Here is a 57,671-nt window from a genome sequence, read left to right as displayed (position 1 = left end):
GGCCATTACCTGGTCCATGCGGAACAGTTGCTGCGCGCCGACCATCAGGCTGGCGATACCGCCGTCCGAGGGCATGAAGTATTCGGCACCAATGGTGCCCAGCCAGGCGTAGATCAGCGACAGGCGCAGGCCGGCGAAAATGGCCGGGGCTGCGCCGGGCAGCACCAGCAGGCGCAGGCGTTGCCACAGGTTCAGGCGCAGGGTGCGCGCCGCTTCGCCCAGCTGCGGCGACAGGCTGGCGATACCGCGCTGGGTGGCGATCAGCAGCGGGAAGAACGCGGCCATGCCGACGAATACCTGCTTGGCCCCTTCACCAAGGCCGAACCAGGCTGTGAGCAGCGGCACCCAGGCAAACAGCGCCACCTGACGCAGGGCCGACAGGCTTGGCCCGAAGATACGTTCGGCATTGGCCGAAAGCCCCAACAGCAAACCGACCAGCAGGCCAGCGCCACCGCCGAGTAGCAAGCCGGCCAGGGCGCGCTGCAGGCTCAGCAGCAAGGCCTGAGGCAGCGAACCATCGGCCAGGCCGGTCAGCAGGGTGCGCAACACTTCAAGTGGCGAGGTCAGGATGTTGCTGTCGACCCAGCCAAAGCTGCTGCTGGCCTGCCACAGTGCCAACAGTGCCAGTGGCAGCAGCAGGCTTTGCCAACCCCGCGGCACGGGGCCACGGTGCTGCTCCCCTGTGGCCGCTTGCGGCCAGTACAGCAGGCGCTTTTCCAGGGCCGAGAAGCCGCGCTCCAGCAGTGCGCCGACCAGGCCGATCACCAGGATGCACAGCAGCACCAGGTCGAGCATGAACAGTTGCCGCCCCCACACCATCAGGTAGCCAATCCCTTCGCTGGAGGCCAGCAGTTCGACCGCCAGCAGCGAGGTCCAGCCGGTGGCCAGGGCCAGGCGTACGCCAGTTAGAAAGGCGGGCAGTGCAGCCGGCAGCAGCAGCCGCAGAAAAAGCAGATGGCGAGGCAGGCGCAGCACTGCAGCGGCCTCTCGCAGCTTGGGCTGGGCATCACGTACACCGACCAGCGTGTGCAAGGTAACGGGGACCACCACGGCTTTTACCAGCACCACCAGCTTGAGCAATTCGCCGATCCCGAAGAACAGCATGAACAACGGGATCCAGGCCAGGGTAGGAATCTGTGCCAGCGCCACGAAAGTAGGCAGCACCAGCGTCTGCGCCCGCCGCGAAGCCCCCAGCCAGACTCCCAGCAGCAAGCCGCTGCCGATGCCGACCGCCAACCCCCAGAACAACCGCTGCAAGCTTATCCACAGGTGCCCCCACAGCTCGCCGGAGCCAAACTCCACCGCGCTCTGCCACACCAATGCCGGCGCTGGCAGGATCTGCTCGCTCATCCAGTGCTCCCGGCTGGCCACTACCCACAGCAGCGCAATAACCACAGGCAACAACCAGGGCAGCAAGCTGGCGCGATCTTTGTGGGAGCGGCCTTGCGTCGCGAATGGGCCGCGCAGCGGCCCTCGAAACCAATCCCGACCTCTGCTCAGAATTCCATTCATCGGCCATCTCTCGAAGCATTGTTAGATTATTCATTTATGGAATTAAAAATTCTCAAAAACGACTTTCAAGAGATAAGAGCATGCACTTCCTGCATACGGAAGCCCCTCGCCGTTGCGTTTTCCTCATATTTTCCATGCGTTTTCCGCAAGCCCGCCGCAGGCCCGCATGTCGCCTGATTTATGCTTTCCAGTTACTGAAGAATGAAGTTTTGATCTTTGTAGGTTCTAACAAGACCTGCCTAGCTTCTGGCCAAAGCGCCGGCCATCGCCGGTGGCAGCCTGCCAAGGAGCCTTGCCATGAAAACCCCGCTGCGTCACCTGATCACCGCCCTTGGGCTGGCCTTTACCCTCAGCGCCCACGCAGCTGAACCGGCCAAGCCAGCAAGCATCCGCATCGCCGTACCCGACCTCAGCGCGGGCAGCAAGCCCAGCGCCGGTGGCGTGGTCGATGTGCTGCGTGACCAGCAACTGCTGGAGAAGGAATTCGCCAAAGACAACATTCGCATCGATTGGCACTTCTTCAAGGGCGCCGGGCCGGTGGTGAACGAAGCGTTGGCCAACGGCCAGGCCGATTTCGCCTACCTCGGCGACCTGGCCGCCATTGTCGGCAAGGCCAATGGCCTGGACACCCGCGTACTGTCGGCGGGCGTACGTGGGGTGAAGAGCTACCTGGGCGTGGTGCCCGGTTCCGGCATCAAGACCCTGCACGACCTCAAGGGCAAGCGCGTGGCGGTGTTCCGTGGCACCGCCAACCAGCTGTCGTTCGCCAGCGCCCTGGCCAGCCAGGGGCTGAGCGAGCGCGATCTGAAGGTGATCAACCTGGACTTCAACGCCGCCAACGCCGCACTGGCCGCCAAGCAGATCGACGCCACCTGGGGCCTGTCCAACCTGCTGTCGCTGCGCGAACGCGGGCTGGTCGAACTACCGGTCAACTCACGTGACCTGGAAGGCGCCGGCAGTACCCAGGCGGTGCTGCTGGGCACTGGCGACTTCATCCGCAAATACCCCGAGCTGGTGCAGCGCCTGGTCAATGCCCAGCAACAGGCCAGCGCCTGGCTGCGCGACGAACACAACCGCGAGGCCTACGTCGAGCTGGTGGCCAGCAATGCCAACTGGCCGCGCAGCATCCTTACCGACGACCTGGCCAAGGAAGACCTGGCCCATTACTTCGATCCACGGCTGGACGCCGAATTTGTCGGCCAGCTGCAGCAGGGCGTGGACCTGGCTGCCAAGGAGCGCCTGATCCGCCGTGGCTTCCAGGTGGCCGACTGGATCGAACCACGCTTCCTCGAAGCCGCCCTGCAACAGAAACAGGCCGTGCAGGCCGCCCGCTGAAACCCGAAAACCCGACAATGACCGCAAGGACACGACCATGAGCAACGCCGCCCTGGCCACTGCGCCACAAACCCTCGAACTCGACATACACCCGGTTGCCGGCCGCATCGGCGCCGAAATTCGCGGGGTGCAATTGTCCGCCGACCTTGATGCCGCCACCCTCGACGCCATCCAGGCCGCGCTGGTGAAGCACAAGGTGATCTTCTTCCGTGGCCAGACCCACCTGGATGACCAAAGCCAGGAAGCCTTCGCCAAGTTGCTCGGCGAGCCGGTCGCCCACCCCACCGTGCCAGTGGTGGATGGCACCAGCTACCTGTTGCAGCTCGATGGTGCCGAAGGCCAGCGGGCCAACTCCTGGCACACCGACGTGACCTTCGTCGACGCCTACCCCAAAGCCTCGATCCTGCGTAGCGTGGTGGCGCCGGCATCCGGTGGCGACACCGTGTGGGCCAACACCGCCACGGCCTACCAGGAGCTGCCCGAGCCGTTGCGCGAGCTGGCCGACAAGTTGTGGGCGGTGCACAGCAACGAATATGACTACGCGAGCCTCAAGCCCGATGTCGAGCCGGCGAAGCTTGAGCGTTACCGCAAGGTGTTCACCTCCACCGTGTACGAGACCGAGCACCCGGTGGTGCGCGTGCACCCGATCAGTGGCGAGCGGGTGCTGCAGTTGGGGCATTTCGTGAAGCGCATCAAAGGTTATTCGCTGGCAGATTCGCAACACCTGTTCGCAGTGCTGCAAGGGCATGTGACACGCCTGGAGAACACCGTTCGCTGGCGCTGGCAGGCTGGGGATGTGGCGATCTGGGACAACCGCGCGACGCAGCATTATGCAGTGGACGATTACGGGACCCAGCCGCGGGTGGTGCGGCGGGTGACCCTGGCGGGTGAGGTGCCGGTCGGGGTGGATGGGCAACTCAGCCGTACTACGCGTAAAGGCTGATATTGCCGGGGCCGCTTTGCGGCCCATCGCCGGCAAGCCAGCTCCCACAGGTACTGCACATGGCTTGAACTCGGCGCGGTCGGTGTGGGAGCTGGCTTGCCGGCGATTCGGGGGCACAGCCCCCGCCAGCTACAACTCGGTATCGCAGGCAATCAGTTGCCTGACCAGCCCCTGAGCCAGCGGCGATAGCCCATACCCCACCCGGCTCACCACCCCATAACGGGTATAGAACGCTTCCTCCTGCTCCACTGTCAGGTCGGCCAGCTGCAATGCCACCAATCCCCCGTCACGCTGATACGGCCGCAAGTTGGCATTGCAGGCAATGCCGATGGTGTCCGAATGCATCACCACATTCAGCAGCGCATAGCCATGCTCGCACTCCACCGTCGGCAGAAAATCCTGCCGCCCGCTGAGGTCGCTGAGGATCTTGCGGATATTCGGCGGGCGGAAGGTGGTGGCCAGGGGATAGTCGAACAGGTCACGCGCCTGCACATTCTCGCGCTCGGTCAAAGGGTGCCCGACGCGGCAGCAGAAATGCCAGCGCTGCGGCGCCAGCTTGTGCACCTGATAGTCCGGATCAGATTCGAACTGGCGGGTGTCGGCGACGAAGAACTCGATCTCCTCGGCAACCAGCTTGCGGTTCAGCGCCTGCCAGTTATCTACCTGGAAGCAGGTACGGGCCGCGGGGTATTCGGCGACGAAGCGTGCCACCGCCCGCGGTACCAAACCCCCTGCCGGCGCGGGGCCGGAGCCGAAGCGCACCACGCCGGTAGTGGCACCGTTGAACTGGTGAATCTCGTTGACCAGGTTGTGTGCCCCATGCACCAGCCGCCGCGAATGTTCCAGCACCAACAGGCCCTGGCGAGTCGGCGCCAGCTCCTTGCTGGCGCGGTCCACCAGGCGGCAGCCGATGTTGTGTTCGAGGGTCTGGATGCTGCGGCTGAATGCTGATTGCGACAGGTTCACCGCAGCCGCCGCAGCAACGAAGCTGCGGTGCTCGACAAGGGCAATGTAGTGGCGCAGCTGACGGAGATCGATATGCATTTTTTACATTGAAACTTTCGGTCGAATGCAATTGCTGACAAGGGTTAGCCACCTTATAAAGGGTGTCACTTATTCCACAAAATATGAATTGCAAATATTTATATCACTTAAAAGAATATAAGCCCGACTGACCGCGATTCGGTTCCGCCAACGGAAATGCTCGCCAGGGCCCATGCCTCAAGGAGCATTTGCATGTCCGGAGTTTCCCGTTGGCCTGCGCGCGCGTCGCGTTTCACCTTGCAACCCTTGGCTGCTGGCGTGCTGCTGGCCGCATCCTCTACCAGCTTCGCCGAAGAGCCAGTCAACGCCACCCCGGCGGTGGAGCAGGAAGCCAAGCTCGGTACCGTCACGGTCAATGCACGCCGCCGCGAAGAAACCGCGCAAAGCGTGCCCACGCCGATCAGCGTGCTCGACAGCGAAACCCTGGAAAGCCAACGCATCTACCGCGTGCAGGACCTGCAGCAACTGGTGCCAAGCACCAACGTCGCCTACGTTCATGCCCGCCAGTCGAGCATTTCGATCCGTGGCCTGGGCAACAACCCCGCCAGCGATGGCCTGGAAGGCAGCGTCGGCATCTACCTCGACAACGTCTACCTCGGCCGCCCCGGCATGGCCGTGTTCGACCTGCTGGACGTGGAGCAGCTGGAGGTGCTGCGCGGCCCGCAAGGTACGCTGTTCGGCAAGAACACCACCGCCGGCGTGCTCAACATCACCACGCGCAAGCCCACCTTCCACCGCGAAGGCAGCATCCAGCAGTCGATAGGTGAAGACGGCTACCTGCAGACCCAAGGCAGCTTCTCCGGGCCGATCAGCGACACACTGGCGGGGCGCATCAGCGCCTACCGCACCGAAGACGACGGCTATGTGAAGAACATCCACAACGGCGACGACCTCAACGGCGGCAAGCGCCAAGGCTTTCGTACCCAGCTGCTGTTCAAGCCGAGCGAAACCTTCAACCTGCGCTGGATCGGCGAATACAACGAAGAAGACTCCGACAACGGCATCCTCAGCCTGTACAGCACCGGCCCGACCATCAATGGCGTCAACCGCTACGAAAGCCTGGCCGCGCAGGCCGGCGCAACGTTGGTGTCGGGCAAGGACCGCAAGGTCAACTTCGACGCCGACCAGCAAGTGACGGTGTTCCAGGGCGGCACCTCGGTGGAGGCCAACTGGACCCTGCCCAACGACTTCACCCTGACCTCGATCACCGCCTACCGCTGGTGGGACTTCACCCCGCGCAATGACGACGGCCTCAACGTGCCGGTGTTCTACAGCGCCGGGGTATCGGTGCGCGACAAGCAGTACTCGCAGGAAATCCGCCTGGCTTCGCCCACCGGGGGCGCCTTCGACTACGTGCTTGGCGCGTACTACTTCAAGCAGGACCTGGACAACAAATCCTTCACTTACTACGGGCCGCAGGCGGATATCTGGAACCTCACCCCGGCTGGCGCCCTGGCCAACGTCGACACCATTGGCAACGGGCACATCGACACGGACAGCTACGCGCTGTTCGCCCAGGGTACCTGGCACATCACCGACCGCCTGGACTTCACCGCCGGCGTTCGCGGCACCTATGAAGAAAAGAGCGCCTGGGTGACCCGCGATGCACCAACCGGCGGCGCAGCAGTAACCGGGGCCGCCGCAGCAGCGCGCCAGGCTCGGGTAGGCGCCTACGATTCAGGCGACCTCAACCAGTACAGCTTCAGCCCCTCTGGCCTGCTGGGCCTGAGCTACCGCTTCAACGAGCAGTTGCTGGGCTACGCCACCCTGACCCACGGCGAGAAGTCTGGCGGCATCAACCTTACCGTTGGCGCTGCGCCTCGGTTGGGCACCGACTCGCTGCTGGTTGGCACCGAGCGGGTCAACAACGCCGAAGTCGGCTTGAAAAGCTCGCTGTTCGACGACCGCCTGCAGCTCAATACCAACCTGTTCTGGGCCGAAGTGCATGGCTACCAGGCCAACGTCTACGACCAGGTCAACCGCGTGCAGTACCTGGCCAACGCCGGCAAGGTGCGCTCGCGTGGCCTGGAGTTCGAAGCCACGGCGCTGCCGCTGCGCGGCCTCACGGTCAACTTCAACGGCTCGTGGAACGATGTGCGCTACACCGAGTACAAGGACGCCCCATGCCCGCCGGAGGTGAGCCTGGCCAACGCCACCGCCACTTGCGACTTGTCCGGCCACCAGGTTGTCGGCGCCTCCAAGTACATCGCCAACCTCAACACCCAGTACAAGTGGCAGGCCAGCGAGCACATCGAACCCTATGTCACCGCCAGCTACGCCTTCCGCTCCAAGGCGGTGGGCACCATTGACGACTCCGATTTCGGCCAGATCCCCAGCTACGCGCTGGTCAACCTTTCCGCCGGTGTGCGCCTGGACCAGGCCGACGGCGTGGTCGACCTGTCGCTGTGGGTGAAGAACGCCGGCGACAAGACCTACTTCACCAGCCTTTGGAACTCCGCCAACGGTGGCTATGCCGGCGTGCTCGGCACCCCGCGCACCTTTGGCGCCACCGCCCGTTACGACTTCTGAGCACAAGGAGCTATGCCATGAATGCCAAGACCGAAACCCCTGCATTGCCTGAAGGCGCCTGCCTGACCGCCAAGGTCCCCGAACCTGACGGTGCCCTGCTCGGCGATGTGGTGGTCAACCCGTATCGCCTGGCGCCGCTGACCGCAATCATTCGCGACGGTGGGCGCAGCCTGAGTGCCGCGCACGTGCGCGTGCTGGGGCGGGGCGAGCGGGGTGTGGACATCGCCTACGAGGTATCCGACCGCTCGTTGTGGACCTACGGCGGCATCCCGGTATTCGGCCTGTACCCGGATCACGTCAACCAGGTGGAAGTGACCTACAAGCTTGACGGCGAGCGCATCCGCGAGCATTACCAGATCTACGCCCCGGCCGTGCGCTTGCCGGTGGTGGCCAAGCAGACCGCTGCCTTGCCTGAAGTACAGCCGGTCAAGGTAGCGCCAGGTTTTGAAAAGCGCCTGTACCTGTTCAACCACCTGCAGGGTGACATCCCGGGCGGGCGCGCCTTCAAGTGGAATGCCTTGGGCGGCGCGGCAGAATGGGACCAGGTGGGCAACAACTGGATTGCCGACAGCAATGGTGACGTGCGCTGGTACCTGGACATCGAGCAGATCCACGACTCCAACCGCCGCGATGGCCTGGGCGGCACCATGGGCTTCCAGCAGACCCGCGACGGCAAGCTGATCTGGGGCCAGGGCCAGACCTATTCCAAATACGACCTGCTGGGCCGGCGCATCTGGCAACGCACGCTGCCCGACAAGTTTGCCGATTTCTCCCATGAAATCCGCGAAACCGCCAATGGCACCTACCTGCTGCGGGTGGGCACCAGCGACTATCGCCGGCCCGACGGCAAGCGCGTGCGCTCGATCCGCGACCACATCATCGAGGTCAACGAGGCCGGTGATGTGCTGGACTTCTGGGACCTCAACCAGATCCTCGACCCGTACCGTGGCGACCTGCTGGAAACCCTGGGCAAGGCAGCCATCCAGTTGCCGCCCGGGGTGCAGAAACAGGACGAGCGGCTGGCCAACGAGCTGGCCGAGGGTGACCTGCCCTTTGGTGACACCCCGGGGGTGGGCACCGGGCGTAACTGGGCACACGTAAATGCCATCGACTACGACGCCGAAGACGACAGCATCATCGTTTCAGCACGGCACCAGGGCGTGGTGAAGATAGGCCGCGACAAACAGGTGAAATGGATTCTCGCCTCGCCCCAAGGCTGGCCTGAGCGCCTGCGCGAAAAAGTGCTGAAGCCGGTGGCGAGCGAAGGCTTCGACTGGTCGTGGACCCAGCACACCGCCTGGCTGACCGGCAAAGGCACGCTGACCGTGTTCGACAACGGCTGGGGCCGCGACTTTGCGCCAACCAGGCTGACCGGCAACTACAGCCGGGCGGTGGAGTACCGCATCGACGAGGCCAAGGGCACGGTCGAGCAGGTGTGGGAATACGGCAAGGAGCGCGGCGACGAGTGGTACAGCCCGGTGACTTCGGTGGTGGCCTACCGGCCAGAGACCGACACCCAGTTCATCTACTCGGCGTCGGTGAACTTCCTGACCCCGGAGAAACTGACAACCACCGTGCTCAACGAGGTGCGGCGCGGGACCCAGGAGGTGCTGGTGGAGCTGAAGGTGCGCAGCCGGCAGCCGGGCAGCGTGGGTTACCGGGCACTGGTGATCGACCTGGCCAAGGCGTTCTGATCAATCCCTTCCGGGAGGGCCGTCGGTCCTCCCATCACATTTCCTTCAGCTCCTTCGTCTAACCTGTACTGGCCTCTTCGCGGGTAAACCCGCTCCCACAGGTACTGCACAAATTCTGGATGCTGTGCAGATCCTGTGGGAGCGGGTTTACCCGCGACGAGGCCGGTTGCCATTATGCAAATCATGAAATTTCCGCCAAGGTGTTCAACCATTCGTTCTTTTTTTCGAACAGCCTATTGTCCAACACCCCAGCAGCCGCTTAGCATTCGTTTGAGATTTCAAACGCTCGATGCCCTGCCTTGGGCGCTTTTCAACAATCAACAATTCGGGAAGCCGACATGCAGCTCAAAGACGCTCAGTTGTTCCGCCAGCAAGCCTACATCAATGGTGAGTGGCTGGATGCGGACAACGGCCAGACCATCAAGGTCACCAACCCGGCCACTGGTGAAGTCATCGGTACCGTGCCGAAGATGGGCACCGCGGAAACCCGCCGCGCCATCGAAGCCGCCGACAAGGCCCTGCCGGCCTGGCGTGCCCTGACCGCCAAGGAGCGTTCGGCCAAGCTGCGTCGCTGGTTCGAACTGATGATCGAGAACCAGGACGACCTGGCTCGCCTGATGACCACCGAACAAGGCAAGCCGCTGGCCGAAGCCAAGGGCGAAATCGCCTACGCTGCCTCGTTCATCGAGTGGTTCGCCGAAGAAGCCAAGCGCGTCTATGGCGACACCATCCCGGGCCACCAGCCAGACAAGCGCCTGATCGTCATCAAGCAGCCAATCGGCGTTACCGCGGCCATCACCCCGTGGAACTTCCCGGCCGCCATGATCACCCGTAAAGCCGGCCCGGCCCTGGCCGCTGGCTGCACCATGGTGCTCAAGCCTGCCTCGCAGACCCCTTACTCCGCCCTGGCCCTGGTCGAACTGGCCCACCGTGCCGGCATCCCGGCTGGCGTGCTGAGCGTGGTTACCGGCAGCGCTGGCGAAGTTGGCGGCGAACTGACCGGCAACTCCCTGGTCCGCAAGCTGTCCTTCACCGGCTCGACCGAAATCGGTCGCCAGCTGATGGAAGAATGCGCCAAGGACATCAAGAAGGTTTCCCTGGAGCTGGGTGGCAACGCCCCGTTCATCGTGTTCGACGACGCCGACCTGGACAAGGCGGTCGAGGGCGCGATCATCTCCAAGTACCGCAACAACGGCCAGACCTGCGTCTGCGCCAACCGTATCTACGTGCAGGACGGCGTTTACGACGCGTTCGCCCAGAAGCTGGCCGCCGCTGTTGCCAAGCTGAAGATCGGTAACGGCCTGGAAGAAGGCACCACCACTGGTCCGCTGATCGACGGCAAGGCTGTCGCCAAGGTCCAGGAACACATCGAAGACGCCGTTGGCAAAGGCGCCAAGGTACTGTCCGGTGGCAAGATCATCGAAGGCAACTTCTTCGAACCGACCATTCTGGTCGACGTACCGAAGACCGCTGCCGTCGCCAAGGAAGAGACCTTCGGCCCACTGGCGCCGCTGTTCCGCTTCAAGGACGAGGCCGAAGTCATCGCCATGTCCAACGACACCGAGTTCGGCCTGGCCTCGTACTTCTACGCCCGCGACATGAGCCGTGTGTTCCGTGTTGCCGAAGCCCTGGAATACGGCATGGTAGGTATCAACACCGGCCTGATCTCCAACGAAGTGGCACCGTTCGGTGGCATCAAGGCCTCGGGCCTGGGCCGCGAAGGTTCCAAGTACGGTATCGAGGACTACCTCGAAATCAAATACCTGTGCATCAGCGTCTGATCGCACGGTAACGGCTTTACCTCTGCCAGCGGGGCGCGAGAGCGACGTCTCGCTGGCCTTTTTTACATCGCAGTACCTGGTGGCCAGGGCGTTCATGGCAGTCGATCAACGAATACTGTTCGCGAGCACTCCCAGCCACCCCCGAATAAAAGCGCCACTCCAGACCGGCGCAATGAGGGCATTATGAGCAAGACCAACGAATCCTTGATGCAACGTCGTGTAGCCGCCGTCCCACGTGGCGTTGGCCAGATCCACCCGATCTTCGTCGATACCGCGAAGAACTCGACCGTGATCGACGTTGAAGGCCGCGAACTGATCGACTTCGCCGGCGGCATCGCAGTATTGAACACCGGCCACCTGCACCCGAAAGTGGTTGCGGCCGTGCAAGAGCAGCTGACCAAGGTCAGCCACACCTGCTTCCAGGTGCTGGCCTACGAGCCTTACGTAGAGCTGTGCGAGAAGATCAACAAGCTGGTCCCAGGCGACTTCGACAAGAAGACCCTGCTGGTCACCACCGGCTCCGAAGCCGTTGAAAACGCCGTCAAGATCGCCCGTGCCGCCACTGGCCGCGCTGGTGTCATCGCCTTCACCGGCGGCTACCACGGCCGTACCATGATGACTCTGGGCCTGACCGGCAAGGTCGTGCCGTACTCCGCTGGCATGGGCCTGATGCCAGGTGGCATCTTCCGCGCCCTGTTCCCGAGCGAACTGCACGGCATCAGCGTTGACGACGCCATCGCCTCGGTCGAGCGCATCTTCAAGAACGACGCCGAGCCGCGTGACATCGCCGCGATCATCCTCGAGCCGGTACAGGGCGAAGGCGGCTTCCTGCCAGCGCCGAAAGAGCTGATGCAGCGCCTGCGCGCCCTGTGCGACCAGCACGGCATCCTGCTGATCGCCGACGAAGTACAGACCGGCGCTGGCCGTACTGGCACCTTCTTCGCCATGGAGCAGATGGGCGTTGCGCCCGACCTGACCACCTTCGCCAAATCCATCGCTGGCGGCTTCCCGCTGGCCGGTGTGTGCGGCAAGGCCGAGTACATGGACGCCATCGCTCCTGGCGGCCTGGGCGGTACCTACGCCGGCTCGCCGATCGCTTGCGCCGCGGCCCTGGCCGTGATCGAAGTGTTCGAAGAAGAGAAACTGCTGGACCGCAGCAAAGCTGTGGGTGAGCGCCTGACCACTGGCCTGCGCGAAATCCAGAAGAAGTACCCGATCATCGGCGACGTCCGTGGTCTGGGCTCGATGATCGCTGTCGAAGTTTTCGAGAAAGGCACTCACACCCCGAACGCTGCTGCCGTTGGCCAGGTTGTCGCCAAGGCTCGCGAGAAGGGCCTGATCCTGCTGTCCTGCGGTACCTACGGCAACGTCCTGCGTATCCTGGTTCCGCTGACCGCCGAAGACGCACTGCTGGACAAAGGCCTGGCTATCATCGAAGAGTGCTTCGCTGAACTCGCCTGATGTGACGCGCTTCAGAAAAAACCCGCTTCGGCGGGTTTTTTTTTGTGCCCAGGAAAGCCATGGAGCGCTATCGTTGTCGGAGGATTTGCTCAGGAAGCTGCGATGGACTGTGTGTCAGGGCTATTCAGGAGTTGGCGATGAACGCTGCAGACCCCACCCCACCAAGCGTGCTGATTGTCGAGGGCGACCCCTGGGTACGCGACATGCTCAGCGAAATGCTGCTGAGCGTGCGCTGTGATGCCCGCCTGCAGGTCTGCGCCGACGGCTCGCAGGCCTTGAGCGCGCTGTCCAGCAAGCCCGACCTGATCATCGCCGCGCGCGAACTGGCTGGTGTCGATGGCCTCGACCTGTTGCGCAAGGTGCGCGCCAAAGGCTCGGGGTTGCCGTTCATCCTCATGAGCAACCGCAGCGACAGTGCCAGTGTGCGCGAAGCATTGCCCCTGCACCCCACGGCCTACCTGAGCAAGCCGCTGAACCTGGACACCCTGCGCAAGCGCCTGGAAGAGCTGCTGCTGGCGGTTGGCGAAGAAATCGCCTGCCCTGTGCCGGCCTTGCAGGCAGGTGCCAGCCTGCCAGCCTACCTCGAGCAGCGTCGCGCTACCGCCGATGGCGGGCCGCTGCTGGCCGATGTGCAGGTGGCGATCAAGCGCGCGCTCAACCCCCATGGCTTGAACCTGAGAGTGCTTGAAGAGCAAGTGCAGGGCGACCCGCAGATCACCGCCGTGCTGATCGCTGCGGCCAACAGCGCAGCACTGCACCGCGAAGCACCGGTGCAGACGTTGCTGCAGGCCTTGAACAAGCTTGGCAGCACCCAGAGCATGAACCTTATCCTGGGCATGACCCTCAAGCGCAGTGCGCGCCTCAGTGACCCGCTGCTGGCGGAGCATGCAGCCCGTTACTGGGATTTGTCGCTGCACGCTGCCGAATATGGCCGCACCTTGGCACGCATGCTCGAGCTGGACGAAGGGCTTTGTTATTGCGCGGGGTTGCTGCATTGCCTGGGCGACCTGGCGGTGCTGCGCTGCCTGCAGGAGTGGCGGCTGGCCGGGGGCGAGCTGGATGAGGACCAGGTGCAGCTGTCGCTCAATGAGTTCGGTGCGGCGTTCGGCTCGGCGCTGCGTACGCGCTGGCGGTTGCCGCTGGGGTTGCGCGAGTTGATCGCGGCAATCTACCAACTGGGTGGCGGGGTGTATTCGCGGGAGATCCTGGCCATGAACCTGGCCGGGCAGTTGTCGCGGCTGCCGGCCGAGCAGGGGCTGGAGAAGGTGGCCAGCAGCAAGACTGCGCGGCTGCTCAAGCTTGGCCTGCCGGAACTGAGGCGGTTGCGCAAGGTGGAGAACCCGGAGGTGAAGCCGCAGCAGGAAGAACCGCCTTTAGCTGAGGGTGAAGTTTCGGGCTGAGATCTTGGGGCCGCTTTGCAGCCCATCGCGACACAAGGCCGCTCCTACACGGGTACGCGGTTGCCTGTAGGAGCGGCCTTGTGTCGCGAAAGGGGGGCAAAGCCCCCCCAAAGGCTCAGCCGCGGACGATCTGGTTCTTGCCCTGGCGCTTGGCCTGGTACATCGCCGCATCGGCCCTGGCATACAGGCTGTCCAGCGCCGCATCCTCGTCAGTCAGCCCGGTCACTCCCTGGCTTACCGTCACGCCGTAGGTCTGCTCCCCATGGCTGAAGCTCAGCCGCTGGATATGCCGCTGCAAGCGCTCGGCAATCTGTTCCGCCACCTGGGCAGTACAGCCCGGAAACACCGCCGCGAACTCCTCACCGCCAATACGCCCGAACACGTCGCCCCGGCGTAGCACGGCCTTGCCGCTGTCGGCGATCTGCTGCAACACCTGGTCGCCTTCCTGGTGGCCATAGCTGTCGTTGATGCGCTTGAAATCGTCGATGTCCAAGAGCAGGAAGGCCAGTGGCGTACCGTCTTCGCGGGCGCTGTCGAAAGCTTGCTGGGCGCATTCGAAGAAGTGCCGGCGGTTGCTGCTCTGGGTCAGCACGTCGGTGGTGGCCAGGCGCTGCAGCTCGCCTTCGAGCTGCTTTTTCTCGGTGATGTCTTCGGCGATGCCGACGATGATCACCCGGTCGCCATCGCGTTGCTGATTGATGTAGCACTTGTCGCTCAGCCAGCGTAGCTGGCCGTCGGCATTGAAGATGCGGTACTCACGGTCTTCCACCGAGCCCTTGAGCAGTACCTGGGCCAGGCTGCGCTCGGCGAACTCCAGGTCGTCGGGGTAGATGCTGTCGCGCCACTCGTTGTAGTCGGCCAGTACCAGGCTGGCCGGGCGGCCGAAGATTCGCTCGTAGGCGGGGCTGACGTACAGCACCTGACGGGTTTCCCAGTCGAAGGCCCATAGCACCGCGTTGACGCTGTCGAGCAGCGAGCTGAACAGCTGCTCGCGCTCGCTCAGGCGGGCAACCTCACCCTGGGCGTGGAACAGCGCAAGCAAGGTCTGGGCGGCTTCGGGAGGCGGGGTGCCGGGCAGTATCGTTGGAATGTTCTTGGCCATGTGCACGGAGCAGATCTCGGCGTGAAAGCGTGCGGCCAGCATCTGGCCCGCCACGCGGGCGATGTGCCAGATATGAGTGTAAACGAGAGGGCGAAGTTCCGGTCGGCACGCCCCGCCAGAGGGGCATGCCGATCAACGGCGGTCAGGCGCCGGTCGGGCGCAGGGAGTAGGTCTTGAGCTGTGCCGCGAAGTCGCGCAGAGCCTGGATGCCGCTGGTTTCCGCGTCGTGTACCCAGTCCTTCATGGCGGCCAGCATGTCGTGGCCGTTGGCGCTGGTGCGCGCCCAGATCTGCTGCAGGGCCAGGCGTTTTTCGTAGATGGTCTTCAGCGCCTGGCTGTGGGCGAGCATCGACTCGATGCGCACGTGGTGGCGGTTTTCCAGCAGGCTGGTCTCGCGCGACAACAGGCGCTTGGCACGGCGGAAGTGGTGGCGCAGCGAGGCATCGACGCGGGCCAGTTCCTGGGTGACCAGCGGGCCGATCACCAGCTTGCGGTACTGGGCCATGATCTGGAAGCGGTTGTTGAGAATGGCCATGGCGGTGTCCATGTCCAGGTTGCCTTTGCCTTCGACCCGGTGGGCGATCGGCGCCACGCGCTGCACCTTGGCCAGGCGCAGCAGGCAGAACAGGCGGATCCACGCCCAACCCATGTCGAACTCCCAGCGCCTGACCGACAGCTTGGCCGAGTTGGGGTAGGTATGGTGGTTGTTGTGCAGCTCTTCGCCACCGATGACGATGCCCCACGGCACCAGGTTGGTGGCGGCATCGCGGCATTCGAAGTTGCGGTAGCCGAGCGCGTGGCCCAGGCCGTTGACCACCCCGGCGGCCCAGAACGGAATCCACATCATCTGCACTGCCCAGATGGTGATGCCGATGGTGCCGAACAGCAGCAGGTCGATCACCGCCATCAGCGCGATGCCGCCCAGCTTGTAGCGGGAGTAGAGGTTGCGCTCGATCCAGTCATCCGGGCAGTTCTTGCCGTAGATGCGCAGGGTTTCCGGGTTGCGCGCCTCCTCACGATAGAGCTCGGCACCTTTGCGCAGCACTGTACTGAGGCCCTTGTGTACGGGGCTGTGCGGGTCCTCGGGGGTTTCACACTTGGCGTGATGCTTGCGGTGGACGGCAGTCCACTCGCGCGTGTTCTGCGCCGTGGTCAGCCACAGCCAGAAACGGAAGAAGTGCTTGAGCGCGCCATTGAGCTCAAGGGCCCGGTGCGCGGAGTAGCGATGCAGGTAGACCGTGACGCTGACAATGGTCACGTGGGTCATCAACAAAGTGATGCCGACCAGTTGCCAGGCCGACAAGTCGAGCAGGCCGTTGTACCACATAGGTGTAGATACCCTCGAAATGCAGGGGGAAGGGCCGATTATCCCTTGACCGGGAAATAAAACCAGTCAACCGTTCAGATAGGAAGTCACGGCATGTTTCAGCCTTTATAATGCCCCATCATTTTCTATGGGCAATTGCACCCGACATGTCTGTTTCAGTTCGCGACGCCTTGCGCATGGCTGCGCTGTATGTGGTGCTCTCGGTCCTCTGCCTGACGCTGGCCGAGGTGGTGTTGCACGGCATGACCGACGACCCTCTTGCACTGAACGTGGGCCGGCAGATCAACCTGGTGGTCTGGGTGCTGCTCAGCGCTGTGCTGATCTATGTGTCGCGGGTACGGCTGCTCGACTTCATCGGGGTTGGCGCGCGTCTGCGTGGCGAAGACCGTGAACGCCTGCGCATGGCTGCGGCGGTGTTCGACAGCACCCTCGAAGGCGTGCTGGTGACCGATCGCGATGGCCTGATCGTGCACGTCAACCGTGCCTTCATGCGCATCACCGGCTACCAGCAGGACGAGGTCATCGGCCAGCGCCCGAACAAGTTCAAGTCGGGTCGCCATGGCCTGGCGTTCTACCAGCAGATCTTCGCCACCCTGGCGGAAAAGGGCGAGTGGAGCGGCGAAATCTGGAACCGGCGCAAGAGCGGTGAAATCTACCCGCAGTGGCAGACCATTTGCGCCATCCGTGACGATGAAGGCGAGCTCAGCCACTACGTGGCGGTGTTCAGCGACATCAGCGCGATCAAGCATTCGGAACAGGAACTGGCCTACCTGGCCCACCACGACCCACTGACCGGCCTGCCCAACCGCTTGCTGTTCAACGACCGGGCCGAGCAGGCCCTGGCCGCAGCCCAGGCCAACAAGCGCGGTTGCGCCTTGCTGCTGCTGGACCTGGATCACTTCCAGAGCATCAACGACGGCCTTGGCCACACCATCGGCGACCAGTTGCTGAAGCTGGTTGGCGAGCGTCTGGGCGAGGTGCTGGGCAGCGGCGTGACCCTGGCGCGCCTGGGGGGCGACGAATTCGGCGTGCTGGCGGAAAACTGCCATGAGGTCGGCCAGGCGGGCAAGCTGGCGCAGGGCATCATCGAGCGCATGCGCGATCCGTTCGTGTTCGACGGCCACCGCCTGTTCATCAGCGTCAGTGTGGGCATCAGCCTGTTCCCCAGCGATGCCTTGAGTGCCGAGCAGTTGCTGCGCAATGCCGACTCGGCGTTGTACAAGGCCAAGAGCAACGGGCGAGCCTGCTATGCGCTGTATACCGAAGAGCTGACCGCTCACGCCCAGCACCGGGTCGAAACCGCCGGCGAGCTGCGCCGGGCCCTGGAGCAGGACGAATTGCGGGTGTTCTACCAGCCGGTGCACGACCTAGCGAGCGGCCGCCAGGTCGGCGTCGAAGCCCTGGTGCGTTGGCAGCATCCCCAGCGCGGCCTGGTGCCACCGGGTGAGTTCATCCCGATTGCCGAGCGCACCGGGCTGATTGCCGAGATCGACGCTTGGGTACTGCGCCAGGCATGTCGGCAGATGGTGCGATGGCAGGGTGAAGGGCGGCAGTTGGCGTTCGTGGCGGTGAACATCTCCAGCCGCCTGTTTGGCCAGCCCGAGTTGTACCAGCAGGTGGCCGAGGTGCTGCACGACACCGGCCTGGACCCGGCCGTGCTGGAGCTGGAGGTGACCGAGAGTGCGGTGATGGAGGACCCGGAGGTGGCGCTGGAGCAGCTGCACCGCTTGCGCGAGCTGGGGGTGACCCTGGCCATCGACGACTTCGGCACCGGTTATTCATCGCTGCTGCGGCTGAAGCGCTTGCCGGTGCAGAAGCTGAAGATCGACCAGGGCTTCGTTGCCGGGTTGCCGCTGGATGAGGACGACATCGCGATTGTCCGGGTGATCATAGCCCTGGCCCGCAGCATGGGCATGCAGGTGCATGCCGAAGGTATCGAGCAGGCGGAGCAGGCCAGCTTCCTGCTACAGGAGCTGTGTCAGCTGGGGCAGGGGTACTGGTTCGGGCGACCGGTGCCTGCCGAGGATCTGCACTGGGGTTGAGGGCCTCTTCGCGAGTAAACCCGCTCCCACAGGTACTGCACAGGGTTTGATGGCTGTGATATCCCTGTGGGAGCGGGTTTACCCGCGAAGAATTCAACGCTTGTTCAAGCCTTTCGCCAAGCGGTCCCCACCCAGCTGGATCAACGCCACCAGCGCCACCAGCATGGCGATCACGGTCAGCATGATCTGGCTATCGAAACGCTGGTAGCCATACCGGTAGGCAATATCCCCCAAGCCCCCGGCACCGATCGCTCCGGCCATGGCCGAGGAGTTGATCAGGGTCACCAGGGTAATGGTGAAGCCCCCCACGATCCCCGGCAGCGCCTCCGGCAGCAGCACATGCCAGACGATGTGCCAGCGTCGGCAACCCATGGCCTGCGCAGCTTCCACCAGGCCGTGGTCGACTTCGCGCAGGCTGACCTCGGCAATCCTCGCGAAGAACGGCGTGGCGGCAATGGTCAGCGGCACCACCGCGGCCCACACGCCATAGGTGGTACCCACCACCAGGCGGGTGAAGGGGATCAGCGCGACCATCAGGATCAGGAACGGAATCGAGCGGAACAGGTTGACGAAGGCACCCAGCACCCGGTTCAACAGCGGCGCCTCGAAAATCCCGCCCTTGTCGCTGGTGACCAGCAGCACCGCCATCGGTACCCCCACCAGCAGCGCGATCAGCGACGACACGCCAACCATCAGCAGGGTATCGAGCAAGCCTTCCAGCAGGCGATCAAACCACATGGCCCAGTACCTCCACGTCCTCGGCCCAGCGGCGGGCGCGTTCCAGCAATTGATGGGTGTCGTGCGGCGAGTGCTGCACTGACAGGATCAACTGCCCCAGAGCATGCTCGCCTATGGTCTCCACACCGCCCTGCAGCAGGCGCACGCGGCCGCCAAGGTCGTTGAACAGGGCAGACAGTTCGGGCTCGCCGAGCAGGGTCAGCCTCAGCACCACGGCACTGTCGCGGCTTGCCGGGCTGGCCCGCAGGCTGGCTTGCAGCGCAGCTGGCAACCTGGCTTGCAACGGTGCCAGCAGGGTACGGGTGACCTCGTGGCGTGGTGAGCCAAACACCCGCCACACCTCACCCTGCTCGACCACTTCGCCTTGTTCCAGCACCACCACCCGGTGGCAGATATCGCGAATTACCGCCATCTCGTGGGTGATCAGCACGATGGTCAGGCCCAGGCGCTGGTTGATGTCACGCAGCAGTTCCAGAATGGAAGCGGTGGTTTCCGGGTCCAGCGCCGAGGTGGCCTCGTCGCACAGCAGGATCTCGGGGTCATGTACCAGCGCCCGGGCAATGCCCACGCGCTGCTTCTGCCCGCCGGACAGCTGCGCCGGGTACACATGGTGCTTTTCCTGCAGGCCGACCAGCTCCAGCAGTTCGCGTACCTTGCGCTGGCGTTCGGCCTTGGCCACGCCGGCCACCTTCAGGGGCAGCTCGACGTTCTGCCACACGGTCTTGGCCGACATCAGGTTGAAGTGCTGGAAGATCATGCCGATGCGCCGGCGCAGGGCTACCAGGTGGTCCTCGTCGAAGGGCGCGATGTCCACCTGATCTATCAGCACCCGGCCCTGGCTGGGTTGCTCCAGACGGTTGATGGTGCGCAGCAGCGATGACTTGCCGGCGCCGCTGCGGCCGATGATGCCGAAGATTTCGCCATGGCGGATGTTCAGGTCGATGCCTTGCAAGGCCGGTTGCGCCTGGCCCGGGTAGGTCTTGCCCAGGCCGATGAAGCGCACATGGGCTTCATTGACCTCCGGGCGCAAGGCCTGCTCCCTGGGCGTTGGCGGCAGTGGTTGTATGGTAGGCGCCCGGAGCGCGCTGGCCTGGCTCATGTCAGCCCTCCCAACCGGCCTGGTAGAGCTTGCCGTGGGCTTTGTCCAAGGCTGCGCGTACTACCGGCGAGTGCTGGTAGATGTCGACGAACCTGGCCAGGCGAGGGTCATCCTTGCTTTGCGGGCGAATGACGAACTGGATCACGTATTCCTTGTTCTCCAGGCCGTCGAACAGCAGTGCGGAGCCGGCGTCGAAGCTGTTGGCCAGGCGGATGTAGGCCGGGTAGCCCTGCACCAGGTCGGCGTCGTCATAGGCACGTACCAGCTGCACAGCCTCTACCTGAAGGATCTTCAGTTTTTTCGGGTTGGCGACGATGTCGTCCTCGGTGGCCTTGTAGCCCACTCCAGGCTTGAGGGTGATCAGCCCGGCCTTGGCCAGCAGCTGCAGGCCACGGCCGCTGTTGATCGGGTCGTTGGCGATGGCCACGCTGGCGCCTTCGGGCAGGTCGGCGAAGCTCTTGTACTTTTTCGAGTACAGGCCGACGTTGTTGATGATACCGGGGGCGTAAGGCACCAGGTTGAAGCCTGCAGCTGCCTTGGCGTTCTCCAGGAACGGGATGTGCTGGAAGTAGTTCACGTCGATGTCGCCGCTGTTGAGGCTGACATTGGGGGCGATCCAATCGCTGAACTCGACCAGCTTCACTTCCAGGCCTTGCTTGTGCGCTTCTTCCACTGCGGCTTCCAGCGGGATGGCAAAGGCCGAGGTGGTGCCGATCTTCAGCGGTTCGGCAGCCAACGCGCTGGCGGACAGGCCAAGGGTGAGAGCAATGGCCGCGACGGGCCGGAACAGTTTATCAAGCATGGTGCAGGGCTCCAGTCGGGGCAGGGGTAGAGGTAAAGCGGTAAGCCGAGCCAGGGTGGTCGGCGGGCAGGTGCGGGTGGTCGGCCTGGAACAGTTTTTCGCGCAGGGTGCCTTCGGCGTAGGCGGTCTTGTAGCGGCCACGCTGTTGCAACTGCGGGATGACCAGGTCGATGAAGTCCTCGAAGCTTTCCGGGGTTACGGTGCGGGTCAGGTTGAATCCGTCCAGGCCGGTTTCATCGATCCAGGCGATCAGCTGCTCGGCCACCTGCTCGGGCGCGCCGACCAGGGTCACGTAACGGCCACCCAGGGCGTGCTGCTGCAGCAGGCGTCGGCGGGTCCAGGCGTTATCCTGCAACTGGCGGGTGGCGGACTGGATGGCGTTGCCCTGGCTGAAGGCAATAGGCTCGTCCAGGGCGTAGGCGGCGAAGTCGATGCCGGTGGACGCTGCAAAATGCGCGACCCCGGCCTCGGCGCTGGCATGGCGCAGGTACTCGGCATGCTTGGCCTGGGCCTGCTGCTCGGTGGCGGCGACGATCACCGTGATGCCCATGAACACCTTGACCGCCTGCGGGTCGCGGCCAGCGGCCTGGGTGGCGGCGCGCACCTTGTCGACCTGGGCGCGCGTGGCGGCCTTGTCCTGGCCACTGATGAACACACATTCGGCATGGTTACCGGCGAAGGCCAGGCCACGCTGCGAGCTGCCGGCCTGGAACAGTACCGGTGTACGCTGTGGCGAGGGCTCGCACAGGTGGTAGCCGTCGACCTTGTAGAACTCGCCCTGGTGGTTGACCTTGCGCACCTTTTCGGGCCTGGCATAGACGCGCTGCTGGCGGTCGGCGACCACGGCATCGTCGGCCCAGCTGCCTTCCAGCAGTTTGTACAGCACCTGCAGGTATTCGTCGGCCTGGTCGTAGCGACGGTCATGCTCGGGTTGCTGCGTCAGGCCCATGGCCCGAGCGGCGCTGTCGAGGTAGCCGGTGACGATGTTCCAGCCCACCCGGCCATTGCTCAGGTGGTCCAAGGTGGAAAGGCGCCGGGCGAACAGGTATGGCGCCTCGTAGGTGAGGTTGGCGGTAAGGCCGAAGCCCAGGTGGCGGGTAACGGCGGCCATGGCCGAGACCAGCAGCAGCGGGTCGTTTACCGGCAGCTGGATGGACTCCTTGAGGGTGACGTCCAGCGACTGACCGTAGATGTCGTAGGTGCCGACGATGTCGGCGATGAACAGCCCGTCGAACAGGCCGCGCTCCAGCAGGCGCGCCAGGCTGGTCCAGTAGTCCAAGGTCTTGTACTGGGTCGAGGTGTCCCGTGGGTGGGTCCACAGGCCGTGGTTGATGTGCCCGATGCAGTTCATGTTGAAGGCATTGAGCAAGATCTGCTTGGCCATCAGATGGTCCCCCGACGTGGTGGGTTGGCATCGTTCAGGTAGTAGTTGCCGATGGCGTGGTACTTCCAGCGCACCGGGTCGTGCAGGGTGTGCACGCGGGCGTTGCGCCAGTGGCGGTCGAGGTTGTGTTCGGCCAGGGTGGCCTGGCTACCGCCCAGTTCGAACAGCGTGGTGCCGGCCGCGAGGGAAATCTCGGTGCTGATGGCGCGGGCCTCGGCCACCGCGATGGAAGCGGCGGCCACGTTGTCGGCAGTGCTGTCGTCACGGGCGCGGTCCAGGTATTCGCCGGCGCGCTCCAGCAAGGCTTCGGCGGCGTGCAGGCGGATCGCCAGGTGGCCGAAGCTCTTCAGCGTCAGCGGGTCATCGCTGGCCTTGTCCAGGCCGGAGTCGACCCAAGGGCGGCTGCGGGTGCGCACGAAGTGCAGGGCATCTTCGTATGCGGCGCGAGCGATGCCGGTGTCGATGGCCGCATGAAGGATCTGCGCCAGCGGGCCGACCGGGGTGGGGCGTTCGAAGGCGCTCTGGAACGGCACCACATCGTCGGTGCTGACATAAACGTTGTCGAACACCACCGAGCCGCTGCCTGTGGTGCGCTGGCCAAAACCGCTCCAGTCGTCGATAACCTTCAGGCCCTGGCTGTCGGCCGGGACGAAGGCCAGCTGCTGCACGCCCTGTTCATCGACCACCGAAGTGGGAATGCGCTGGGCGTAGATGGCGCCGGTGGAGTAGAACTTGCGGCCGTTGATGCGAAAGCCATCGCCGTCGCGGGTCAGGCGGGTGGTGCGCTCGTTGGCGGTCTTGGTGCCCAGTTCGGCCAGGGCGTTGCCGAAGCGCTTGCCCGCCAGTACTTCGGCGTACAGGCGTTGTTGCTGTTCAGGCGTGCCGTTTACCCGCAGCACTTCCAGTGCATAGAAATGGTTTTGCGGGATCTGCCCGAGCGAGCCGTCGGCCTGAGCGATGCGGGCGATGACCTTGGCCAGGGTGATGTTGGACACGCCGGCCCCGCCAAAGGCCTTGGGCACGCTGATGGCCCACAGGCCGGAGCGGGTGAACAGTTCCAGTTCGGCGTGCGGCAGGCGGCGCTCGCGGTCGCGCAGGGCGCTGTCGCGGCGTAGTTGTTGGGCGACTTCTTCGGCGACCGCCAGGGCTTCGGTGTCGCTGGTGATGATGTTTGTAGTCATGGTGTGTCTCCGGGGCCTTGGGGCCGCTTTGCGGCCCTTTCGCGACACAAGGCCGCTCCCACAGGGAACCGCGCACTACTTGTGGGAGCGGCCTTGTGTCGCGAAAGGGCTGCGCAGCAGCCCCAAAGGCTACAAATCAGATCCAGGAATGCCGCGCGGGCAAGGTGCCGTTGAGGTGGTAAGCGCCAACCGCGTGGTATTTCCAGCGCACCGGGTCATGCAGGGTGTGCACCCGGGCATTGCGCCAGTGGCGGTCGAGGTTGAACTCGGCGAGGGTGGCGCGGCTGCCGGCCAGTTCGAACAGCTTTTCGCTGGCCTGCAGGGCAATTTCGGTCGTCAGTACCTTGGCCTCGGCCACCGCGATCGACGCCCGTGCTGCGCTGGCGGCATCCACCGGTGCTGCATTGACCTCGTCGAGCACCCGCGCGGCCTTGCGCAGCAGGGCTTCGGCGGCGTGCAGTTCGAGCTTCAGGCGGCCGATATCGGCGATCACATAGGGGTCGTCGCTGGCGCGGTCGACCTTGGCCTCGATCCATGGCCGGGCTTTTTCGCGCACGAAGCTGATGGCGTCTTCGATCGCCGCTTCGGCAATGCCGGCATCGATCGCCGCCTGGATCAGCTGCGAGGCCGCGCCCTGGATGTTGGGAGTGTCGCGCTGGCGCCAGTTGTCGATCACCAGGTCGGCATCCACCGGTACCTGGTCGAGCAGCACGGTGCCGCTGGCAGTGGTGCGCTGGCCGAACCCGGACCAGTCATCGACGATGCGCAGCCCCGGGCTGCCTCGGCGTACGAATGCCAGGCGCTGGCGACCTTCGTCGTCGAGTGCCTTGACCGCCACCCAGTGGGCGAACAGGGCGCCGGTGGAATAGAACTTCTCGCCGCTGATGCGATAGCTGTCGCCGACGCGGGTGATCCTGGCCTTGAGGGTCAGGGTGTCCTTGGTGCCGCGTTCTGGGCCTGCATTGCCGATGCGCCAGCCGTCGAGCACGCTGCGGAAGATAACCGCCTGCTGTGCCTCTGTGGCGGTCAGGCGCAGCAGTTGCAGCATGCCGAACTGGTTCTGCGGGATCTGCCCCAGGGCCGGGTCGGCGGCGCTGATCACGCGGAATACTTCGGCCACGGTCTCGAACGAAACATCCGGGCCGCCATGGGCCTTGGGTACGCTGATGCTGCCCAGGCCGCTGCGGGTGAACAGTTCGATCTCGGCCCATGGCAGTTTGCGTTGCTGGTCGCGGCGGGCGGCCTGCTCGCGAGCGACCTCGGCCAGTTCGCGGGCTGCTTGCAGGGCTTCGGCGTCGTTGCGCAGTACCTTGGCCGGCAGCAGCAGTGGCGAACTGTCGAGATCGCTGTGGAGTTGGGTATTGGGTTGGCTGGACATCAGTACCGCTCCTTGGCTGCACTCAATGCCCTGGCGTTACGCACTGGGGTGATTGTGATCCTGACCATTCCTGACCTCACAAAAAATGAATGCCGCTACAGCTGATCGCGACAGATATGTGCTGGTCCGGTGGTCCGGTTCATATACCCTAATGCTTTATAAAAAGTTTATGAACTAACACTTTGGAATATGTATAGAAGGAGGGATTTGCTACAGATGTGCCGGCCTATTCGCGGGTAAACCCGCTCCCACAGGGGGCCTACACAGGTTTTGAGAGCTGTGGAGGTTCTCTGTGGGAGCGGGTTTACCCGCGAATAGGCCAGTGCAGGCTTACTCGGAGGCAGCAGTACCGAGGAACTTGCGCAGGAACTGCCGGGTACGCTCTTGCTTCGGCGCCGCAAACAGCGCCTTGGCCTCGCCCTGTTCCACGATCACGCCCTTGTCGAAGAAGATCACCCTGTTCGCCACATCCCGGGCAAAGCTCATCTCGTGGGTAACGATGATCATGGTGCGCTTTTCCTCGGCCAGGCCGCGGATGGTCGCCAGCACTTCACCTACCAGTTCGGGGTCCAGCGCCGAGGTTGGCTCGTCGAACAGGATCACCTCCGGCTCCATGGCCAGGGCGCGGGCGATGGCCACCCGTTGCTGCTGGCCACCGGACAGGCGCCGCGGGTAGGCGTCTTCCTTGCCCGCCAGGCCGACCTTGGCCAGCAGGCGCCGGCCCAGTTCCATGGCCTGCTCGCGGGGCGTCTTCTTGACGATAACAGGCCCCTCGATCACGTTTTCCAGGGCGGTGCGATGAGGGAACAAGTTGAAGTTCTGGAACACGAACCCGGCCTGCTGGCGCAAGCGGCGAATCGCACTTTGCTGCCCTCCCAGCGGGCGGTTGGCGTCGATGCTGATGTCGCCGATCTGGATCTGCCCGGCATCGGGTGTTTCCAGCAGGTTCAGGCAACGCAGGAAGGTGGTCTTGCCCGAGCCGCTGGGGCCGATGATGGCCACCACTTCGCCGGGTTGCACGGTCAGGTCGATACCGTCGAGCACGGTCTGGCCCTTGAACTGCTTGGTCAGGCCTTTGACTTCAATCATGCTCAGTGCTCCTGGTCATGCTGGTTGACTCGCGCTTCCATGCGGTTCTGGAAGTGCGCGAGGATGCTGCACAGCACCCAGTAGATGACCGCCACCGCCACGTACATGGTGAACACTTCGAAGGTGCGCGCGGTAATCAGCTGGGCCTGGCGGAACAGTTCGGGCACCTGGATGGTCGCCGCCAGGGCGGTGTCCTTGACCAGCGAGATGAAGCTGTTGCCCAACGGCGGCAGTGCGGTGCGCAAGGCCTGGGGAAGGATCGCCCGGCGCATGGCCTGGACGCGGGTCATGCCGATACTGGCGGCAGCCTCCCACTGGCCACGGTCGATCGAGGAAATCGCCGCACGCAGGATTTCGCAGATGTAGGCGGCCATGTTCAGCGACAGGCCGATCAGCGATGCCGGGATCGGGTCGAGCTCGATGCCGATCTGCGGCATGCCGAAGTAGATGACGAACAGCTGCACCAGCAGCGGCGTGCCGCGGAAGAACGACACGTAGACCCGCGCCAGCCAGTTCAGCGGCAAGATCTTCGACAGCCGCATCAGTGCCAGGGCAAAACCCAGCAGCAGGCCGAAGAACATGCCGCCAACACTGAGCAGCACTGTATAACCCGCGCCCTTCAGCAAGAAGGGCGTGGAGTCGACAACGAGTTGCAGGCTTTCAGCAATCATTTGGTGACATCGGCACCGAAGTATTTCGTGGACAGCTTGGCCAGCGTGCCGTCAGCCTTGAGCTTGTCCAGCGCCTTGTTGATCGCCGCCAGCAGTTCTGGCTCGCCCTTGCGCAGGGCCACGCCGCTTTCCAGGCGCGAGAAGGCATCGCCGGCCAGTTCGGTGTCCTTGGCTTTTTGCGCGTATTCCAGCGCAGCAAGGCGGTCGATCAGGATGGCGTCGATGCGGCCGTTGCGCAGGTCGGCGAACTTGCTCGGGTCGTCTTCATAGGTGCGCACATCGGCTTGCGGCACATCCTGCTTGACCCATTGCTCGTAGTTGGTGCCCAGGCCCACGCCGACCTTCTTGCCTGCCAGGTCTGCGGCCTTGTGGATATTCAGCTGCTCGGCCTTCTTCTTCAGGATCAGCGCCTGGATGCCGGAGATGGTGTAAGGCTCGGAGAAGTCATACTTCTTCTTGCGCTCTTCGGAAATGGTCACCTGGTTGATCACTACGTCCAGGCGCTTGGACTCCAGTGCGGCGAGGATGCCGTCCCACTTGGTCGGCTGCACCTTGGCCTTTACCCCGAGTTCCTTGGCCAGCAGTTCGGACAGTTCCACTTCGAAGCCGGTCAGCTTGCCGTTTTCGTCCTGGAAGCTGAACGGTGGGTAGGTGCCTTCGAGGCCGACGTTGATCACGCCTTTTTCCTGGATGGTCTTCAGTTGCTCGCCGGCGAAGGCCTGGCTGAGCAGGCCGGCACCCAGCAAGAGAGCCAGGCTGGCGTTGAGTAGCGGTTTGGCGAATTTCGACATTTCAGAGCCCCGCGCTTGTTGTGGAAGTAGTGGGTGGCGACTATAGGTGCGGCTGCTTAGGCCAGGAAATACTAAAAAATTATTTTGTTATTCCCTTTTTTGTTTTTGCCAGGTGCTGGCTGCTTTGAGGGTAGGCGAGGTTGCCTGCTTCGTCATCGCGGCTTATGCCTGACTTAGCGCAGGATGGAATAAAGCGTTGTTTTTTCCAAGGGACGGATTGCCGTAGAGTGGTTTTATGTAGGCAGGCATGGCCCTTTCGCGGGTAAACCCGCTCCCACAGGGACTCCACAGATCTTGTGCCTCCTGGGGTCCCTGTGGGAGCGGGTTTACCCGCGAAAGGGCCGGCCCTGCCGATAAAAATAGTTGGCCTCTTCAGGCAGGAGAAAACCGTGAGCGAACAACCTTCATCCGGGCACTGGCAGTTGCAGAGCATCGTCACCGGCCTGCGCGGCGCGCGTGAACAATGGCGTACCCGCAACGGCCGCAGCATTGGCGAGCAAGGCGGGCGTGAGCTGCCTTCGCGCGAGGCAATGCGGCAGATTCTGGAGCAACTGTGCGGCGCGCTGTTCCCGATGCGCCTTGGCCCGGTCGACCTGCGCGAAGAAAGCGAAGACTTCTACGTCGGCCATACCCTGGATGCTGCGCTGACCGCCTTGCTGGCCCAGGCCCGCCTGGAGCTGCGCTACGCCGCACGGCAAAGCAAAGGCGAGCTGGCCGGCGTCGATGCCCATGCGCTGAGCTTGGTGCAGGGCTTCGCCGCCGCTCTGCCGGGCCTGCGCGTGCTGCTCGACACCGATGTGCTGGCCGCCTACCACGGTGACCCGGCAGCGCGCAGTGTCGATGAGGTGTTGTTGTGCTACCCGGGCATCCTGGCGATCATTCATCACCGCCTGGCGCACCACCTGTACCAGGCCGGCCTGCCGCTGCTGGCGCGGATCAGCTCGGAACTGGCGCATTCGGCCACGGGGATCGACATTCACCCCGGGGCGCAGATCGGCCCGAGCTTCTTCATCGACCACGGTACCGGCGTGGTGATCGGCGAAACCGCGATCATCGGCGAGCGCGTGCGTATCTATCAGGCGGTGACCCTGGGCGCCAAGCGCTTCCCCAGCGATGAGTCGGGCACCCTGCACAAGGGCCTGCCACGCCACCCGATCGTCGAGGACGATGTGGTTATCTATGCCGGGGCCACGGTGCTGGGGCGGATCACCATCGGCAAAGGCTCGACCATTGGCGGTAATGTGTGGCTGACCCGTAGTGTGCCGGCCGAGAGCAACATCACCCAGGCCAACCTGCAGCTGGATTGCCAGGACAAGAACTGATCTGGCAATTTCTTGGCCTGTACCGGCCTCTTCGCGGGTGAACCCGCTCCCACAGAACCCCCACAGATTTTGAATTCTGTGCAGTATCTGTGGGAGCGGGTTTACCCGCGAAAGGGCCGGAACAGGAGGACACCAATCAGCGCCCCAATTCGCATTGAAATCCGATCCATGGTTAACTTGAACGCTTGTTCAATGAAAAACGCTGGTCCGCTGCCGGTGTTCAACAGGAGGATTCCTTTGCTGAACCCGTTCATTCCGAGCCTTACGTCATTCGACGAGGTGCGCCCCCAATGAGTGCACCGACCCCTTCCCTTGCCAATGGCAAGATCCGCATGAACCCTCCGGTGTTCTATTTCGCGGCAAGTTTCATCCTCATCTTCGGCCTGGTGGTCATTTCCTTTCCGCAAGCAGCAGGTGACTGGTTGCTGGCGGCGCAGAACTGGGCTGCCAACACGGTCGGCTGGTACTACATGCTGGCGATGACGCTGTACCTGGTCTTCGTGGTGGTCACCGCCTTGTCCGGCTACGGCAAGATCAAGCTCGGTGCCGACCACGACGAGCCCGAGTTCAGTTACCTGTCGTGGGCCGGCATGCTGTTCGCCGCCGGTATCAGCATCACCTTGTTCTTCTTCTGCGTCTCCGAACCCCTGACGCACATGCTGCAGCCGCCCCAGGGCGAAGCGGGCACGGCCGAGGCCGGGCGCCAGGCGATGCAGATCCTGTTCCTGCACTGGGGCCTGCATGGCTGGGGCGTGTTCGCCTTCGTCGGCATGGCCCTCGCCTATTTCGCCTACCGGCACAACCTGCCGCTGGCCTTGCGTTCGGCGTTGTACCCGCTGATCGGCAAGCGCATCAACGGGCCGATCGGCTATGCGGTGGACGGCTTCGGCATCATCGCCACGGTGTTCGGCCTGGGTGCCGACATGGGGTTTGGCGTGCTGCACCTGAACGCCGGCCTCGACTACCTGTTCGGCATCGACCACAGCCAGTGGGTGCAGGTGCTGCTCATCACCCTGATGATGGGCGCGGCGGTGGCGGTCGCCGTCGCCGGGGTGGAGAAGGGCGTGCGGGTGATGAGCGACATCAACCTGTTCCTGGCCTGCGCGCTGTTGCTGTTCGTGTTGTTCGCCGGGCCTACCCAGCATTTGTTCAACACGCTGATCCAGAACCTCGGCGACTACCTGGGTGCCTTGCCGCGCAAGAGCTTCGACGTCTATGCCTATGGCGAAAATCGCGACTGGCTGGGCGGCTGGACGGTGTTCTACTGGGCCTGGTGGATTGCCTGGGCGCCGTTCGTGGGCCTGTTCATCGCCCGCATCTCCCGTGGCCGCACAATCCGCGAGTTCGTCTTTGGCGTGCTGTTGATTCCGCTGGGCTTCACCCTGGCGTGGATGTCCATCTTCGGCAACAGCGCCCTGGACCAGGTCATCAACCACGGCATGACAGCGCTGGGCCAGTCGGCGCTGGATAATCCGTCGATGAGCCTGTACCTGCTGCTGGAGACCTACCCCTGGAGCAAGACGGTGATCGCCATGACGGTGTTCATCAGTTTCGTGTTCTTCGTCACCTCTGCCGACTCGGGTACCGTGGTGCTGTCGACCTTGTCGGCCAAGGGTGGCGATGCCGACGAGGACGGGCCGAACTGGCTGCGTATCTTCTGGGGGGCGATGACGGCGCTGATCACCAGTGCGCTGCTGTTCGCTGGCAGCATCGATTCGCTGAAATCGGCGGTGGTGCTGACCTCATTGCCGTTCTCGCTTATCTTGCTGTGCATGATGTGGGGGCTGCACAAGGCGTTCTACCTGGAGTCGCAACGGCAGATCGCACAGATGCATTCGCTGGCCCCGTTCGCCCAGTCACGCCGCGGCCGTGGCGGCTGGCGCCAGCGCCTGAGCCAGGCGGTGCACTTCCCGTCGCGTGATGAGGTGTACCGCTTCATGGACGACGTGGTGCGCCCGGCAATTGCCGATGTGCGTGAAGTGTTCGAACAGAAGGGCCTGGTGCTGATTACCCAGGACGACCCGAGCCATGACAACGTCAGCCTGAAGATTGGCCATGGCGAGGAACAGCCGTTCATTTACCAGGTGCAGATGCGTGGCTACTTCACGCCATCGTTCGCCCTGGGTGGGCTGGGTACGCAGGAGTTGAAGAACCGCCGTTACTACCGGGCGGAGGTGCACCTGAGCGAAGGCAGCCAGAACTATGACCTGGTGGGCTACAGCAAAGAGCAGATCATCAACGACATCCTCGACCAGTACGAGCGGCACATGCAGTTCCTGCATCTGGTCAGGTAATAACCTGTACCGGCCTCTTCGCGGGTAAACCCGCTCCCACAGGTACGGCGCTGGTTTTGAAGCCTGTGTAGCACCTGTGGGAGCGGGTTTACCCGCGAAGAGGCCGGTACAGGCAAAAACTAGAAGGGCGCATCCCCGAGGATGGTCGCCCGATGCATCACCCGCCGGTTCGGTCGGTAGTCATCCACGGCAAAATGCTGGGTCACGCGGTTGTCCCAGAACGCCACGTCATTCTCCTGCCACCGCCAGCGAATGCTGAACTCCGGCCGCGTCGCATGGGCGAACAGCAGTTTCAGCAGCGCCTCGCTTTCCAGCTCGCTCAGCTCATTGATGCGCGTGGTGAACCCCTCATTGACGAACAGCGCCTTGCGCCCGCTCACCGGATGCGTGCGCACCACCGGGTGCGACAGCGGCGGGTTGTTGCGCCGGGTTGCTTCCCAGCGCGCCAGGTCTTCCGGCGTGGTACCAAAGCGCTCCAGCGGGAACGACTTGGTGAAGTCATGGGTGGCGGTCAGCCCGTCGAGCATCTCGCGCAGCGGTGCCGACAAGGCTTCGAAGGCAGCGATGCCGCTGGCCCACAAGGTATCGCCACCGTAGGCCGGCAACTGCTTGGCGCTGAGCACCGCGCCCAGGGCCGGGGTCGGCAGGAAGGTCACATCGGTGTGCCACACCGCGTTGTCGCGCACATCGGTCACCGCTGTGTCGAGGATCAGTACCTGCGGGGTTTCCGGAACGTTGGGGTAGATCGGGTGGATATGCAGGTCGCCGAAGCGGGCGGCAAAACGCGCCTGCTGCTGCGGGTTGATCGGCTGGTCGCGGAAGAACAGCACCTGGTGTTGCAGCAGTGCCTGCTCGATGGCGTCACGTTCTTCGACGGTGATATCACGGCTGATGTCCACGCCGCTGATCTGGGCGCCAAGCGCCGGGCTGAGGGGGGTGATGGTCAGGCTCATGTCGGTCTCTTCAATCAGGCGCCAGGCTGCTGGCGTGGTCAACAGGGTTCAGTGGCTCTGCCCGTGCCAAGGCACCAGCTTGCGTTGCAGGGCACGCAGGCCCATTTCCAGGGCGAAGGCGATCAGGGCGATCAGCAGGATGCCCAGCACCACCACATCGGTAACCAGGAACTGTGCCGCCGACTGCACCATGAAGCCCAGGCCGCTGGTGGCGGCGATCAGTTCGGCGGCCACCAGGGTCGACCAGCCGACCCCAAGGCCAATTCGGATGCCGGTGAGGATGTCGGGCAGGGCGCTGGGCAGGATCACATGACGGATCAGCTGGGCCTTGGTCGCGCCCAGCGACTGCGCGGCACGCAGCTTGGCCGGGTCGACCGTGCGCACACCGGTGGCGGTGGCAATGGCGATGGGGGCGAAGATTGCCAGGTAGATCAGCAGCACCTTGGACAGCTCGCCGATGCCGCACCAGATGACGATCAGCGGCAAGTAGGCCAACGGCGGGATCGGCCGGTAGAACTCGATCAGCGGGTCGAGAATGCCGCGGGCCACGCGGTTGTAGCCGATGGCGATACCCACCGGGATGGCGGTGAGGGTGGCCGCCAGCAGGGCCACGCCGATGCGCCCCAGGCTGGCACCCAGGTGCTGCCACAGGCTGGCATCCATGTAGCCTTGGGTCAGCAAGGTCCCGGCCTTGGCCAGGATGTCGGCGGGCGAGGGCAGGAACAGCGGCTCGATCCAGCCGGCCGCTGTCACCAGCCACCAGGCCAACAGCAAGCTGGCCAGGGTCAGGGTGCTGATCCAGCGGGTGGGCAGGGTGCGGCGCAGCTTGGTGGCTGGCCGGGGTTGGGGGTTGTGTTTGCCGGCGACCGGCAGGTCAAGGCTGCTCATGCGCGCTCCTGCAGGTTTTGACGTTGGGAGAACACCCGCGCCAGTACGTGTTCGCGAGTTTCGATGAAGGCCGGGTCGGACTTGATCGCCCGCGCCGGTTCACCGGCTGCGTACCGCTGGCCGAAGTCCAGTTGCAGGCGCTCCACCACGCGCCCCGGGTTGGGCGCCAGCAGTACCAGCTCGCTGGCAAGAAACACTGCTTCTTCGATGTCGTGGGTAATAAGGAACACCGGCTTGGCGGTGCGTTGCCATACCTGCAGCAACAGCTCCTGCATCTGCTCGCGGGTGAAGGCATCAAGTGCGCCGAACGGTTCGTCCATCAGCAGCACCCGTGGGTTGGCTGCCAATGCCCGAGCCAGGCCGACGCGCTGCTTCTGGCCACCGGACAATTGCCAGATACGCCGTTCGCCAAAGCCTTCGAGGTCGACCAGGGCCAGCATTTCGCGAGCCTTGGCTTCACGCTCGGCGCGCGGCACGCCGGCCAGTTCCAGGCCGAATGCGACGTTGCCCAGCACGTTCTGCCAGGGCAGCAGCGCATCGTCCTGGAACACTACGCCGCGCTCGGCACCGGGGCCCTGGACGGGCACGCCGTCCAGGGTGATGCGCCCGCCGCTGGGGGCGACGAAGCCGGCGATGAGGTTGAGCAGCGAGGTCTTGCCGCTGCCGGAAGGCCCCAGGGCCACCAGCAGTTGGCGTGGCCCCAGGCTCAGGTTGATGTCGGCCAGTACCGGGGTTTCGGCACCGGGGTACTGTGCGCTGATGCGCTCCAGTTCGAGCAAGGCCATGGCAGGCTCCGGTCGGTTTTCTACAGGCTTAGTTGGGGAGGTACTGGGCGCTGACGTACGGTGAGTAGTCCGGCAGTACCGCGTCGACCTTGCCTTGCTGCTTGAGGAAGGTGGCCGTGTCGGTCAGCGCCTGGGTGGTCGGCGCGCCCAGTGCGTTGGCCTGGTCGGCGGCCAGCGGGTAGACGTTGCCCTGCAGCAGCACCGGGATGTCAGCAGGCTTGGCGCCCGACAGTTTGGCCAGCTTGCTCACGTTGTCGGGGTTGGCCAGCCAGGCTTGCGGGTTTTTGCGGTAGTCGGCGTAGGCGTCAAGGGTGACCTTGGCAAAGGCCTTGACCACGTCGGGGTGCTTGGCGGCGAAGTCCTTGCGCACGATCCATGCGTCGAAGGTCGGCGCACCTTTCTTGGCCAGCTCGCCGGAGGTGATCAGCACCTTGCCGTTTTCCTTGGCCACGCCCAGGGCCGGGTCCCAGACGTAGGTGGCGTCGATATCGCCGCGCTTCCAGGCAGCAATGATTGCCGGCGGCGCCAGGTTGAGGATCTGCACCTTGGACGGGTCGATGTTCCAGGTCTTCAGCGCAGCCAGCAGGCTGTAGTGGCCGGTGGAGACGAACGGCACGGCGACCTTCTTGCCGACCAGGTCTTGCGGAGTCTTGATGCTGTCGCGGGCGACCAGTGCTTCACCGGCGCCAATCTGCGTGGCAATCAGGAAGGTCTCGACCGGCAGCTTGCGGGTGGCTGCGGCGGCCAACGGGCTGGAGCCCAGGTAGCCGATCTGCACATCGCCGCTGGCTACGGCGGTGATCACGTCGGCGCCGTTGTCGAACTTGCGCCAGTCGATGCTGGCCTTGCTGGCTTTTTCGTAGTTGCCATCGACCTGCGCCACCTTGGCTGGGTCGACGGTGGTCTGGTAGGCCACGGTGAGGTCTGCGGCCTGGGCCAACCAGCTGGCGCTGGCGAGGGTCAGGGCGGCGAACAGGCGCAGCGGAGCGTGCGGGATCATGGTGAACCTCTCGTCAGGCAATCGGGTGTGATGGATGGCGAGAAGGCTAAATGATCTAAGAAAACTAAAATAAATAACTTTTTTGCATTAGCTTAGGAGCCAATTGCTAATCCATGCCACCGTAGTGCGACCGATGTGGGAGCGGGCGTGCCCGCGAACACCGGCGACGCCGGTGCCATCCACCGCGTCGCCTGCTTCGCGGGCATGCCCGCTCCCACATCGATCGCATTACGGCGCGACTCGGGGTGATTTCGCTCAATGGCGAAACCAGAGACCGCTGCTAGGCTTTTCCGTCCCGATAGAACGATCCGGAATTAGGTTATGAGCAAACGTTTGCAAATAACCTTTAGTTATGACAATGGCCGTTGATACAACAAAATGCAGTAACAGTTCCTAACATATTCCGTAAAAATCTTAGCAATTCATAAAACGGTCATTTTGGATTTATAGGATTGTCATTATCCTGTAGCGCAGCTGGCGTCTTAGACCAAAGTCGCGAAACGTTTAGAAACGATTGACTTCATGGTCACGCTTTGGGACTAAATCGCCAATCCACGGTGAGCGGGGCACAAGACCCTTCCGCCAGAGATACACAAGAATTAGAACGTAGAGGAGCAAAACATGTACAAGTCCAGCCTGGCCCTGGCCGTGGCACTGGGGGTTCTCGCCCAACAAGCAGGCGCTGCCGGTTTCGTTGAAGACAGCAAACTGTCGCTCAGCTCGCGCACCATGTACTTCAACGACGACAACCGTGAAAGCGGTATCGACCAGAAAGAAAGCGGTCAGGGCTTCAAGCTCGACTACCTGTCTGGCTTCACCGAAGGCACCGTGGGCTTCGGTGTCGATGTTCAAGCGCTGTGGGGCATTCACCTGGATGGTGGCCGTGGCAGCCGTCCTGATGCCAACAATACTTTCTTCCCAAGCGACTCCGATGGTTCGGCAGTCCACGACTGGGCACGCATTGGTGGTAACGCCAAGGCTCGCTTCTCCAAGACCGAGGTCCACTACGGTAGCGCCCTGGCGCCTATGCTGCCGATCCTGGTGTCCAACGACGGCCGTCTGCTGCCGCAGACCTTCGAGGGTGGCACCCTTCAGTCGAAGGAAATCGACAACCTGACCCTCAACGCAGGTCAATTGACCCACGCCATGGGTCGTGCTTCGAGCAACCGTACCGGTCTGTCGGTTTCGGGTGCCTTCCGCGACAGCAACAAGTTCCAGTTCGCCGGTGGTGACTACAAGCTCACTCCAGACCTGACCCTGCAGTACTACTACTCGAACCTGGAAGACTTCTACAAGCAGCACTTCCTGGGTGCCACTCACGTCTTCAAGATCGCCGACAACCAGTCGTTCAAGACCGACCTGCGCTACTTCGATAGCCGCAGCGACGGCAAGAATGGCGAGACCGGTTACGCCTTCGACAACAACGGTGGCTACGCGAAAAACGCGGGCGAGGTCGACAACAAGACCTGGAGCGCCATGTTCACCTACACCCTGGGTGGCCACGCGCTGATGCTCGGTCACCAGCAAGTGGGTGACGATGGTGGTTTCGTCTGGCTGAACCAGGGTAGCGTCCGCAAGGACGGCTCCACTTCCTCGCTGGAAGGCAATGGTGGCGCAAGCTTCTACCTGTTCACTGACAGCATGATCAACCAGTTCGCTCGCGCCGGTGAAAACACCACTTTCGGTCAGTACTCCTATGACTTCGCGGCTCTGGGCGTTCCAGGCCTGAAGGCTTCGGTGGCCTACCTGCGTGGTGACGATGTCCGCAACAAGTCGGGCGACGGCAGCTACAACGAATGGGAACGCGACGCACGCGTCGACTACACCCTTCAGCAAGGCGCTCTCAAAGGCCTGGGCTTCAGCCTGCGTCAAGGTGTCTACCGTGGTAGCGGTGAGAGCGCTTTGGACAAAGACCAGACTCGCTTCATCGTGAACTACACTTACAACTTCCTGTAAGCCGTAGCTGAACAAGAAGCCTCGCCTAGTGCGAGGCTTTTTTATGTCTGAAATTCTAAATTCCTGCAGGTTATAAATAAATCAGTATTTATTCTTTTTATTTTTAATCGAATGCAGGCACATTGAACCCATACGGTACAGAACCCAGCACAGGAGCCGCAGCCCATGAGCCTAAAACTCGGCGATATCGCCCCCGATTTCGAACAGGATTCCAGCGAAGGCAAGATCCGCTTCCACGAGTGGCTGGGCAACAGCTGGGGGGTTCTGTTCTCCCACCCGGCCGACTTCACCCCGGTTTGCACCACCGAGCTGGGCCTGACCGCCAAGCTGAAGGACGATTTCGCCAAACGCGGTGTCAAGGCCATTGCCCTGTCGGTAGACCCGGTCGATTCGCACCACCGCTGGATCGATGACATCAACGAAACCCAGAACACCGTGGTCAACTTCCCGATCATCGCCGACGCCGACCGCAAGGTGTCCGACCTGTACGACCTCATCCACCCGAACGCCAGCGACACCCTGACCGTGCGCTCGCTGTTCGTCATCGACCCGAACAAGAAGGTGCGCCTGACCATCACCTACCCGGCCAGTACCGGGCGCAACTTCAACGAAATCTTGCGGGTGATCGACTCGCTGCAGCTGACCGACAACCACAAGGTCGCCACACCAGGGAACTGGCAGGACGGTGACGACGTGGTGATCGTGCCCTCGCTGAAGGACGAGGAAGAGATCAAGCAGCGCTTCCCCAAAGGTTACCGGGCGGTCAAACCCTATCTGCGGCTGACCCCGCAGCCCAATCGTTAAAGGATTCCTCGTTGCATTGCTCTTAGCCATAGCAGGGATATTCGGGCCGTTTCGACGGCCCTTTTTTATGCCTGCTGAAACTGCATGGGCTTCTTCGCGGGTAAACCCGCTCCCACAGGGATAACGGAAGCCCCAGGCCTGGTGCGGTCCCTGTGGGAGCGGGTTTACCCGCGAAAGGGCCAAAATAGGAAATTGATAAAAATGGAATAAACAAATGAAAAAATATGATTTCTAGATATATGCGTCGGCTGTTAATGTCACCTCCAACAGAACACAAGGAAGCGCTGCAATGCTGGTCGTATCAATCGGTGGAAGCCCCAGTACCCGTTCACGCTCCGGCGTGCTGCTGGAGCGTTCTCGCCAGTGGCTGCAGGACCAGGGCGTCGAGGTAGTGACGTTCCAGGTACGTGACTTTCCCGCCGAAGACCTGCTGCACGCCCGTTTCGACAGCCCGCAGGTGCAGCACTTCCAGCAGCTGGTGGCCCAGGCCGATGGCCTGATCGTCGCCACTCCGGTGTACAAGGCCTCGTTCGCCGGTGCCCTGAAAACCTTGCTCGACCTGCTGCCCGAACGCGCCCTGGCACACAAGATCGTGTTGCCAATCGCCACCGGCGGCAGCATCGCCCACATGCTGGCGGTGGATTACGCACTGAAACCCGTGCTGTCGGCACTCAAGGCGCAAGAGACCCTGCAAGGGATCTTCGCCGACGACAGCCAGGTCGCCTACGCAGAAGGCAGCAGACCCGCGCAGCTGGCAGCGGCGCTGGAAGAACGCCTGCAGGACGCGCTGGAAACCTTCCATGTTGCGCTGGCCCGCCGGCCGCGCCCCGTGGCTCCCGGCGTATTGAACGAACGCCTGATCAGCGCTCGCTGGAGCATCTGACTGGCTTGACCCGCTTCACCACCTTACTCGCCCGACAACGAGGCAAGCAGGTGCAACCCGAACCCACTCGCACAGGAGAGCGCCATGCGCACAGTCTTCTTGCGTCGCGGTCTGGTCGCCCTGTTTGCGGCGGCTGTGTCCTTCGGCGCCATTACCCAAGCCCAGGCCGAGAGCCTGCGTATCGGTTACCAGAAATACGGCACCCTGGTGCTGCTCAAGGCCAAGGGCACGCTGGAAAAGCGCCTGGCCGAGCAGGGCGTGCAGGTGCAATGGACCGAGTTCCCCGGCGGCCCGCAACTGCTTGAAGGGCTGAACGTTGGCTCCATCGATTTTGGCGTGACCGGCGAAACCCCACCGGTGTTCGCCCAGGCCGCCGGTGCCGACCTGCTGTACGTCGCCTACGAGCCGCCAGCGCCGCACAGCGAGGCGATCCTGGTGCCGAAGGGCTCGCCCATCCAGTCGGTCAAAGACCTCAAGGGCAAGAAAGTCGCTCTCAACAAAGGCTCCAACGTCCACTACCTGCTGGTTCGCGCCCTGGACGACGCAGGCCTGAAATACAGCGATATCCAGCCGGTGTACCTGCCCCCGGCCGATGCCCGGGCCGCCTTCGAGCGCGGCAGCGTGGATGCCTGGGTGATCTGGGACCCGTACCAGGCTGCCGCCGAGAAACAGCTGCAGGCTCATACCTTGCGCGACGGCAAGGGCCTGGTCGACAACCATCAGTTCTACCTGGCCACTCGCAACTACGCGACCCAGCACCCGGCGGTGATCAACACCCTGATCGAAGAAGTGCGCGCCGTGGGTGAATGGTCCCGGGCCAACCCGCAGGAAGTGACCGACCAGGTCGCACCACTGCTCGGCCTGCCCGCCGACATCACCCTGACCTCGGTCAAGCGCCAAGGCTACGGTGCCGCGCCGCTCACCCCGGAAGTGGTGGCTGCGCAACAGAAGATCGCTGACACGTTCCAGGCACTGAAGCTGATTCCCAAGCCGCTGAGCATCAAGGACGTGATCTGGACACCCCCGGCCAAGGTCGCCAGTGCGCCTTGATTGATTTGCCTGCGCCGGGGCGTCGCCCTGGCTGAGCCCCCTTGAGGAGACAACTCCAATGAGCCTGAACATCTTCTGGTTTCTTCCTACCCACGGTGACGGCAAGTACCTGGGCACCTCCGATGGCGCGCGCGCCGTCGACCATGGCTACCTGCAGCAGATCGCCCAGGCGGCCGACCGGCTTGGCTTTGGTGGCGTGCTGATCCCTACCGGGCGTTCCTGCGAGGATTCCTGGCTGGTTGCGGCATCGCTGATACCGGTGACCCAGCGCCTGAAGTTCCTGGTCGCCCTGCGCCCCGGAATCATTTCGCCGACCGTGGCGGCACGCCAGGCAGCAACCCTTGATCGCCTGTCCAACGGCCGCGCGCTGTTCAACCTGGTGACCGGTGGCGACCCGGACGAGTTGGCCGGTGACGGCCTGCACCTGAACCATCAGGAACGTTATGAAGCCTCTGTGGAGTTCACCCGTATCTGGCGCAAGGTGCTGGAAGGCGAAGTGGTCGACTACGACGGCAAGCACATCCAGGTGAAGGGCGCCAAGCTGCTCTATCCGCCAATCCAGCAACCACGCCCGCCACTGTATTTCGGCGGCTCCTCCGAAGCCGCACAGGACCTGGCCGCGGAGCAGGTCGAGCTGTACCTGACCTGGGGCGAGCCGCCGAGTGCGGTCGCTGAAAAAATCGCCCAGGTGCGTGAGAAAGCTGCCGCCCAGGGCCGCCAAGTGCGCTTCGGCATCCGCCTGCACGTGATCGTGCGGGAAACCAACGAAGAAGCCTGGGCCGCTGCCGACAAACTCATTTCGCACCTGGACGACGACACCATCGCTCGCGCCCAGGCCTCGCTGGCGCGCTTCGACTCGGTCGGCCAGCAACGCATGGCAGCCCTGCACAACGGCAACCGTGACAAGCTGGAGGTCAGCCCCAACCTGTGGGCTGGTGTCGGCCTGGTGCGTGGTGGTGCCGGCACCGCGCTGGTGGGTGACGGCCCGACCGTCGCGGCGCGGGTCAAGGAGTACGCCGAGCTGGGTATCGATACCTTCATCTTCTCCGGCTACCCGCACCTGGAAGAGTCGTACCGGGTGGCCGAGCTGCTGTTCCCGCACCTGGATGTGCAACGCCCGGAGCAAGCCAAGACCGGTGGTTATGTGAGCCCGTTTGGTGAAATGGTGGCCAACGATATCCTGCCCAAGTCCGTTGCGCAGAGCTGAGGGCCAGGCCATGAGTCGTGCAACCTCCAACAACCTTGGCCAGCGCCTGGCACCATGGGCGCTGCCGGTACTGCTGCTGGCCGTCTGGCAGCTGGCGGTCAGCGCCGGCTGGCTGTCGACGCGCATCCTGCCGGCGCCCAGCGCCGTGCTCAGTGCCGGCGTCGAGCTGGTGCGCAGCGGCGAGATCTGGACCCACCTGGCCATCAGTGGCTGGCGTGCCGGGCTGGGCTTCCTCATCGGTGGCAGCATCGGCCTGGTGCTGGGCTTCATCACCGGCCTGTCGAATTGGGGCGAACGCCTGCTCGACAGCTCGGTGCAGATGATCCGCAACGTGCCGCACCTGGCGCTGATCCCGCTGGTGATCCTGTGGTTCGGTATCGACGAGTCGGCAAAGATCTTCCTGGTCGCGCTGGGCACGCTGTTCCCGATCTACCTGAACACTTACCACGGCATCCGCAACGTCGACCCGGCGCTGGTGGAAATGGCGCGCAGCTACGGCCTGTCCGGCTTCAGCCTGTTCCGCCAGGTGATCCTGCCTGGGGCGCTGCCTTCGATCCTGGTAGGCGTGCGTTTCGCTCTGGGCTTCATGTGGCTGACCCTGATCGTTGCCGAAACCATTTCGGCCAGTTCCGGCATCGGCTACCTGGCAATGAACGCTCGTGAGTTCCTGCAGACCGACGTGGTGGTGCTGGCCATCGTCCTGTATGCCGTGCTCGGCAAACTCGCCGACCTCGCCGCCCGCGGCCTGGAACGTGTGTGGCTGCGCTGGCACCCGGCCTATCAAGTGGCGAAGAAGGAGGGCGCATGACCGTACTCAAGGAACAGCCGCCGCGCTTGCTGCGTGGCATCCCGCTGGCTTCCAGCGGCCTGCGCAAGACCTTTGGCCAGCGCGAAGTGCTCAAGGGCATCGAGCTACACATTCCTGCCGGTCAGTTTGTCGCCATCGTCGGCCGCAGTGGTTGCGGCAAGAGTACCTTGCTGCGCCTGCTGGCTGGTCTCGACCAGCCCACTGCAGGCCAGTTGCTGGCCGGTGCGGCGCCGCTGGAACAGGCCCGCGAAGAAACCCGCCTGATGTTCCAGGACGCACGCCTGCTGCCGTGGAAGAAGGTAATCGACAACGTTGGCCTGGGCCTGTCTGGCGACTGGCGCCCGCGTGCGCGGGAAGCTTTGGAGTCGGTTGGCCTGGCCGACCGCGCCAATGAATGGCCGGCGGCTCTGTCGGGTGGCCAGAAGCAGCGCGTGGCCTTGGCCCGGGCGCTGATTCATCAGCCGCGCCTGCTGCTGCTGGACGAGCCGCTCGGTGCGCTGGATGCATTGACTCGTATCGAGATGCAGCAACTGATCGAGCGCCTGTGGCGTCAGCACGGCTTCACCGTGTTGCTGGTTACCCACGATGTCAGCGAGGCAGTCGCCGTGGCTGACCGGGTGATCCTGATCGAGGATGGCGAGGTCGGGCTCGACCTCACTGTCGACCTTGCACGGCCTCGGGCGCGTGGTTCGCACCGCCTGGCCGCGCTGGAAAGCGAAGTGCTCAACCGTGTTCTGTCGGCCCCGGGCGCTGCGCCCGAGCCGGATCCTGTAGCCCCTTTGCCCACGCAACTGCGTTGGGCGCACTGAACCCCAGAAGCCAAAAGGAAGCAAATCATGACTATCAAAGCCATCAACGTTCGCAACCAGTTCAAAGGCACCGTGAAGGAAATCCTCGAAGGCCCGGTACTGTCGGAAATCGACGTGCAGACTGCCTCGGGCATCGTCACTTCGGTCATCACTACCCGCTCCGTGCGTGAGCTGGAGTTGCAAGTGGGTAGTGAAGTGATTGCCTTCGTGAAATCGACCGAAGTGTCTATCGCCAAGCTGTGATGGGCGTTGACCATGGGGCTGCTTGGCAGCCCTTCGCGGGCACGCCCGCTCCCACAGGTCCTGCGCAGGTTTCAGGTTTTGCGCGGACCCTGTGGGAGCGGGCGTGCCCGCGAAGGGCCGCACAGCGGCTCCAATGATGCTGCGTCAGCTGGCCGGCCGCAGGTTGCCGAATAGCCGGTTGGCCTGGGTCTCGTTCATGCTGCCGCGCCAGGCGCCGTTCCCCATGTCACGTTCGCTCGCCAGTTTCAGGTGGCCTGCTTCCAGCCGGTTGAAACCTTGTGCCGGTTTTTGTCGGAAGTGAAAGTGTGCATACCACAAGGCCTGCCGGCTACTCCGATCAAGGATGCGATATTCCTCCAGGTATTCGACCGGGTTGCCTTTGCGGTCCAGCTTGGGATTCAAAGTGCGCGACCAGGCAATTTCGACTTCCCGCTCGGCAAGCAGGTATTCCAGATAACCAACGGTAGGCTTTCTGGTGACCTTGGTCTGGGCGATGCGCAATTCGCGGCCAAGTGCCTCCATCTGCTCGGCAGCGGTATTCAGCCTTTGCGTCAAGGTTCGTTGCCCATCGGTCATTGCATCCCCTGCTTTCTGACCAATCCTGTCGGCAATGAAGCGCAGCTGCTGCGCGTGCCCTTGGGCGATGTCCTCCAGGTCGGCAGGGACTGCTTGCGGCGTCTGATACCGGCGTAGCTTGGCCTGCTGCCTGGGAATATCGTCCAGACGAGCCGTGGCGGTTTCCACCAGGTTCGCCATTGCCTGGGTGGGCGCCGCGCGTTGTGTTGTCGACAACTGCCATTGGCCTGTTTCGTTCCTGGCATAAGTGGTATGGGCTTGATCGGAATGTGGCTGGTTGATACGCATGCGTGCCTGCCCTCGCTCGACGTACTCGGTGCCGATCAGCGGGCCTTCCACGGTTTCGAACAGGCGTGGCCGGCTAATTCCCTGCCCAGGCTGGCGACCGGTGCGTTGTCGGGCGGCATTGGCCCTGTCGAGGCTGTTTTCGATGTCGTCGATCAGCTGACGCAGCAGCTGTCGCAGCGAACGGTTTTCCTCGGGCGACAGAAGGTTCTGGAAATTGTCTTCCCACGCCCTGACGTAGTTCAGGAATCGTGCGTAGTGGCTTTGTGCGCTTCGCAGGAAGTTGCGCTCCTGGGCTCGACTTAGACTGGCCTGGGGCAATTGCAGGTGGCTGTAGAGGGTGCTGCGCAATGCAACGCCTTGCTCGTGGAAGTGTGTCATGAATGCGCTGATCTGCGGATGTCCGACGGCGCTTGCCTTGAATAGCGTCAGCGAAAGAATCGATGCCCGGGCAAGTCGTGCATTGGTAAGATCGAGGACCAATCCTGTCTCTTCTACCAACAGCTGGTAACGGGTCAATGCGCTGCCTTGCAAGGTATTGCGCCTGGCCTGATGACGAATGGCCAAGCGCTCCACTTCCTGCAAGGTTTCGATCAGCTCACGATTGGCCGTCAATACCTCCTGGGTCAGGCGCTCCACCCGTTCGATGGTGGCAGTGTGCCCATGCAGGGCCTGGAACGCAGCTTTAGCACGCTGGACCTCATTCGTCGCCAGGGTGAAGCGTTCCGACACCAGGCGCATCTCGCGGACGCTCATCTCGCTGATGTTTTCCTCACATATTGCGGCGAACCTGGCGTGGTCCGCCCTGCTCAGCGTGGAACGCTGTTCGCGCAGGCGCACAAGGCTGCGCGTGTTGAACTCGATGTTGCGGTTGAGTTCTTCGACCAGCTGACGACGTGCGTTGGCGAGCGCAACCCTTTGCGAGTCGGTCGGGCGAACCCCATCTGCGACTGCCTGGCGGGCCGTGCGGTAGCTGGCTTCCCTGGTCCTCAGGCTATCTCGCGTACGCACCAGCCCGTCGTTTACATCGTGCGCGAGATCCATGCCGGTCAATTGCCGGGGGTGTCGGCGAAGGAGCCTGCGCCAGTATGCGATGCCCTGATTGTGCAGGGTGGTGAGTATGCCGCCGCCGCCTTGCAGGCCGTTGTCGACCAGCAGGCCGCTCAGCCTTCCCGGGGTTTCCCAGAGCCCCTGTTCACTCAAGCGCACAGGTTGGCGGTAGGTGCGCAGGCCTTGGGGTTTGAGCCGCCAGGTGGCGTGCGCCGGGTTCCAGCCCACTGCATACCAGGCGTTGTTGCGCGAGATGAAGTGTTGTTGGCTTGCAGTGTGTTCGAACACACTCGCCCCTTGGGGATGGGCGGAAGGTACCATCGGGCCTGCTGGTAATTCTGCCTCGTAACCCGCGAATGGGCTTGGCGGGGTCTTGCGAATTCCGCCGGTTGGCCTGAACGGGTCAAGACGCTGGCGTTGTCGGGTCAACTGGCGTGCAGTGGCTGCGGAATTGCCTGCGGTGGCCGTCACCGGTGCAAGCGTGAGCAGGGCATCGGTCAACGACTGTAGCAGGCTGACCAGGTGTTGCAGGCCCTCTTCCAGCTCACCCCTGTCGAATGCCGAGACAGCGGCGTTCGCCGTGTGCCAGCCATCGTACAGCGCCAACGCTGTGCCTGCGCCGGGCAATATGCTGAGTGCCAGCCTCAAGCCGAGAAAGAAGTAACGGTTGAACACCTCGGGCTCGGCAAGCGCCATGTCGGCCTGGCTACGCGAGGTGGCGCGATGAGTGCGGATGAGTTCACCCATGTCCTGGGCGGCTTCGTAGGTTGGCAAGGTTTCATTGCGCACCGAACCCATGCCTATGAAGGTGTGGAATCCGGTTCGCAATGCCTGGTTGATGTACCGCTCATGTTCATCCGGGTTACCGGCCTGCGTCCGGGTTGCCAGATAGTGGGCCATGCCACGCTCCAGCGCCATCGTTTGCAGCGCCTCGCAGGCGACCTGGGGGGTTGCATGCTGAGTGATGATCCTGCCGTTGGGGGCATCCGGCATATACAGCAGTACCGGCCCCGCCATACCCTTGATGACGCTGATACCCGACAGGCCCACGCTGTTACTGGACCCGTCAGCAGCAGTGCCCGGTGCCAGCACCAGCGCGTGGTAGGTGATGGTTCTGGCGACAGTGCCGTCGACCTGCTCATGGCAGAACCTTTCCAATAGCTGCTGGCCTGCGGTGTCAAGGCTGGCTGGCCTGCTCAAGGTCAGCAGCCGCAGGCGGTGTTCGTAAGGCTCACGCAGGGTTTCCTGGCGCCATTGCGCCTGCCAGCCGGACTCGTGGGCAAAGCCCAGGTAGGCCTTGACGATACGTTGTTCGTAGCTGCCGGCGGCATCCAGCTGGGTAATCAGCCTGGTGATATAGGCTGGCGTAAGGGCCAGTTCCAGCGTGCGGTTCGCCGGCTTGCACCTGATTGTGGCATTGCCCAGCCTGAGCCGCCGATTGTCATCCAGTGCCAGCAGTATGAAGGCTTCCAGATTAACGTCACTGCGCTTTTCGCTGAACACCGGTATATCCCGGGACCCAGCGCCGCCAGTGGCCGATTGGCCGGTTACCACCTTTTTCACGGCTACGCTGTCGGCGATGTCGAGGATGATCTGCGGAATGTCCTGAATGGCAAATTCGTTGCGCAGATGTTGATGCAACAGGTGGCGGGTGAATTGCTTGCGTGACGGCAAGCTGATCCTGAGCAGGTCACTTGAGGCAAGCAGTGCGCCTCGCAACGCATCGACCTGTTTGGCCATACCGTCGAGCTGCTGCGGGTCAAGGTGACGTAAGGGGGCAAGCTGTGCGTGCATGTTGCTGGTACGGTTCTTCTCCGCGAACCGTGCCAGGGCCATCTCCCTGGCGCGGTTCGCGCTTATGCACAGGCGCTGTCGGACATGCTCCTTCGAGATGTCGGCAGGCAGCGCTGCAACAATAGCCTCCACGCAATGCTGCATGAAGTGCGACTCGATCGCTGTATGGCTGAACGATACCGATGTGGCGTTGGCCAGAGCCTCCAGCAATTGCAGGCTGTCGGCCGGCTGCGCCGCTTCCAGCAGTGCGTCCGGCCATGCGCCATGCAGCGTAGCCAGCAGACTTCCGGCAAGGGCCGCCTCGTGTTCGAAAGCCCGCAGCCCGCCACGTTGGCCTGGCCTGTAAAGCAGTATGCCGGGGGCGTGGGTGTCGTCGTTTTCTCCGGGAAGGGCACGGAAGGTCATGTAACCGTGCAACTGCCAGCTCTGTTCTGCAATCACCAGCTCCAGGGTGCTGGCCTGTACCAGGCGTTGCAGGCCAGGCTTGGGCCTGTCGACGAGCTGCTCGATCCAGTCCAGATGCGTATCTGACAGCTCCCCCATCGTGTGCTGCAGGCGAGCTTCCTTGAGCAAGGCTTGGCAAAGCCCTCCGCTGATCTGTTCAAGTGGCGTGTTGTCACCCACGCGTTCCTTGAGGTTGGTGCTCGTCAGCACGGCTGGCAGTTCCAGCAAATAGACGTCCCGGGCATCTTTCAGTACCTCGAGCGCTGCCTGGCGTTCCCTCAGGAGCGTGACCTTGGCAGAGGTGGGCGCTGTCTCTCCGGCCAGATACTGCTCCAGCAGTGTTTCCTGACGCTCTATCGACTGCTGGCGCCAGGCGATGGGCAGGTGTTGTTCCAGGCCGGCGAAGTGAGCCTCTTCCTCCGCCAGGGCGGTATCGTCAGCGTTCACCTGGTCGATGGCGCTTTTCAGCGTCGCATCGAGTGCCCCGCGAACCAGATCGCTGCGCTGGCGTTCCCAGGTTTGCAGGTCGGACAAGTCCAGTGAGTCCGTTTCGCTTTGCAGGCAGGCTTGAAGCAGGTGGTGCTGGGTAATTTCCTGATCCTGGCGGAGCATTTCCGCCAGTAGTGCACTGAAGCCATCGCTTTGCACATCGGTGACGACGACGTTCTGTCGTGCGCCTTCGACAATGGAAGATCTGGGGTCCGACCAGAACCAGGATCGATTGGCGAAGACCCAGTCACGCAAAGATTCAAGATCGCTGAACGCCAGCACCGGATGCAACCTGGCTGGCAGGTAGAGCAGCCAGGGTGTCTGGCCTGCGTGAGGGCGGATCAATAATGCGGCTGTACTGGTCAGCGTGTTTCCTGGCGACAGTTGCCATTCCAGCAGGGCGTGTTGCGCCGAGGGCTCCCTGCCGCGCAGCCAACCTTTGATATCTATCGTGCCCAGGCCATATGCAGTGTCCAGACTGCCGGTGAAATGCTGGCGAAGCAGTTTGCTTGCCTGGGCTTTTCGCGAGGTATCGGTACCGGGCATGCGCCCATCCCAGTAATTGCCCGCAGCGTGAAACTGCGCTGCCCTGACCACGGGGCCGAGGTTCTGCGCCCATGTATCGGCAGTGGTCGTTGCGTATGCCGCTGTATCGGTGAAGCCCCACGGGGTCCAGTCGGCAAATGGATTGGCAAAGACCGGGCCAGCCAGCAGGCGGGTGGCGAATGTCAGCATGCTCACCTGGCTCTCGCCATGGCGCAAGCCGCAATGGCTGGGGTCCAGTTGCAGTTGAGCCTGCAAGGTGTCGTGCACGGTTTGCTGCAGGCTGGGTGCCTGGCTCAACAGGGTTCGCAGCTGTCTGGCGCTGCGTTCCAGGGATTGCCGCGCTGCCGTGAGCAGGTTGCCTTTGCCGGCCAGTAGATGACGGGGGCTGCCGGTACCGGTAACAGGCAGTGTCTTGACCAGATCGCGCTGGTGGTTTGCAGAGGTGGGCATGAGCAATCGTCTCTTCAAGGGCTGGTGTTGACTGCCCTTTATTGAATTGATCGCGGTGGTACGAGGGGTGGTACTTGTATCTCAGCCGCTGCAGCGCAGTGGCAGGAAGGGCGGCAAGTAAAGCGAGAGATAGGCTTCGAACACGCGCATGCCTTCCTCGGCCATGCGCGGTGTGATTTGTTCGAACAGCTGCATGGAGTGCGCGTAGACGCGATCGCTCAGCTCCATGGCCAAGGCGAAGACATCCACATCGTGAGGCATCGTCGGCAGCTGGAAATGCCGATCGAACAAGCTATGCATCAATTCGCCCAGTTCCATGTCGTGCTGGCGGTCGGCCTGCACTACTTCGCTCAACCCGTGCTGGGCAAGGATCAACTGACGCGCTGCGGCATCCTCGTTGTAGATATCGAGCATGCGCTGCTCGACCAGCCGCGACAGTTGGTGCCAGGTGCTGAAGGCGCAGCTGTCGATCGGTGCACTCAAGGCCTCGCGAAACGCCCGGTGCACGTCGGCCGTCAACGCCTCCAGCAAAGCCGGCACGCTGGCGAAAAAGTGGTACACCGACGACGGTGGAATCTGTGCGCGTTCGGCCACGCTATAGATCGAAAGCGCCGCTACGCCTTGCTCGGCCAGCAACTCGCGGGCAGCCGCCAGAATCGCCTCGATCCTGGCCTGGCTGCTGGCGCGCGGCCTGCGCGGGGAAGCAGTGCGGGTCATCAGTTGCTGATCGCCAGGATGCTGGCCTGGTAGGCGCCGACGAACAGATCGAAGTCGCCGACCTCCTGCTGTTCCAGGCGCGACTGCTCGGCCAGCGAGTCGCGGGCGAGGGTTTCGAAAGCCTGCTGGCGCTCGACCGGCAGTGGCTGCTCGCGGAAGGTTTCGGCGTGGATACGGCTTTGGCGCAGGGAAAACTGGACGAAGCTCTCGTCATGCTCGGTCATGCGTGCCAGCACCTGGGCCGAAGGCGTCAGCGAGGCATCGTCGACCTTGGCCTGTTGGGCATCCAGGGCCTTGCCGTGTTCTGCACTGCCTTGCGCCTGGTCGAGCAGCTCGGCCAGTGGGCGGATATGCCCGATCAGCTCGCTGGCCCAGGCCTTCAGGCCAATCGGCTGGCCATTGCGGCGCAGTTCCAGGCCCGGGCGACGGCCTTCCTTGACCACGGTCAGGAAGTTGCTGGTGCACTGGCCGCATTCGCCGTTATCCAGTTGCGGGCTGTCTTCCAGCGCGCAGAACAGCAGGAACGCGTCGAGGAAGCGTGCCTCGGTCAGGTCGATGCCCACCGGCAGGAACGGGTTGATGTCCAGGCAACGCACTTCCACGTACTGCACGCCGCGCGAGGTCAGGGCCTGGATCGGCCGCTCGCCGGTGTAGGTGACGCGCTTGGGGCGAATGTTCGAGTAGTACTCGTTCTCGATCTGCAGGATGTTGGTGTTCAGCTGTACCCACTCGCCATCCACGTGCGTGCCGACTTCGACGTAAGGCGGGTAGGGCGTGCCCACCGCCTTGCGCAGGCTGTCGGTATAGCTGGCCAGGTTGTTGTAGCACGGCGTGAGGCCGGCCTGGGCGTTGCTCTGGTAGCCCAGGTCGCTCATGCGCAGGCTGGTGGCGTAGGGCAGGTACAGGGTTTCGGCGTCCAGCTCTTCGAGCTGGTGCGGGCGGCCACGCAGGAAGCCTTTGTCCAGTGCCGGCGAGGCGCCGAACAGGTACATCAGCAGCCAGCTGTAGCGGCGGAAATTGCGGATCAGCGCGATATAGGCCGACGACTGGTAGTCGCGGTCGCTCTCGCTGCCGCCTTCTGCGGCGCGCAGCAACGGCCACAAAGCTTCGGGCAGCGAGAAGTTGTAATGGATACCGGCGATGCACTGCATGGTGCGGCCATAGCGCAGGGCCAGGCCCTTGCGGTAGACGTGCTTGAGCTTGCCGATGTTCGAGCTGCCGTACTCGGCGATCGGGATGTCCTCCTCGGCCGGCAGCGTGCAGGGCATCGACGGGCTCCACAGGTATTCGTCGCCCAGCTTGCTGTAGACGAAACGGTGGGTCTCTTCGAGGCTTTCCAGCACCTTGGCCGGGTCGGGCAGGGCCGGGGTGATGAACTCCAGCAGCGACTCGGAATAATCGGTGGTGATCTGCTCGTTGGTCAGCGCCGATCCCAGGGCTTGCGGATGCGGGGTCTGGGCCAGGCGACCTTCGTTGGTCACGCGCAGGCATTCGCGCTCAATACCGTGCAGGCACTGCTTGAGCAGGGGGAGATTGGCGCCGAGCAGGCTCAGGCGGCGGTTGAGGAGGTCGCTCAAGATGTATTCCTTCACGCGTCAGTCGCCCCAATATGGGGGTAGAAAAGACGGTCTACAAGGGTAGTGGGAAAAGGAACTGGCGTTGTCGCCTGGTTTACGCGGTTCCGGCATTGCGCAGCGCCGACTTCGGGGGCCGCTTCGCAGCCCATTGCCGGCAAGCCGGGCTCCAACAGGTGCACCACGATTTCAGGCTTGTGGATTACCTGTGAGAGCCCGGCTTGCCGGCGATGGGGCGCGAAGCGGCCCCTTGCTGTTGCCGAAAATACCGCAGATACCGCCTGGTGGGCTAGAGAACGGCAAAGGTTCCTTGCGCTTTCGCCACCAGCTTGTCGCCCTGAACTACGTCGGCGTCGACCACCAGGGTGCGCCGCCCGGCGTGCAGCACACGGGCGGTGCACAGCACTTCACCGTCACTGACGGCGCGCATGTAGTTGATCTTGCACTCGATGGTGACGCTTTGCTGGTCGAAGCCATGGCTGGCCGAGCAGGCCAGGCCCATGGCGATGTCCACCAGGCTGAAGATCGCCCCGCCGTGCAGCTTCTGGCCACGGTTGCGCAAGTGTGGCTCGAGCGCCAGGGCTACCTCGGCAACACCTGTTTCCAGGCGTTGCAGGCGGCAGCCCAGGAGCTGGCTGAAGGCGCTTTCGACGTACTCGCGTGGTACGTCCATCACTTCTTCTTCAGCTGCTTGGCGTTGGCGAACAGCGCGGCCATCGCGTTATTGGCCGGGGCTGCAGTGGCGGTTTCGCGCTGGCGCGGCGCCTGCTGCTGACGGTTGCCGCTATTACCACGGTTACCGCCGCGGTTGCCTTCGACCTTTTCGCCCGGGGTGTCGCTCATGCGCATGGACAGGCCGACGCGTTTGCGCGGGATGTCCACTTCCATGACCTTGACCTTGACCACGTCGCCGGCCTTGACCGCTTCACGTGGGTCCTTGATGAACTTCTCCGACAGCGCCGAAATATGTACCAGGCCGTCCTGGTGCACGCCGATGTCGACGAAGGCACCGAAGTTGGTGACGTTGGTCACCACGCCTTCGAGGATCATGCCCGGTTCCAGGTCCTTGAGGTCTTCGACGCCGTCCTGGAAGGTGGCGGTCTTGAACTCGGGGCGTGGGTCGCGGCCAGGCTTGTCCAGTTCCTGCAGGATGTCGGTGACGGTCGGCAGGCCGAAGGTTTCATCGGTGAACTTCTTCGGGTCCAGGCGCTTGAGGAAGCTGCTGTCACCGATCAGCGAGCGAATGTCGCGGTCGGTATCGGCGGCAATTCGCTGCACCAGCGGGTAGGCCTCGGGGTGCACTGCGGAGGCGTCCAGCGGGTTGTCGCCGTTCATCACGCGCAGGAAGCCGGCTGCCTGTTCGAAGGTTTTCTCACCCAGGCGGCTGACCTTTTTCAGTGCCGCACGCGTGGCGAACGGGCCGTTGGCATCGCGATGGGCGACGATGTTCTGCGCCAGGGTGGCGTTGAGGCCGGAGATGCGCGTCAGCAGCGCCACCGACGCAGTGTTGACGTCGACACCCACGGCGTTCACGCAGTCCTCGACCACGGCGTCCAGGCCACGCGCCAGCTTCAGCTGGGACACGTCGTGCTGGTACTGGCCGACACCGATGGATTTCGGGTCGATCTTCACCAGTTCGGCCAGCGGGTCCTGCAGGCGGCGGGCAATCGACACGGCACCACGGATCGACACGTCCAGGTCCGGGAATTCACGGGCGGCCAGCTCCGAGGCGGAGTACACCGAAGCGCCGGCTTCGGAGACCATGACCTTGGTGATCTTCAAGGCCGGGTACTTCTTGACCAGTTCGGTCACCAGCTTGTCACTTTCGCGGCTGGCGGTGCCATTGCCGATGGCGATCAGCTCTACCGAATGCTTGGCGCACAACGCCGCCATGATGGAAATGGTGCGGTCCCAGTCGTTCTTCGGCGCGTGCGGGTAGACCGTGGTGTGGTCCAGCAACTTGCCTGTGGCATCGACCACGGCGATCTTGCAGCCGGTACGCAGGCCCGGGTCGAAGCCCAGGGTGGCGCGAGGGCCGGCCGGGGCGGCTAGCAGCAGGTCGTGCAGGTTGTGGGCGAACACATTGATCGCCTCGCCTTCGGCGTTGTCGCGCAGCTCGCCGAACAGGTCGGTTTCCAGATGGGTGTACAGCTTGACCTTCCAGGTCCAGCGCACCACTTCGCCCAGCCACTTGTCGGCAGGGCGGTTGCGGTTCTCGATGCCGACATGGTTGCTGATCATGAGTTCGCACGGGTGCAGGGTGCCGGGCAGTTCTTCACCGACTTTCAGCGAGGCGCTCAGCACGCCTTCGTTACGCCCGCGGAAAATTGCCAGGGCGCGGTGCGACGGGGCGTTGCGCAGCAGTTCGTCATGGGCGAAGTAGTCGCGGAACTTGGCGCCTTCTTCTTCCTTGCCAGGCACGACACGGGCGCTGAGCACCGATTCCTGCTTGAGAAAACTGCGCAGCTTGTCGAGCAGGGCGGCGTCTTCGGCGAAGCGCTCCATGAGGATGTACTTGGCGCCTTCCAGCGCGGCCTTGACGTCGGCCACGCCCTTTTCGGCGTTGACGAAGCGTGCGGCTTCGCTTTCCGGGGCCAGGTCGGGGTTGTTGAACAGGCCGTCGGCCAGCTCGCCGAGGCCGGCTTCCAGGGCGATCTGGCCCTTGGTGCGGCGCTTCTGCTTGTACGGCAGGTACAGGTCTTCGAGGCGGGTCTTGGTATCGGCCAGCTTGATTTCGCGGGCCAGTTCCGGGGTCAGCTTGCCCTGCTCCTCGATGCTGGCCAGGATGCTGGCGCGGCGTTCGTCGAGTTCGCGCAGGTAGCGCAGGCGCTCTTCCAGATGGCGCAGCTGGGTATCGTCCAGGCTACCGGTCACTTCCTTGCGGTAACGGGCGATGAAGGGCACGGTCGAGCCTTCGTCCAACAGGCCCACGGCCGCCTCGACCTGCTGGGGGCGTACGCCCAGTTCCTCGGCGATACGGCTGTTGATGCTGTCCATGTAAACCACCTGACATTTGTGAATACGGGGGTCGCCTGTGGGTCTCTCGCCCGGCGGCGCTGGATGAAAGCCGCGCATTATACCCATCGCAAACGGCTTGCGGTGATGGCGCCCGGCCAGTCGGAACTGGCGCCGGGGGAAAAATCTGCTAACAATGCTCACGCTACGTGCAGCAATGGCTACGCCATAATGCGCGGCGATATCAGAGGAGTTATTCATGACCGGCACGCCAAACACCGCTGAAGGTGACAAGATTCTCATCGTCGACGACGACCCGGGGCTGAGCAGCCTGCTGGAACGTTTCTTCACCAGCAAGGGCTACCGTGCCCGCGCAGTACCCAACACCGAGCAGATGGACCGCCTGCTGCAGCGTGAGGTGTTCAATCTGGTGGTGCTCGACCTGATGCTGCCCGGCGAGGATGGCCTGTCGGCGTGCAAGCGCCTGCGTCAGCAGAACAACCAGATCCCGATCATCATGCTCACTGCCAAGGGCGACGAGTTCAGCCGTATCAAGGGCCTGGAGCTGGGCGCCGACGACTACCTGGGCAAACCGTTCAACCCGGACGAGCTGATGGCCCGGGTCAAGGCCGTGCTGCGCCGCCAGGCACCGAGCGTGCCGGGTGCGCCTGGCAGCGAAGACGAGTCGGTCACCTTCGGCGACTACGAGTTGTCGCTGGCTACCCGCGAACTCAAGCGTGGCGACGAAGTGCACATGCTCACCACCGGTGAGTTCGCCGTGCTCAAGGCGCTGGTGATGCACGCGCGCGAGCCGCTGACCCGCGACAAGCTGATGAACCTGGCGCGTGGCCGTGAATGGGATGCGCTGGAACGCTCCATCGATGTGCAGATCTCGCGTCTGCGCCGCATGATCGAGCCGGACCCGTCCAAGCCGCGTTATATCCAGACCGTCTGGGGCGTGGGCTACGTGTTCGTGCCGGACGGAATCGCCGGTAAATGATGCCGCGCCATCGATGAAGACACCGCTCTGGTTTCCGCAAAGTTTCTTCGCCCGCACCCTGTGGCTGGTGTTGATCGTCGTCCTGTTCTCCAAGGCCTTGACCCTGGTCTACCTGTTGATGAACGAGGACGTGCTGGTCGACCGTCAGTACAGCCACGGTGTGGCGCTGACCCTGCGCGCCTATTGGGCGGCCGACGAAGAAAACCGCGACAAGATCGCCGAAGCGGCAGGCCTTATCCGGGTCACCGGTTCGGGCGTGCCCGAGGGCGAGCAGCACTGGCCCTACAGTGAAATCTACCAACGGCAGATGCAGGCCGAGTTGGGCGAGGACACCGAGGTACGGCTGCGCATTCATGCGCCGCCAGCGTTGTGGGTCAATGCGCCAAGCCTGGGCCCGGGCTGGTTGAAGGTACCGCTGTACCCGCACCCGCTGCGTGGGCAGAAGATCTGGAACGTGCTGGGTTGGTTCCTGGCCATCGGCCTGTTGTCCACCGCCTCGGCCTGGATCTTCGTGCGCCAGCTGAACCAGCCGCTCAAGCGCCTGGTGTTTGCTGCCCGGCAGCTGGGCCAGGGGCGCAGCGTGCGCCTGCCGATCAGCGACACGCCCAGCGAAATGACCGAGGTGTACAAGGCCTTCAATCAGATGGCAGAGGATGTCGAGCAGGCCGGGCGCGAGCGCGAGCTGATGCTGGCGGGGGTTTCCCACGACCTGCGCACACCGCTGACGCGCCTGCGCCTGTCGTTGTCGTTGCTGGACAGCGACAACGAACTGAGCGACGACATGGTCCGCGATATCGAGGACATGGATGCGATCCTCGACCAGTTCCTGGCCTTTATCCGTGATGGCCGTGACGAGCCGGTTGAAGAGGTCGACCTGGCCGACCTGGTGCGCGAGGTGGTGGCGCCGTACAACCAGCCGGAAGAACGGGTGCGCCTGTGCCTGGAGCCGATTCCGCCGTTCCCGCTGCGCCGGGTTTCGCTCAAGCGCATGCTGGGCAACCTGATCGGCAATGCCTTGCACCACGCCGGCAAGGGGGTGGAGGTGGCCGCCTATGTGTCGGGCGACGAGAGTGCGCCGTACGTGGTGCTGAGCGTGCTGGACCGTGGAACGGGGATAGACGAGTCGGAGCTTGAGACCATCTTCAACCCGTTCATTCGTGGTGACCGGGCCCGGGGGGGCAAGGGCACCGGACTGGGGCTGGCGATCGTCAAGCGGATCGCGGCGCAGCATGGTGGGAATGTGGAGTTGCGCAATCGCTCTGGTGGAGGGATCGAGGCGCGGGTACGGTTGCCTTTGGGGTTGTTGCTGCCGCGTAATGCCGTGTGATTGCCGGGGCCGCTTTGCGGCCCTTTCGCGACACAAGGCCGCTCCTACAGAGGATCGCGTAATCCTGTAGGAGCGGCCTTGTGTCGCGATGGGCTGCGCAGCAGCCCCAAAATCTCAGCCCTTACCCTTGGTCCGGGTCTGATTAGGCCCGCCATTTTTCTCCAGATGCTCGATGATCATCCCGGCCACGTTCTTGCCAGTGGTCACTTCGATGCCTTCCAGCCCCGGCGACGAATTCACCTCCATCACCAGCGGCCCATGGTTGGAGCGCAGGATATCCACACCCGCCACGCTCAGGCCCATCACCTTGGCCGCGCGAATGGCAGTCATGCGTTCTTCCGGGGTGATCTTGATCAGGCTGGCCACACCACCGCGGTGCAGGTTGGAGCGGAATTCACCCGGTTTGGCCTGGCGCTTCATCGAGGCGATGACCTTGTCGCCGACCACGAAGCAGCGGATATCCGCGCCACCAGCTTCCTTGATGTATTCCTGCACCATGATGTTCTGCTTCAACCCCATGAACGCCTCGATCACCGATTCGGCGGCCTTGGTGGTTTCGCACAGCACCACGCCGATGCCCTGGGTGCCTTCCAGCACCTTGATCACCAGCGGGGCGCCGTTGACCATCTGGATCAGGTCGGGGATGTCGTCCGGCGAGTGGGCAAAGCCGGTGATCGGCAGGCCGATGCCGCGCCGCGACAGCAGTTGCAGCGAACGCAGCTTGTCGCGGGAGCGGGCGATCGCTACTGACTCGTTGAGCGGATACACACCCATCATCTCGAACTGGCGCAGCACCGCGCAGCCATAGAAAGTCACCGATGCGCCAATGCGCGGGATCACCGCGTCGAAGCCTTCCAGCGGCTTGCCGCGGTAGTGGATCTGAGGTTTGTGGCTGGCAATGTTCATGTAGGCCCGCAGGGTGTCGATCACCACCATTTCGTGGCCCCGCTGGGTACCGGCCTCGACCAGGCGGCGGGTGGAATACAGACGCGGATTGCGCGACAGCACAGCGATCTTCATGCAGCACCTGTTACAGGAGAAAGGGTGGCCGGGAAGGCCGGTTTGTCTTGTACGTATTTGAGACCCGGGTTGACCACCAACTGGCCATGGATCAGGGCCTTGGACCCCAGCAACAGGCGATAACGCATGTTCTTGCGACAGGCCAGGGTGAACTCCACCTCCCACACACCATCGCCCAGGGCCAGTGACGTGCGGATGACATAGCGGGTCTGGGCCTGGCCATTGGAGCTCTTGATGGTTTTCATGGTCACCAGCGGTGCCTCGCAGCGACGGTGGCGCAACTGCACCACCGAGCCAAGGTGTGCGGTGAAGCGGACCCAGGGCTGGCCGTCGCGCTCGAACGGTTCCACCTCGGTGGCGTGCAGGCTGGAGGTGCTGGCGCCGGTGTCGATCTTGGCGCGCAGCCCGGCCACGCCAAGGTCGGGCAGGGCGACCCACTCGCGCAGGCCGATCACAGTCAAATGGTCAAATGTCTTCACGAAACGCACCCTGCGAATGAGGTGATGAACTGTAAGCACGGCGGGGATTTTTTGCATCCGATCGTTACGGTAGTACAGTTCGATGAAACACAGCGTTCGAGGTAACGGGATGGCACAAAAAGCCGAAGACGACGACAAGGTCCGCCTGGACAAATGGCTGTGGGCGGCACGCTTCTACAAGACCCGTGCGCTGGCCAAGGCGGCGATCGAGAGTGGCAAGGTGCATTGCCGGGGTGAGCGCTGCAAGCCGGGCAAGGAACCGCGGGTGGGGGACGAGTTCGTGCTGCGCACCGGGTTCGATGAGCGCACCGTGGTGGTGAAGGCCTTGTCGGTGGTGCGGCGTGGTGCGCCAGAGGCGCAGACGTTGTACGAAGAGACCGAAGACAGCGTGCGCCGGCGTGAGCAGGCGGCGGAATTGCGCAAGGCCGGGGCGATGGGCGTTACAACCGATGGCCGGCCGACCAAGAAGCAGCGGCGGCAGATTCACCAGTTGCATGGGAGCTTCGAATAGCCGGGGCCGCTTTGCGGCCCTTTCGCGACACAAGGCCGCTCCTTGTATCTCGACTTTCGCCTCACAAGAGGCGAAAGTTCTCGACTGATCATCGAGGGAGGGTCATGAAGCGGAGCCGCTCCAAGGGCATCGAGCCCGTATTGTAGATA

45 protein-coding genes (1 of these 45 running past the window's edge) are annotated in these 57,671 nt (G+C 63.3%); 21 read left to right on the top strand and 24 right to left on the bottom strand.

Features of this window, described 5'->3' with window-relative positions; translation table 11 throughout:
• A protein-coding gene (locus tag J5M58_RS06530) for an ABC transporter permease (protein WP_243432227.1) crosses the window boundary here: on the bottom strand, window positions 1-1,512 show its 5' portion. It extends 90 nt beyond the left edge of the window; the window shows 1,512 of its 1,602 coding nt (coding positions 1-1,512); its start codon is at window positions 1,510-1,512; the stop codon falls past the left edge of the window.
• Between the two features lie 297 nt (window positions 1,513-1,809).
• Here J5M58_RS06530 and J5M58_RS06525 point away from each other — a divergent pair, with 297 nt between their 5' ends.
• Together J5M58_RS06525 and J5M58_RS06520 are read left to right on the top strand one after the other, a co-directional pair.
• Entirely contained in the window at window positions 1,810-2,847 is a 1,038-nt protein-coding gene (locus tag J5M58_RS06525; RefSeq protein WP_112251258.1) for an ABC transporter substrate-binding protein, read from the top strand.
• A 37-nt stretch (window positions 2,848-2,884) separates the two neighbouring features.
• The gene (locus J5M58_RS06520; RefSeq protein WP_207877608.1) at window positions 2,885-3,790 is read left to right on the top strand and encodes a TauD/TfdA family dioxygenase; all 906 of its coding nucleotides are present in this window, start codon (window positions 2,885-2,887) and stop codon (window positions 3,788-3,790) included.
• 129 nt (window positions 3,791-3,919) lie between these two features.
• Here J5M58_RS06520 and J5M58_RS06515 read toward each other — a convergent pair whose 3' ends face one another.
• Window positions 3,920-4,834 (bottom strand): LysR family transcriptional regulator, encoded by a 915-nt coding sequence (locus J5M58_RS06515; RefSeq protein ID WP_207877606.1) that lies wholly within the window; start codon window positions 4,832-4,834, stop codon window positions 3,920-3,922.
• Window positions 4,835-5,026: 192 nt separating this feature from the next.
• On the opposite strand from J5M58_RS06515, the gene J5M58_RS06510 reads away from it, so the two are divergent.
• From J5M58_RS06510 to J5M58_RS06490, 5 genes are all read left to right on the top strand, one after another.
• The gene (locus J5M58_RS06510; RefSeq protein ID WP_207877602.1) at window positions 5,027-7,363 is read left to right on the top strand and encodes a TonB-dependent receptor; all 2,337 of its coding nucleotides are present in this window, start codon (window positions 5,027-5,029) and stop codon (window positions 7,361-7,363) included.
• Between the two features lie 17 nt (window positions 7,364-7,380).
• Entirely contained in the window at window positions 7,381-9,057 is a 1,677-nt protein-coding gene (locus J5M58_RS06505) for an aryl-sulfate sulfotransferase (protein WP_207877600.1), read from the top strand.
• Between the two features lie 338 nt (window positions 9,058-9,395).
• The gene (gene gabD / locus J5M58_RS06500) at window positions 9,396-10,838 is read left to right on the top strand and encodes an NADP-dependent succinate-semialdehyde dehydrogenase (RefSeq protein ID WP_015268576.1); all 1,443 of its coding nucleotides are present in this window, start codon (window positions 9,396-9,398) and stop codon (window positions 10,836-10,838) included.
• 183 nt (window positions 10,839-11,021) lie between these two features.
• A complete protein-coding gene (gene gabT / locus J5M58_RS06495; RefSeq protein WP_112251266.1) occupies window positions 11,022-12,299 on the top strand; it encodes a 4-aminobutyrate--2-oxoglutarate transaminase in 1,278 nt (425 codons plus the stop codon).
• A gap of 137 nt (window positions 12,300-12,436) precedes the next feature.
• A complete protein-coding gene (locus J5M58_RS06490; RefSeq protein ID WP_112251268.1) occupies window positions 12,437-13,699 on the top strand; it encodes a response regulator in 1,263 nt (420 codons plus the stop codon).
• A gap of 115 nt (window positions 13,700-13,814) precedes the next feature.
• Here J5M58_RS06490 and J5M58_RS06485 read toward each other — a convergent pair whose 3' ends face one another.
• Window positions 13,815-14,843, bottom strand: a complete 1,029-nt coding sequence (locus J5M58_RS06485; protein WP_207877599.1) for a sensor domain-containing diguanylate cyclase — start codon at window positions 14,841-14,843, stop codon at window positions 13,815-13,817.
• 100 nt (window positions 14,844-14,943) lie between these two features.
• Window positions 14,944-16,128 carry a delta-9 fatty acid desaturase DesA gene (gene desA, locus J5M58_RS06480; RefSeq protein ID WP_207877597.1) on the bottom strand — a complete coding sequence of 395 codons (1,185 nt, stop codon included), beginning with the start codon at window positions 16,126-16,128 and terminating at the stop codon, window positions 14,944-14,946.
• Window positions 16,129-16,274: 146 nt separating this feature from the next.
• Between desA and dibA the strand changes: the two genes are divergently transcribed.
• Window positions 16,275-18,170, top strand: a complete 1,896-nt coding sequence (dibA, locus tag J5M58_RS06475; RefSeq protein WP_207877595.1) for a phosphodiesterase DibA — start codon at window positions 16,275-16,277, stop codon at window positions 18,168-18,170.
• 93 nt (window positions 18,171-18,263) lie between these two features.
• On the opposite strand, the gene J5M58_RS06470 is transcribed toward dibA, so the two are convergent.
• The 9 genes from J5M58_RS06470 to tcyJ form a co-directional block, all read right to left on the bottom strand.
• Window positions 18,264-18,908, bottom strand: coding sequence for a methionine ABC transporter permease (locus J5M58_RS06470; protein ID WP_008096606.1), 645 nt, complete (start codon window positions 18,906-18,908; stop codon window positions 18,264-18,266).
• Window positions 18,898-20,007, bottom strand: coding sequence for a methionine ABC transporter ATP-binding protein (locus tag J5M58_RS06465; RefSeq protein WP_207877594.1), 1,110 nt, complete (start codon window positions 20,005-20,007; stop codon window positions 18,898-18,900). Before J5M58_RS06465 ends, J5M58_RS06470 begins: the two co-directional genes overlap by 11 nt.
• A gap of 1 nt (window position 20,008) precedes the next feature.
• On the bottom strand, window positions 20,009-20,809 hold the full coding sequence (locus tag J5M58_RS06460) for a MetQ/NlpA family ABC transporter substrate-binding protein (protein ID WP_196181228.1): 801 nt from the start codon (window positions 20,807-20,809) through the stop codon (window positions 20,009-20,011).
• Window positions 20,802-22,193, bottom strand: coding sequence for an LLM class flavin-dependent oxidoreductase (locus J5M58_RS06455; RefSeq protein ID WP_207877592.1), 1,392 nt, complete (start codon window positions 22,191-22,193; stop codon window positions 20,802-20,804). Before J5M58_RS06455 ends, J5M58_RS06460 begins: the two co-directional genes overlap by 8 nt.
• Window positions 22,193-23,374 (bottom strand): SfnB family sulfur acquisition oxidoreductase, encoded by a 1,182-nt coding sequence (locus tag J5M58_RS06450; protein WP_207877590.1) that lies wholly within the window; start codon window positions 23,372-23,374, stop codon window positions 22,193-22,195. Before J5M58_RS06450 ends, J5M58_RS06455 begins: the two co-directional genes overlap by 1 nt.
• A gap of 136 nt (window positions 23,375-23,510) precedes the next feature.
• Complete coding sequence (locus J5M58_RS06445; RefSeq protein ID WP_112251284.1) at window positions 23,511-24,752, bottom strand: SfnB family sulfur acquisition oxidoreductase; 1,242 nt, start codon at window positions 24,750-24,752, stop codon at window positions 23,511-23,513.
• A 330-nt stretch (window positions 24,753-25,082) separates the two neighbouring features.
• Window positions 25,083-25,841 carry an L-cystine ABC transporter ATP-binding protein TcyN gene (gene tcyN / locus J5M58_RS06440; protein WP_112251285.1) on the bottom strand — a complete coding sequence of 253 codons (759 nt, stop codon included), beginning with the start codon at window positions 25,839-25,841 and terminating at the stop codon, window positions 25,083-25,085.
• A 2-nt stretch (window positions 25,842-25,843) separates the two neighbouring features.
• Window positions 25,844-26,512, bottom strand: coding sequence for a cystine ABC transporter permease (gene tcyL, locus J5M58_RS06435; RefSeq protein WP_063914445.1), 669 nt, complete (start codon window positions 26,510-26,512; stop codon window positions 25,844-25,846).
• Window positions 26,509-27,303, bottom strand: coding sequence for a cystine ABC transporter substrate-binding protein (tcyJ, locus tag J5M58_RS06430; protein WP_196181221.1), 795 nt, complete (start codon window positions 27,301-27,303; stop codon window positions 26,509-26,511). The genes tcyL and tcyJ overlap by 4 nt, the downstream gene beginning before the upstream one ends.
• 389 nt (window positions 27,304-27,692) lie before the next feature.
• Between tcyJ and epsC the strand changes: the two genes are divergently transcribed.
• Entirely contained in the window at window positions 27,693-28,625 is a 933-nt protein-coding gene (gene epsC / locus J5M58_RS06425) for a serine O-acetyltransferase EpsC (RefSeq protein ID WP_207877588.1), read from the top strand.
• A 332-nt stretch (window positions 28,626-28,957) separates the two neighbouring features.
• A complete protein-coding gene (gene betT / locus J5M58_RS06420; protein WP_166674205.1) occupies window positions 28,958-30,919 on the top strand; it encodes a choline transporter BetT in 1,962 nt (653 codons plus the stop codon).
• A gap of 119 nt (window positions 30,920-31,038) precedes the next feature.
• On the opposite strand, the gene tauD is transcribed toward betT, so the two are convergent.
• Genes tauD through tauA form a run of 4 tightly spaced genes read right to left on the bottom strand, consistent with a single transcriptional unit; the run spans window position 31,039 to window position 34,545 of the window.
• Window positions 31,039-31,872 carry a taurine dioxygenase gene (gene tauD / locus J5M58_RS06415; RefSeq protein ID WP_112251288.1) on the bottom strand — a complete coding sequence of 278 codons (834 nt, stop codon included), beginning with the start codon at window positions 31,870-31,872 and terminating at the stop codon, window positions 31,039-31,041.
• 48 nt (window positions 31,873-31,920) lie between these two features.
• Window positions 31,921-32,760, bottom strand: coding sequence for a taurine ABC transporter permease TauC (gene tauC, locus J5M58_RS06410; protein ID WP_112251289.1), 840 nt, complete (start codon window positions 32,758-32,760; stop codon window positions 31,921-31,923).
• Window positions 32,757-33,545, bottom strand: a complete 789-nt coding sequence (gene tauB, locus J5M58_RS06405) for a taurine ABC transporter ATP-binding subunit (protein ID WP_112251290.1) — start codon at window positions 33,543-33,545, stop codon at window positions 32,757-32,759. Before tauB ends, tauC begins: the two co-directional genes overlap by 4 nt.
• A gap of 28 nt (window positions 33,546-33,573) precedes the next feature.
• A complete protein-coding gene (gene tauA / locus J5M58_RS06400) occupies window positions 33,574-34,545 on the bottom strand; it encodes a taurine ABC transporter substrate-binding protein (protein ID WP_112251292.1) in 972 nt (323 codons plus the stop codon).
• Between the two features lie 621 nt (window positions 34,546-35,166).
• On the opposite strand from tauA, the gene J5M58_RS06395 reads away from it, so the two are divergent.
• The 8 genes from J5M58_RS06395 to J5M58_RS06360 all read left to right on the top strand — a co-directional run bounded on the left by J5M58_RS06395 (window position 35,167) and on the right by J5M58_RS06360 (window position 42,305).
• Complete coding sequence (locus tag J5M58_RS06395) at window positions 35,167-36,501, top strand: OprD family porin (RefSeq protein WP_133978297.1); 1,335 nt, start codon at window positions 35,167-35,169, stop codon at window positions 36,499-36,501.
• A 165-nt stretch (window positions 36,502-36,666) separates the two neighbouring features.
• The gene (locus J5M58_RS06390) at window positions 36,667-37,305 is read left to right on the top strand and encodes a peroxiredoxin (RefSeq protein WP_013970445.1); all 639 of its coding nucleotides are present in this window, start codon (window positions 36,667-36,669) and stop codon (window positions 37,303-37,305) included.
• A gap of 289 nt (window positions 37,306-37,594) precedes the next feature.
• Entirely contained in the window at window positions 37,595-38,188 is a 594-nt protein-coding gene (gene ssuE / locus J5M58_RS06385) for an NADPH-dependent FMN reductase (RefSeq protein WP_112251296.1), read from the top strand.
• 84 nt (window positions 38,189-38,272) lie between these two features.
• Window positions 38,273-39,238 (top strand): sulfonate ABC transporter substrate-binding protein, encoded by a 966-nt coding sequence (locus J5M58_RS06380; protein WP_112251298.1) that lies wholly within the window; start codon window positions 38,273-38,275, stop codon window positions 39,236-39,238.
• Window positions 39,239-39,296: 58 nt separating this feature from the next.
• Window positions 39,297-40,445, top strand: coding sequence for an FMNH2-dependent alkanesulfonate monooxygenase (gene ssuD / locus J5M58_RS06375; RefSeq protein WP_207877586.1), 1,149 nt, complete (start codon window positions 39,297-39,299; stop codon window positions 40,443-40,445).
• 10 nt (window positions 40,446-40,455) lie between these two features.
• Window positions 40,456-41,253 (top strand): aliphatic sulfonate ABC transporter permease SsuC, encoded by a 798-nt coding sequence (gene ssuC / locus J5M58_RS06370; protein ID WP_112251300.1) that lies wholly within the window; start codon window positions 40,456-40,458, stop codon window positions 41,251-41,253.
• Window positions 41,250-42,062, top strand: coding sequence for an aliphatic sulfonates ABC transporter ATP-binding protein (gene ssuB / locus J5M58_RS06365; protein ID WP_207877583.1), 813 nt, complete (start codon window positions 41,250-41,252; stop codon window positions 42,060-42,062). The genes ssuC and ssuB overlap by 4 nt, the downstream gene beginning before the upstream one ends.
• A gap of 27 nt (window positions 42,063-42,089) precedes the next feature.
• On the top strand, window positions 42,090-42,305 hold the full coding sequence (locus J5M58_RS06360) for a molybdopterin-binding protein (RefSeq protein ID WP_003255829.1): 216 nt from the start codon (window positions 42,090-42,092) through the stop codon (window positions 42,303-42,305).
• A gap of 144 nt (window positions 42,306-42,449) precedes the next feature.
• Here the strand turns inward: J5M58_RS06360 and J5M58_RS06355 are convergent, their stop codons facing one another.
• The 5 genes from J5M58_RS06355 to J5M58_RS06335 form a co-directional block, all read right to left on the bottom strand.
• A complete protein-coding gene (locus tag J5M58_RS06355; RefSeq protein ID WP_207877581.1) occupies window positions 42,450-47,939 on the bottom strand; it encodes a DUF6543 domain-containing protein in 5,490 nt (1,829 codons plus the stop codon).
• An 81-nt stretch (window positions 47,940-48,020) separates the two neighbouring features.
• Entirely contained in the window at window positions 48,021-48,656 is a 636-nt protein-coding gene (locus tag J5M58_RS06350) for a TetR/AcrR family transcriptional regulator (protein ID WP_112251306.1), read from the bottom strand.
• Window positions 48,656-50,233 (bottom strand): glutamate--cysteine ligase, encoded by a 1,578-nt coding sequence (gene gshA / locus J5M58_RS06345; protein ID WP_181457317.1) that lies wholly within the window; start codon window positions 50,231-50,233, stop codon window positions 48,656-48,658. The genes J5M58_RS06350 and gshA overlap by 1 nt, the downstream gene beginning before the upstream one ends.
• Before the next feature lie 286 nt (window positions 50,234-50,519).
• A complete protein-coding gene (locus J5M58_RS06340; RefSeq protein WP_003257433.1) occupies window positions 50,520-50,903 on the bottom strand; it encodes a PaaI family thioesterase in 384 nt (127 codons plus the stop codon).
• Window positions 50,903-53,227 (bottom strand): Tex family protein, encoded by a 2,325-nt coding sequence (locus tag J5M58_RS06335; protein WP_207877579.1) that lies wholly within the window; start codon window positions 53,225-53,227, stop codon window positions 50,903-50,905. Before J5M58_RS06335 ends, J5M58_RS06340 begins: the two co-directional genes overlap by 1 nt.
• Window positions 53,228-53,444: 217 nt before the next feature.
• On the opposite strand from J5M58_RS06335, the gene ompR reads away from it, so the two are divergent.
• Both ompR and J5M58_RS06325 read left to right on the top strand, forming a co-directional pair.
• Window positions 53,445-54,185, top strand: coding sequence for a two-component system response regulator OmpR (gene ompR / locus J5M58_RS06330; protein WP_112251314.1), 741 nt, complete (start codon window positions 53,445-53,447; stop codon window positions 54,183-54,185).
• A gap of 13 nt (window positions 54,186-54,198) precedes the next feature.
• Window positions 54,199-55,512, top strand: a complete 1,314-nt coding sequence (locus tag J5M58_RS06325; protein WP_112251316.1) for an ATP-binding protein — start codon at window positions 54,199-54,201, stop codon at window positions 55,510-55,512.
• 114 nt (window positions 55,513-55,626) lie between these two features.
• Here the strand turns inward: J5M58_RS06325 and rimK are convergent, their stop codons facing one another.
• Both rimK and J5M58_RS06315 read right to left on the bottom strand, forming a co-directional pair.
• Window positions 55,627-56,532, bottom strand: coding sequence for a 30S ribosomal protein S6--L-glutamate ligase (gene rimK / locus J5M58_RS06320; RefSeq protein ID WP_015268602.1), 906 nt, complete (start codon window positions 56,530-56,532; stop codon window positions 55,627-55,629).
• Complete coding sequence (locus J5M58_RS06315; protein ID WP_041166351.1) at window positions 56,529-57,011, bottom strand: ATP-dependent zinc protease; 483 nt, start codon at window positions 57,009-57,011, stop codon at window positions 56,529-56,531. The genes rimK and J5M58_RS06315 overlap by 4 nt, the downstream gene beginning before the upstream one ends.
• 109 nt (window positions 57,012-57,120) lie before the next feature.
• On the opposite strand from J5M58_RS06315, the gene J5M58_RS06310 reads away from it, so the two are divergent.
• Window positions 57,121-57,522, top strand: coding sequence for an RNA-binding S4 domain-containing protein (locus J5M58_RS06310; RefSeq protein WP_013970457.1), 402 nt, complete (start codon window positions 57,121-57,123; stop codon window positions 57,520-57,522).
• The last annotated feature ends 149 nt before the right edge of the window (window positions 57,523-57,671 follow it).

The sequence above is a fragment of the Pseudomonas sp. 32_A genome, from assembly GCF_017490905.1.
Lineage (GTDB): Bacteria > Pseudomonadota > Gammaproteobacteria > Pseudomonadales > Pseudomonadaceae > Aquipseudomonas > Aquipseudomonas inefficax.
The sequence above is the reverse complement of the archived record's forward strand: the minus strand, read 5'-3'. Positions and strand labels throughout refer to the sequence as shown.

Coding starts and splice junctions, on each gene's coding strand:
- J5M58_RS06450 (WP_207877590.1), bottom strand. CDS start 23,374: ATGACTACAAACATCATCACCAGCGACACCGAAGCCCTGGCGGTCGCC.
- J5M58_RS06350 (WP_112251306.1), bottom strand. CDS start 48,656: ATGACCCGCACTGCTTCCCCGCGCAGGCCGCGCGCCAGCAGCCAGGCC.
- ssuD (WP_207877586.1), top strand. CDS start 39,297: ATGAGCCTGAACATCTTCTGGTTTCTTCCTACCCACGGTGACGGCAAG.
- J5M58_RS06445 (WP_112251284.1), bottom strand. CDS start 24,752: ATGTCCAGCCAACCCAATACCCAACTCCACAGCGATCTCGACAGTTCG.
- J5M58_RS06310 (WP_013970457.1), top strand. CDS start 57,121: ATGGCACAAAAAGCCGAAGACGACGACAAGGTCCGCCTGGACAAATGG.
- tcyJ (WP_196181221.1), bottom strand. CDS start 27,303: ATGTCGAAATTCGCCAAACCGCTACTCAACGCCAGCCTGGCTCTCTTG.
- J5M58_RS06390 (WP_013970445.1), top strand. CDS start 36,667: ATGAGCCTAAAACTCGGCGATATCGCCCCCGATTTCGAACAGGATTCC.
- J5M58_RS06455 (WP_207877592.1), bottom strand. CDS start 22,193: ATGGCCAAGCAGATCTTGCTCAATGCCTTCAACATGAACTGCATCGGG.
- desA (WP_207877597.1), bottom strand. CDS start 16,128: ATGTGGTACAACGGCCTGCTCGACTTGTCGGCCTGGCAACTGGTCGGC.
- J5M58_RS06490 (WP_112251268.1), top strand. CDS start 12,437: ATGAACGCTGCAGACCCCACCCCACCAAGCGTGCTGATTGTCGAGGGC.
- tauA (WP_112251292.1), bottom strand. CDS start 34,545: ATGATCCCGCACGCTCCGCTGCGCCTGTTCGCCGCCCTGACCCTCGCC.
- tauD (WP_112251288.1), bottom strand. CDS start 31,872: ATGAGCCTGACCATCACCCCCCTCAGCCCGGCGCTTGGCGCCCAGATC.
- J5M58_RS06515 (WP_207877606.1), bottom strand. CDS start 4,834: ATGCATATCGATCTCCGTCAGCTGCGCCACTACATTGCCCTTGTCGAG.
- ssuE (WP_112251296.1), top strand. CDS start 37,595: ATGCTGGTCGTATCAATCGGTGGAAGCCCCAGTACCCGTTCACGCTCC.
- tauB (WP_112251290.1), bottom strand. CDS start 33,545: ATGGCCTTGCTCGAACTGGAGCGCATCAGCGCACAGTACCCCGGTGCC.
- J5M58_RS06505 (WP_207877600.1), top strand. CDS start 7,381: ATGAATGCCAAGACCGAAACCCCTGCATTGCCTGAAGGCGCCTGCCTG.
- J5M58_RS06465 (WP_207877594.1), bottom strand. CDS start 20,007: ATGAGCCAGGCCAGCGCGCTCCGGGCGCCTACCATACAACCACTGCCG.
- J5M58_RS06470 (WP_008096606.1), bottom strand. CDS start 18,908: ATGTGGTTTGATCGCCTGCTGGAAGGCTTGCTCGATACCCTGCTGATG.
- ssuB (WP_207877583.1), top strand. CDS start 41,250: ATGACCGTACTCAAGGAACAGCCGCCGCGCTTGCTGCGTGGCATCCCG.
- J5M58_RS06460 (WP_196181228.1), bottom strand. CDS start 20,809: ATGCTTGATAAACTGTTCCGGCCCGTCGCGGCCATTGCTCTCACCCTT.
- J5M58_RS06360 (WP_003255829.1), top strand. CDS start 42,090: ATGACTATCAAAGCCATCAACGTTCGCAACCAGTTCAAAGGCACCGTG.
- ompR (WP_112251314.1), top strand. CDS start 53,445: ATGACCGGCACGCCAAACACCGCTGAAGGTGACAAGATTCTCATCGTC.
- gabT (WP_112251266.1), top strand. CDS start 11,022: ATGAGCAAGACCAACGAATCCTTGATGCAACGTCGTGTAGCCGCCGTC.
- rimK (WP_015268602.1), bottom strand. CDS start 56,532: ATGAAGATCGCTGTGCTGTCGCGCAATCCGCGTCTGTATTCCACCCGC.
- gabD (WP_015268576.1), top strand. CDS start 9,396: ATGCAGCTCAAAGACGCTCAGTTGTTCCGCCAGCAAGCCTACATCAAT.
- tcyN (WP_112251285.1), bottom strand. CDS start 25,841: ATGATTGAAGTCAAAGGCCTGACCAAGCAGTTCAAGGGCCAGACCGTG.
- betT (WP_166674205.1), top strand. CDS start 28,958: ATGAACCCTCCGGTGTTCTATTTCGCGGCAAGTTTCATCCTCATCTTC.
- J5M58_RS06325 (WP_112251316.1), top strand. CDS start 54,199: ATGAAGACACCGCTCTGGTTTCCGCAAAGTTTCTTCGCCCGCACCCTG.
- tcyL (WP_063914445.1), bottom strand. CDS start 26,512: ATGATTGCTGAAAGCCTGCAACTCGTTGTCGACTCCACGCCCTTCTTG.
- J5M58_RS06485 (WP_207877599.1), bottom strand. CDS start 14,843: ATGCTGGCCGCACGCTTTCACGCCGAGATCTGCTCCGTGCACATGGCC.
- J5M58_RS06340 (WP_003257433.1), bottom strand. CDS start 50,903: ATGGACGTACCACGCGAGTACGTCGAAAGCGCCTTCAGCCAGCTCCTG.
- J5M58_RS06510 (WP_207877602.1), top strand. CDS start 5,027: ATGTCCGGAGTTTCCCGTTGGCCTGCGCGCGCGTCGCGTTTCACCTTG.
- ssuC (WP_112251300.1), top strand. CDS start 40,456: ATGAGTCGTGCAACCTCCAACAACCTTGGCCAGCGCCTGGCACCATGG.
- J5M58_RS06335 (WP_207877579.1), bottom strand. CDS start 53,227: ATGGACAGCATCAACAGCCGTATCGCCGAGGAACTGGGCGTACGCCCC.
- J5M58_RS06355 (WP_207877581.1), bottom strand. CDS start 47,939: ATGCCCACCTCTGCAAACCACCAGCGCGATCTGGTCAAGACACTGCCT.
- tauC (WP_112251289.1), bottom strand. CDS start 32,760: ATGAGCAGCCTTGACCTGCCGGTCGCCGGCAAACACAACCCCCAACCC.
- dibA (WP_207877595.1), top strand. CDS start 16,275: ATGTCTGTTTCAGTTCGCGACGCCTTGCGCATGGCTGCGCTGTATGTG.
- J5M58_RS06525 (WP_112251258.1), top strand. CDS start 1,810: ATGAAAACCCCGCTGCGTCACCTGATCACCGCCCTTGGGCTGGCCTTT.
- J5M58_RS06520 (WP_207877608.1), top strand. CDS start 2,885: ATGAGCAACGCCGCCCTGGCCACTGCGCCACAAACCCTCGAACTCGAC.
- J5M58_RS06395 (WP_133978297.1), top strand. CDS start 35,167: ATGTACAAGTCCAGCCTGGCCCTGGCCGTGGCACTGGGGGTTCTCGCC.
- J5M58_RS06380 (WP_112251298.1), top strand. CDS start 38,273: ATGCGCACAGTCTTCTTGCGTCGCGGTCTGGTCGCCCTGTTTGCGGCG.